The sequence below is a fragment of the Streptomyces geranii genome, from assembly GCF_002954775.1.
GTDB classification, from domain to species: Bacteria; Actinomycetota; Actinomycetes; order Streptomycetales; family Streptomycetaceae; genus Streptomyces; species Streptomyces geranii.
On the sequence record NZ_PJME01000018.1, the window covers coordinates 112,316 to 163,233 of the forward strand.

The window sequence follows — 50,918 nt, forward strand, 5'->3', positions numbered from 1 at the left end:
CCGCCGGCCGACTCCTGGCTCGGCGGCGCCCTGCACCTGCCGTCGTCGGACGGCACCCACCCGGACGGCGACCTGGAGATCCTGCAGTCGCTCGCCCCCCTGCGCGCACTGACCGACGGAACGCCGAACCTCCCCGACGAACCGCTCGCCCCCCTCGCGTTCCTGGTGTCCGTACAGTCACCGGTCCTGGGGGGCCGCATGCGCACCTGCTCCCCCGACCCCGCCGTACCTCCGAGGCTCGACTACAACTACCTACGAACCCCCGAGGACAGACGCCGGATGCGGGAGGCGGTCCGCACGACGGCAGCACTGCTCGCCACCCCCGCCTTCAAGACGCTGTCCGACGGCCTCGTGGACCCGGGCCCCGAGGTCCTGCACGACGACCGCTCACTGGACACCTGGATCCACACCCACCTGGGCACCTCCCACCACACCTGCGCCACGATCCCGATGGGCCCGGCGGTCGACCCCTACGGGAAGGTGCACGGCATAGACGCCCTACGAGTAGCGGACACCTCGATCCTCCCCACGCCCCCACTACGGGGCCCGGCGGCGACGGCGGTCCTGATCGCGGAGATCATCGCCCAAGCGATGGGATGAACCGCGCTGGTCAGGCGGTCCGTCGACTACGGACGGCGGGGCCGGCCGAAAGGCAGGGGCGCAGCCCCGCCTTTCAGGGGCGCGGGGAACTGCGCGACCAGCCCCCACCGACCCGCGGCCAACGAACCGCCGAAGCTCACTTCACCCCTCGAACCCCTCGAACCCCACCGCAAGCTGCCCCACAGCCCGATCCAACAACACACCCAGATCCGCGCCCTCGTCACCCAACCAGTGCTCGTACGCAGCGATACACGCGGCCAACGCCGCATGCCCCAGCAGCCGGGGCAACAGGTCGGACACCGGCACCCCCATCCGCCGCGCCGCGAACGCAGTGACATGCTCCCGCCACGTCGTGTACCGCACCGTCGAGTCCGCCTGCAGCGTAGGCACCCGCAGAATGAGCGTCATCCGCTCCCGATGCCACGGCACCACCGCCGGGTCGAACCGGTTGAACTCGACCACGACCCCCCGCAACGCGTCCATCATCGGTACGCCAGGATCGGTCGCCGCCAGCAGATCCTCAAGCCTCAGCAGCTGCTCCTCGAAGTCGCCCCACACGAGGTCGTTCTTGGAGGCGAAGTAGCGGAAGAAGGTACGCCGGCCGATCCCGGCGGCGGCGGCGATGTCGTCGACCGTCGTCGCGTCGAAACCCTGCCGGGCGAACAGTTCGAAGCCCAGGCGTTCGAGCGCGGCCCGTGAGGTCACCCGGGGCCGCCCCGTACGGCTCACCCCGACCCGGGCGTCTCCGCCCGCCACGCTCTCCCGCCGTCCCGTGTCAGCAACCACACCGCACATCATGCATCGGGCGGGCGGAATCACCGCACGCCGTCCGCTGTTGTCCCGCACAGCAGTTCTCGCACGAGTACGAGTACGTGTACGAGGACGACGACAACGAGTGCGTACCAAGGAGGCCGGGCGTGTACGGCGACCCAGCGACGATCGGCAAGATCCTGACCCAGCTCGGCGACACCTGGGCCATCGTGGGCCTGTCGTCGAACGAGCGGCGGGCCGCGTACGGCGTGGCCGCGGTGCTCCAGCGCTACGGCAAGCGGATCATCCCCGTCCACCCGAAGGCCGAGACGGTCCACGGCGAACAGGGCTACGCCTCGCTCGCCGACATCCCCTCGGACATCCACGTCGACGTCGTCGATGTCTTCGTGAACAGCGACCAGGCCGGTCAGGTCGCCGACGAGGCCGCCGCGATCGGCGCCAAGGCCGTCTGGTTCCAGCTCGGCGTCATCGACGAGAAGGCGTACGAGCGCACCCGCGCCGCCGGACTCGACATGGTCATGGACCGCTGCCCGGCCATCGAGATCCCGCGCCTCGGCTGACGCGTGATCCCGGCGGCACCGGTACGGAGATCACCGCCCCCGCCGACGCAGCAGCAGAAGCCCGCCCGCGAGCGCGGTGACACCGGTCGCCGCGGTCCAGGCGACGACGTCGGTCGTACCGGTAGCGGCGAGATCGTCACCCTTGCCACCTTGAGGAGTGGCACCCCCGACCGGACGCGCACCCGCAGCAGGACTCGCTTCAGAAGACACACCAGGAGTCACGTCAGGAGCGGAGTCAGCAGGCGCGTCAGAAGTCGCGTCCGGACCAGGACTGACGCCACTCCCACTCCCCTTCTCCCGACTGAACGCCAGCGTCCCGAACCCCAGTTGGTCGTACCCGCCGCTGTTGGGCCCGTAGTCGCCACCGCCGCCCTCGGGCGAAGCCTGGGCGGCGATCCGGGTCAGGTAGGTCGCGGACAGCCCACGCCGCTTGGTGTAGTGGTTGGCGATCATGGCCCAGATCGGGCGGGTCATCGCCGGGTCCACCGCAGCGGCAGCCGACGCGGTCTCGCTGCCCGACCAGCCGTTGATCGCGCCCTTCTTGCGGGTGTTGGCCGTGTACGGCACCTCGCCGCCCATGCTCCACTTCGCCACGTACTGGGCGCCCTTGAGGAAGCGGCTGTCGTCGTAGCCGTACAGGTCGATGCCCTGGTTCCAGGCCATCTCGCAGACCGTGCCCATCAGTCCGACGCCGAGCAACGCGTGCCCCTGGTCGCGGCCCGCCTCGATCCATTCGCCGAGTTCGAGCCCCTGGTCGTCGTACACGACGGGGACGGCGTTCCTGACCGAGCCCATGCCCGCGCCGTTCTTGAAGTACTCGACGGCCCGGTCGATCTTGGCGCGGTCGTCGCAGAGGATGCCGACGGCCAGGACACAGGCGATTGCCGTGAGGTCCCAGTTGGCCCAGTAGTTGCTGATGACGGCGCCGTTGTGGTTGGCCAGGAAGTCCTCGCTGAGCGGGTGGAAGACGTCCAGCATCATCTTCTGGAAGCGGGCGAGGTCGAAGTCGGCGTGGTCACGGACGAGTTCGGCCGCGTTGGCGAACTGGTAGCCGTACAGGCCCGCCGCGAGGAACCGGTCGGCGGAGCCCTGCAGTGAAGTGAGCGTCGCCGACCAGGCGTTGAGGATCGCGACGGCGGTGTCGCCGTACGCGCTCTCGCCGGTGACGTGCCAGCGCAGGGCGTTCTGGTAGGCCGCGTGGATGTCGTTGTAGAGGGTCCGGTAGTTCTGCGGTGAGCCGCTGCCCCGGTAGACGACGGCCTGCGGGTTGGCCGTCCAGCCGCTCTGCGCATGGGAGTTGGCGGTCAGCCGGGCGAAGCCCGCGGTGTACGGCGCCGCCCCGGCCCGCACCTTCTTCGCCATCCGGTCCAGATCCGTCCGGGTGTGCAGCATGCCCGGGTGTACGAGACTCGCGCCGGCCGCCGTGGCCTGCGGGGCGGCGAGGGTCGTACCGATGGCGACGGCGCCCGCCGTCGCACCGGTGAACTTCAGCATGCCGCGACGACTGATCCTTGTGTTCAAAGCTGCGGTCCTTGAATCGGGGGGTGCGGTGCGTACGGAGAGGAGACGCGCCCCAGGACCGCCGATAACGAAAAGTGCGGTTACCCAACCAGGCACGGCAGTCGACATAATGTGAGCGTGACCTTCGCCTCACCGCTCCCCGACGCCACGCCCAACACCCCCTCCGCGCAACGCCTTCCGGTCGTGATCGTGGGCGCAGGCCCCGCCGGGCTCACCGTCGGGAACATCCTGCGGGCCGCCGGTGTCGACTGCGTGGTGCTGGAGACGGAGAGCCGGGAGTTCATCGAGCAGCACCCCCGGGCCGGGTTCATCGAGGAGTGGGCGGTGCACGCGCTCCACCAGCGGGGGCTGGCCGACACCTTGCTGGAGCGGGCCGGTACGCACACGCGGTGCGAGTTCCGGTTCGACGGCCGACGCCACCGCTTCGAGTACGCCGAACTGTCGGGCCACCGCCACTTCGCCTACCCCCAGCCCCTGTTGGTGACGGACCTGGTGCGCGAGTACGCCGACGTGCGCGGCGGCGACATCCGCTTCAACGTCCGGGACGTCCTCGTGCACGACCTGGACACGGACCGCCCCGCGGTGTCGTACATCTCGGCCGAGACAGGCCAACGGGAGTACGTGCAGGGCGAGTTCATCGCCGGATGCGACGGGGCACGCGGGGTGACCCGTACGGCGATCCCGGCGGCGCACGCCCGGGTCGCGCGGCACGACTACGGCATCGGCTGGCTGGCCCTGCTCGCCGAGGCGCCGCCGTCCAACGACTGCGTGATGTTCGGCATCCATCCGCGTGGCTTCGCCGGTCACATGGCCCGTGGCCCCGAGGTCACCCGCTACTACCTCGAATGCCCGCCCGGCGACGACCCGGCGAACTGGCCGGACGACCGCGTCTGGGCCGAACTCCACGAACGGCTCGGCGCGTTGGGGGCGCCCCCGCTCAACGAGGGGCGTCTGATCGAGAAGCGCGTCCTCGACATGCACAACTACGTCGTGGAGCCGATGCAGTTCGGGCGGCTGTTCCTGGCGGGCGACGCGGCCCATCTCACCGCGCCCATCGCCGCCAAGGGCATGAACCTCGCCCTGCACGACGCCTTCCTGCTCGGCGACGGACTCGTCGAGTACCTCACGAAGGGCGACCCCGACGCCCTGAACGGCTACTCGAAGGCGTGTCTGCGGCGCGTCTGGCAGTACCAGGAGTTCTCCCTGTGGCTGTCGGACATCTACCACGGGGCGTCGTCGGGCGACCCGTTCCGCTCGGGCACGACCCTGGCCCGCCTCCGCCGCGTCCTCGACTCCCCGGCCGCCGCAGCGGCGTTCGCCGAGGTGTACATCGGCCGCGACGCCGACCACTGACCTGGACCCACAAGCGGCCGTCAGAAACGACGACCAGAGGCGACCGTCAGAGCCAACTGCCAGAAGCGACTGCCGAAGCCAGCCGTCAGCCGATGCCCAACCCCAGCCCCTCCACCACCACCGCACCCGGCAGCTCGGCGAACGCCTTCCCGGGCACCAGCAGTTTGCCGCGCCGACGGCCGCTGCCGACCAGCACCCAGGGCAGGTCGACGACGGCCGAGTCGACCAACAGGGGCCAGGATTGCGGGAGTCCGATGGGCGTGATGCCCCCGTACTCCATCCCGCTCTCCCCGACGGCCGTGTCCATCGGCGCGAACGAGGCCTTGCGGGCGCCGAGTTGGCGGCGCACCACGCCGTTCACATCGACCCGGGCGGAGGAGAGGACGAGACACGCGGCGAGGGTGGTCTCGCCGCCGCGCTTGCCGGCCACGACCACGCAGTTCGCCGACTGATCGAGCAGCTCCCGCCCGTAGTGCTCCACGAAGACGGCGGTGTCGGCCCACGCCGGGTCGGTGTCGACGTACACGATCTGCTCGGCGGGGGTGGAGCCGGTCCACCGGCGTACGGCGTCGGCGACCGGGCCGACGAGTTCACCGAGGCACTCGGGGGCCGGGGTCGCGGTGTCGAAGTCTCCGATGGGTGCGCGCATGACGGCACGCTAACAGCCCTCGCCGGTCCCCCGGCCGGGCGGCTCAGCTCACCGGCGGGACCGACACCGACATCATCATCTCCAGCGGTTCGGTGCCGTCGTTCCCGTACACATGGGGGACGTTGGCCTCGAAGGTGGCGCTCGCGCCCGCCGGGACACGGTGTTCGACCCCGTCGACCGTGAGGGTCAGTTCACCCGCCGTCACATGCAGGATCTCGAACGTACCCGCCGGGTGCGGATCGGACGGACTGCTGTCGCCGGGCATGAGCCGCCAGTCCCACAGCTCCAGCGGACCCGGCGCCTCGGTGCCCGCGAGGAGCCGGTTGTAGCTGCCGGCATCGGTGTGCCACAGCCGGACGGCCTGCTCGGCGGAGACGACACGGACCTTGGGGCCCTGTTCGTGGTCGAGCAGGGTGGTGATGCTGACGCCGAGCGCGTCACCGATCTTCACGACCGTGCCGAGGCTGGGGTTGGTGCGGGCCTGCTCGATCTGGATGAGCATCCCGCGGCTGACTCCGGCCCGGGCGGCGAGCGCCTCCAGGGTGAAGCCGCGCTCGGCACGCCAGCGCTTCACACTGCGCGCCAGCGACTGGGTCAGCAGATCGAGGTCCGACACCGTTCCACCCTGAGTGCAAAATTATGAATGACAGAGTTCACTTCACTGGACTACGGTGTGGTGCACCGAATCGTTCAATCCACTGTACTGCGAGGCGTCTCCATGACCGCATTCTTCGCCCTGGCCACCAGCCTGCTCTGGGGACTGGCCGACTTCGGCGGCGGTCTGCTGACCCGGCGCATGTCGGCGTTGACGGTGGTCGTGGTCTCGCAGTCGATCGCGGCGGTCGTCCTCGGCGTGATCGTGGTGCTGACCGGCGGCTGGACCGAGGCGGGCCCCCGCCTCTGGTTCGCGGTCGCCGCGGGCCTCGCGGGACCGGTGGCGCTGCTCTCCTTCTACAAGGCGCTCGCCCTGGGCCCGATGGGGGTCGTCTCCCCGCTCGGCTCCCTCGGCGTCGCCGTCCCCATCAGCGTCGGCCTCTTCCTCGGCGAGCGTCCCGGGCTGCTCCAGTTCGCGGGGATCGCGGTCGCCGTCGTCGGCGTCGTCCTCGCGGGCGGACCGCAGCTCAGGGGGGCGCCCGTGCAGCGCCAGGCGATCCTGCTCAGCCTGCTCGCGGCGTTCGGCTTCGGCACGGTGTTCGCCCTGATCGCGGAGGCGTCGACCACCGTCACCGGCCTGTTCCTCGCACTCTTCGTCCAGCGCGTGACGAACGTCGCCGTCGGCGGCACTGCCCTGTACGTCTCGGTCCGCCGAGGCGGCACGGCCCTCCCGCCGGGCGGCTTCCCCTGGCAGACCCTCCCGGCACTGGCCTTCGTGGGCCTCGCGGACGTAGCCGCGAACGGCACCTACTCGGTGGCGGCCCAGCACGGCCCGGTCACAGTGGCCGCCGTACTGGCATCCCTCTACCCGGTGGTCACAGCCCTGGCAGCACGCGGCTTCCTGAGCGAACGCCTACGCGCGGTACAGGCGGCGGGCGCGGGCCTGGCCCTGGTGGGCACACTGCTACTGGCAACGGGCTGAGTGGAGCGCCCCGTCAGAGGCGCGGGGAACTGCGCGCCCAACCCCCACCGAACCCGCAGCCAGCCACCGAACCGACACCACCCCGCACTACTCGGCATCCAACTCCGCCAGCCGCGCCGCGACCCCCGCATCCAACTCCGCCAACGCCCGCAACTGCTCCGGAGTGATCCCATCAGGAATCGGCACAGGCGCCGGCGTACGCAACGGTGGCCGCCAGCCACCGTCCGCCGTCCACCTGCGTACGACCTTGGCCGGAGCCCCCGCCACCACGGAGTGATCCGGCACAGCCCCACGCACCACCGCACCGGCCGCCACCACCACGTTCCGCCCGATCCGCGCCCCCGGCAGAATCACCGCGCCGGTGCCGATCCAGCAGCCCGGACCGATCTCGACGGGCTCCATACGCGGCCACTGCTTGCCGATGGGCTCATGCGGATCGTCGTACGAATGATTGGTGGACGTCACATAGACATACGGTCCGAAGTAGCAGTCGCTGCCGATGGTGACCGTCGTGTCGGCGATGACGTGGCTGCCACGGCCGAGGACGACTCCGTCGCCGATGCGGAGTATCGCGTCCGGACCCATGTCGAGGTCGGGCATCAGACCCGCCGTCAGGGTCACCTGTTCCCCGACGATGCAGTGCGACCCCAGCTCGATCCAGGGCTCACCGAAGACCGTGCCCAGCGGGAAGGCGAGCCGCGTGCCCGCGCCCATCGCCCGGAAGTTCAGCCGCCCGGGGTTCTCGGCGGTGACGGAACCCGTGCGCTGCACCCAGGCCCAGCCCGCGTGCACCGCGCGCTGGGCGAGCCGACGCCGCCATGACGAGAACGTGTTCTTGGGCTTGGGCACCCGGACACCGTACTCACGGCCGGGCGGGGCCAGCATGCGCGGGACCTGTGATCTTCACCCCAACAGGCGTGGCGTACGGTCTGTCTGACCATTCGAGGAGCAGGAGGCGAGATGACGCACAAGGCGTTGATCACCGGCATCGGCGGCAGGGAACCGAAGGTGGACGAGGGGGCGTTCGTGGCGCCGACGTCCTCGGTGATCGGGGACGTGGCCCTGGAGGCGGGCGCGAGCGTCTGGTACGGCGCGGTGCTGCGCGGCGACGTCGAGCGGATCTCGGTCGGCGCCGAGAGCAACATCCAGGACAACTGCACCCTGCACGCCGACCCCGGTTTCCCGGTCACGATCGGCGCACGCGTCTCCGTGGGTCACAACGCGGTCGTCCACGGCGCGACGGTCGAGGACGACACCCTGATCGGGATGGGCGCGACGGTCCTCAACGGCGCGGTGATCGGCGCGGGTTCACTGGTCGCGGCCCAGGCCTTGGTACCGCAGGGAATGCGGGTCCCGCCGGGGGTGCTGGTGGCGGGCGTACCGGCGAAGGTCCGGCGTGAGTTGACGGCGGAGGAGCGGGAGGGCATCTCTCTGAACGGCACGATGTACGCGGAACTGGCCAAGGCCCACAAGGAAGCCCACGGCTAGACCACTTCGACGTCCCGCTCCACATCCCGCGCGACAGCCCCCTGGGCCTTCTTCGCCTTGCGCTTGAGCACCAGCATGGACGTGACCCCGAACAACACCGCCAACACCAACCCCAGCCAGGAGAACCGCTTCAACCACGACTCGGCGACGATCCCGAGGTAGTAGATGACGGCGGTGGTCCCACCTGCCCAGACGATGCCGCCCAGCACGTTGGCGATCAGGAACTTCCAGTAGGGCATCCGCAGCACACCGGCCAACGGCCCCGCGAAGATCCGCAGCAGGGCGACGAACCGCCCGAAGAAGACGGCCCACATCCCCCACTTCTCGAACGACCGCTCGGCCGTCGCGATGTGCCCCTCCCCGAAGTGCCTCGGGAACTTCCCGCCGAGCCAGGCCAGCAACGGCCGCCCGCCCTTGCGCCCGATCGCGTAACCGATCGAGTCACCGATGATCGCACCGGCGCTTGCACACGCACCGAGGACGAAGGGGTCGATCTCGCCGTGCTGGGAGGCGAGCAGCGCGGCGGAGACCAGGATGATCTCGCCCGGCAGCGGAATGCCCAGACTCTCCAGCCCGATGACCAGCCCCACCAGCGCGTAGATACTGACCGCCGGGATCGTCTCCAGCCATTCCTGCACGTGCAACGCCGGTTTCCTTCCGATTTCGCCGTACGCCCGGTACGTCTGCGTTCTTCCGCGCTCTACCGCGTCCCCGGTGACGCCCGTGGCCGGGAGCCCGCCGGGAAGCCTACCGGGTCACACCGACACCGGGACGGCGTCTCCGGGCGGCGAGCACGAGGCTCGGCTGGAGGCGTCGAGGTGGTCGGCGGTCCAGATGACGCGTACGGCGGTGTCGGGGGCCGGTGGTCCGGGTGCGTCGCCCAGGAGGACGAGACGGGCACCGGCCCGGTCCGTCCCGAGCCGTACCTCGGGCGCGCGCCGTCACAGGTGAGCGTGCGGGGAGCCGCGCGGGGCGTCGAACAGGGTGGCCGCCTCGTCGGGCTCGTCGACGAACTCCGCGCCGGGAGCCCGGAGCCCCATCCGCCGCCCCTCCACGGAGACGGGCATCGACGCGTACGGCCACAGATCACTGCCGCACACACAGGAACGCACGACACGTACGACGGCGTCCGTGGGGTGCTGGATCCCCGGATCGGGGACATCCTCCACGCGTACGTCCCCGGCGCCGTAGATCAGCGTTGCTCGCACAACACTTCTCCCAGCTGTGTCGGTCGGACGCGGCACCGGTCCGCACCGGTTCCTGCCTCTCGATCATGTCCACGACTCTTCCCGGGTCGCACGCCGAGTGGCAGGCCGGGCTGTGCCGGGGAGCGGCGTTCAGGGGTGTGCCAGAGCCCCCAGGCGCACGCCGCGCCCCGGTGCCCCCCTCTTGCCGAGGGAGGCCCGACCACAGTCCCCGACCACGCAGTCAATGACTCGTGTCAGCCACCCGGGCGGAGCAGCGAGCCGACAGCTCCCGCGATCGAGCCGACCGCCCCCAGCACCGACGCGACGACCGGCTGGACCGCGTCCAGCGGCTGCGGCGGCTGGGGCGGCTGGGGCGCCGTGGCCGGGGCGGGCCCGGGCGCGGGCTCGTCGCAGCAGTCGTCGACGACGACGTAGCGCGTCTCGAACTGCCCGTCGGACGTGTCCTCGGGCGAGGAGGTCGGGGACGGCGTGGGAGAGGGAGTGGGCACGGAGGACCCACCGGATCCCGAACCGCCCTCACCGGCACCGGAGTTCGGCCCCGGCTGCCCCTTCTCGCTCTGCCCGGGCTCGCCGGACTGGCCGGACCCGCCGGGCTGGGTGCCCTTCGCGTCCGGGTCGCCCTTGCCGGTGGTGGAGTCGTCGGAGGTGACCGGTTCGGAGGCGAGCGTCCAGGTCTCCCCCACCGCCCCGGACCGCGTCCTGACGACGACGTCCGCGCCGGCCCGGAGCGAGACGGGCGCGACGACCAGTTCCTCGCGCCAGCGGGGCAGGAGTTCGCCCTGGACGGTGAGGTCGTAGCGGACCTCGTCGGCGCCCGCCGCGCCGGCCGCGACACAGGCGGAGAGGGCGACGTCCCCGTCGGCGGCGTGCGAGTCGAGGCACAGGCCGGGGTTGGCGAGGCTGCGCAGGAGGCCGTCGTACTCGTAGGCCCACTGCTGGGTGACGGCGGACGTGCACCCGGCGAGCCGGGTGTCCGCGCCGGCCACGGCCCGGCCGCCCTGGATGTCCAGGCACAGGCCGGTGGCGAGGTTGCGCAGTCTGCCGCGTTCGGCCGTGCCGGGGTAGGCGGCGGCCGAGGCGGCGGGGGTGTCGGGGGACGGCGGCCGGGAGTCCCGGCTCTGGCCGTCGGCCTCCGGTGTGGCGGTGTCCGGGTCGGCCGAGTAGCCGCTCGCCGTGCCCCAGGTGGCCGTCGGCATGGTGCTCGGGTCGGACCAGCCACGGGCGGTGACCACGGTCGCGAGCAGCGCGAAGGACATGGCGCCGACCCCGACGGCGACGGCCCGCGTGCGCCGCTTCGGCAGGCCGAACCGCTCTTCGGACAGCGGGAGATGGGCCATCAGGCGGTGCCGGCCACCGCTGCCGGGACGGCCGCCGCGACCGGTCGGCTTGCGGGGGAAGGCGCCCGGACCGCCGCGCCCCGGGCGGGATTCGAGATAGCGCCGGGCTCCCCAGCCGAGCATCGACTCGGCCAGCAGCGTGCCGAGTTCGCCCTCGAAGTGGCTGAGTTGCTCGGCGGCGTACCGGCAGTGACGGCACGTCAGCAGATGCTGCTCGACATCGGGCAGCAGGGCGCCGCCACGGCGGATCGGGACGTCGAGGAGACGGTTGTGGAAGCGGCATTCCTTGCTCGGCGCGAGTTCGCGATGCGCGTGCACAAGGGCGGTACGGAATTGCTCGCGCGCCTGCTCCAGCGCCGCCGAAGCGCTGGCGGCGTCCACGCCCAACAGACCGGCCGGTACGGAAATGGGCTCGGCCTCGACCTCGGTGTGCCAGAGGAGGCACTGGGCGGCTCTCGGCAGGACGCGGAATGAGCCCTCGGTCAGTTGCCGCTTTTCCGATGTGCGGGCCCTCGCCGCGCGTAGACCGCGCGCTCCGGTGGGTTTGCGGAGTTCCGGAAGCAGCACCGAAATTCCGTCCTCGGCGGACCACTCACGGACCGTTTCCCTTACTGCCACGAGGAGTTGGGGCCGCAGGGCCTGACTCGACTCGTTGCGCTCAAGCCGCCCGAGCACCCGGTGAAAGGCGGACGTGGCCGCCATGGCGGCGAGGTCCCCCTCGGCCGCGAGACAGATGGCCGCGTAGTCGTACGTCGACTGCCAGTGCCGTGTCAGCAGCAGCGCGACGGCGTACGCGCTCTCGCCCTCCACCCGGCCGCGCAGTTGCGCGGCGAGGTTCATGTCGGATTCCCCCGGACCGGTGCCAGGACGTGGGGGGTAGGGCGGGCGCGGTGGGTGAGGGGATTGCACAGAACCAATTCCTTCCAAGCCGCAGGACGGCGCGAGCGAATTGCACATCCACCGGAAAGCAGGTGCCTGATTGGTGCGTACCTACGACTCGTCACCTGTGGGACTTCGGGTCGACCGGCACGGAATCCCGAGCGGGGGAAAAGGGGGTCTGACCTCTTGCCCCCGCGCGAGTTGGCCCACACTCGCACACACGTCTCACAGTAAACAAGCAGTTCGGATGACCAAAGTTCAAAACGAAGAGAATTCAGATGTGTTACCAGCGGTATCCGCACCGACATTCGAAATCCAGCCCCGACGGAAGCCAAGTTGTGTGCATGAGCACCCGAATGGCACACACAATCTTCAACTTCCGGTCCGGGAGGGGGTGTACGACACGCCACCGGACCCGGGACCGACCCACGGGACGGCACAGACAGGCCATCGAGGACAACTTCGACAAAGCCGCGAAACCGGAACAGGCGCCGCCCGCGAAGGGCGACGCCGTACGCCTGGGCTCCGAATTCGCGCCCTGGCTCAAGGAGTTGACCACTGGACTGAGGAGCGGCGAGGAGTCGCCCACCGGCGGAGGTGCGCGGGCGGGGTGGCAGCCCACGGTTCCGGGTGCCGGGCAGGGCGCCGGGCGGCAGCGCCCTCGTCACGCCGGCGACAGGCCCTGACTCACAGCCGGAACATCACAGAACCGGACGCCGCGCGGTACTCCACCCGACCAAGCCCGCCCCGAGCCTCCTCGCCCCGTCCCCGCCCCCGCCCCCCTGATCAGCCGTCCCGTCGGAGACTCGCCCTCAACTGTTGGGGCGGAGGGTCCAGATGACGGTCATTTCGCCGGTCACGGCGCCGTCCTCACGCTGGATGGCGACCCGCACCGGGAACTCGGGGCGCTTGCCCTCGTCGAGTTCGGCGACGACCTCGGCGGCGGGGCGGCCGAGGGTCGCGGTGGCCCGTACGGGGCCGAGGGCGATCTTCTTGAAGGCGATCTCCGCGGTGACGGGCAGCGGTACCGCACGGGAGAGCTGGTCACCGAAGGCCGCCAGCACCACCGCACCGCTGGCCGACTCACCGAGCGTGAACATCGCCCCGGCGTGCGGTCCGCCGACGTGGTTGCGGTACTCGTCCTGGTCCGGCAGAGCCAGGACGGCCTTCTCCGGAGTGGTCTCCAGGTACTCGAGGTTCAGCGTACGAACCATCGGCACCGTGGCGGTGAGAAGTTCGCCTATCGACATCTGGTCTGCGCTCATGACCGCATGTTACTCGCGAGTAGCCCGTTCTGGCCAGAAACCCGCCCCCGGCCCCCGTTATCGTTACCGGCCATGTGGCCAGAACAGCAGCCGCCCGGGGGCGAGCAGAACCCGCAGGACCCGCAGAGCCCGCAGCACGCGCAGGTCCCGCCGCACAATCCGTATCAGCAGCCGGGCTATCAGCAGCCGAACCCGTACCAGCAACCCGGATACCAGCAGACCGGGAATCCGCAGGCCGGGTACCCGCACACCGGGCATCCCCAGCCCGCCCATCCCCAGCCCGGGTATCCCGCGCCCAACCCCTATGCCCAGCCCCCGCAGCAGCAGCCGGGCTGGGGCACCCCCGCCCCGATGGGCACCCCGCAGCCCCCGTCCGGCGGAGACGGCGGCGGCGACAACCGGACGAAGATCACCGCGATCGTCGCGGCGATCGCGGTCGTGCTCACGGCCGGGGTGACCGGATTCCTGGTCCTGGGCGGCGACAAGGAGGACCAGGCGGGCTCCGGCGACAAGGGCGGCCAGTCCGCACCCGCCTCGGCGGCCACCGACACCGGCGATTCCGCCGCCCCGTCCACCTCCACCTCCGCCTCCGCTTCCTCCTCCGCCTCGGACGACAACCCGAGGAACTCCGAGGCCGAGCAGCCGACCGTCGCCGGCTGGAAGGTCGTCGTGAATCCCAAGTGGGGCACGGCCTTCGACGTACCGGCGGACTGGGAGGTGAAGTCGCCCGGCACCCTGATCGGCTTCGAGGAGACCGACGCCAAGGCCGACGCCAAGCCGATCATCACCATGTCGGCGCCCGCGTTCTACAAGTCGAAGTGGTGCGTGTCGGACGACGACAAGGACGGCCGTACGTCGGACACCGCGCTCGCGGCGGTGGGCACCAAGGGCGCGAGCGGCGCGAAGAACGCCGACGAGGTGGCCGTCAACCAGGTCCCCTGGTGGGTCTACGGCGGCTACACGCAGCCGGACAAGAAGAGCCTGGTCTTCGACGAGAAGGCGACGCCCTACACGACGAAGTCCGGTGTCGTGGGCGCCCTCGCCCGCGCCCACTCGGAGAACACGCCCGCCAAGGGCAAGTGCGCCAGCGAGGGCAAGGCCATCACCTTCGGCTTCAAGAACTCGGCCGGCGACTACGTGGCGTGGAGCCTGTACGGCGCCTCGGGCGTCACCGGCGAGGTCCCCGAAAAGACGATCATGCAGATCCTGAGCACGGTACGCCTGCACGGGGACCCCACCGGGGCGTGAGCGGCGGGAGTGCCAGGTCCTGTCGTCGCATTCCCGTCGGCGCCCGAAGGGTGGCTCCGCGGCGTCGTGGGGCCCCGGTCGAGCGCCGTCGAGAGTGGGGAGCGTGCGCTCGGCGTGCCGGGCCGTGACCCGCGTGCTCTCCCGGCGGACGACGGGACCTTACGGACACGACCTGGGGCGGGGCCGGTTCCGGTGACCGGCCGAAACCGGGAGGTCGCGGGCGCCGCAGGTCGTCGTCGGTCGGAAAACGGATTGGCAAGTCGTCGGCGGCCCGCGATAGTCGCCCGGTGACCTCCGCCGACTCCCGCACCTCCCCCGGCTCCCCGGGCTCCCCCGCCGGACGCCCGCGGCGCCGCCCCTCATGGGCGAGCCGCAACTACGTCCTGCTGACCGTCTCGGCGGGCGTGACGAACCTCGGCAGCAACGGCAGCCTGGTCGCCGCCGCGTTCGCCGTGCTGGAGGCGGGCGGCGACGCCGGTGACGTGGGTCTGGTGGCGGCGGCCCGGACCCTGCCCCTGGTGCTGTTCCTGCTGATCGGCGGCGCGGTCGCGGACCGGCTCCCCCGGCACCATGTGATGGTCGCCGCCAACGCTCTCAACTGCCTCTCGCAGGCGGCGTTCGCGGTGCTCGTCCTGGCCGGCGACCCCCAACTCTGGCAGATGATGGCCCTCACCGCCCTCGGCGGCACCGCGCACGCGTTCTTCAGCCCGGCGGCCGAGGGCATGCTGCTGTCCTCGGTGGAGGGCGAGCAGGCCGCCCGTGCCTTCGCGGTGTTCCGGATGTCGATGCAGAGCGCGGCGATGGGCGGCGCTGCCCTCGGCGGCGCGATGGTCGCCGTACTCGGTCCGGGCTGGGTCCTCGCGGTGGACGCGGCGGCCTTCGCGGTCGCGGGTGCCCTGCGCTCCTTCCTCGACGTGAGTCACATCCCGGCGCGCGAACCGGGCGGCGGCATGCTCGCCGATCTGCGGGAGGGCTGGCGGGAGTTCGCCGGACGTCCGTGGCTGTGGGCGATCGTCGTCCAGTTCGCCGTCGCCAACGCGCTGATCGGTGCCGCCCAGTCGGTCTACGGCCCGCTCGTGGCCCGCGACAGCCTCGGCGGGGCGGGGCCCTGGGGGCTGGCGCTGGCCGTGTTCGGCGCGGGCACGGTCGCAGGCGCCGTACTGATGATGCGCTGGAAACCACGCCGTCTGCTCTTCGCCGGAACCCTCTGCGTGTTCCCCCTCGCCCTGCCGGCCGCCGCGCTCGCCGTACCGGTACCGGTGGCCGTGCTGTGCCTGGTCATGTTCGTGACCGGCCTGGCGGAGGAGGTGTTCGGCGTGAACTGGATGACCGCCCTGCATCAGGAGATCCCCGAGGACAAGCTCTCCCGGGTCGCCGCGTACGACTGGTTCGGCTCGGTGGCGATGCTCCCCCTCGCCATGGCCCTGGCGGGCCCGGCGGAAACCGCCTTCGGCCGTACGGCGTCCCTGTGGGGCTGCGCGGCCCTGATCACCCTGGTGACGGCGGCGGCCCTGTGCGTACCGGACGTACGGAACCTCACCCGCCGTACGAAGCAGGTGACCCGGGAGCAAGCTCAAGAGACCTTGGCACAGGGCGAGTTGAAGAGCACGGGCAGCTGATCCCCACACCCCGTCCCCTGTCTCTCGCACCTCACCCGATACCGAACGCCCCCTGCGGCGGCTCGGGCGACGGCACCGCGTCCTCGTCCCTGACGGGTGCGGCTCCCCCGATGAAGTCCCGTAGCGCGGGCCCGTGTTCGAGGCGGGCGGGGAAGGCGTCGGCGGCGACGCGCCGGGACAGCGCGGCCGGGTCCAGAGGCCGGTGCGCGGCGACGAGGACCGCGTTCCCGAACCGCCGCCCCCGCAGCACACCCGGTTCGGCGATCAGCGCCAGCTCCTCGAACACCTCGGAGAACGTGGCGAGTTGGGACCGCAGAAAGGCGAAGGGCGCGGAGTCGGCGAGGTTGGCGAGATAGACACCGTCGGCGCGCAGCACCCGCTCGGCCTGTTCGGCGTACCCGAGGGACGTCAGATGCGCCGGTACGCGCGAGCCGCCGAACACATCGGCGACGAGCACATCGGCGGAGTCGTCGGGGGCGGCTTCGAGCCAGGCCCGGGCATCGGCCGCGTGCAGGGCGACGCCCGAGCCCTCGGGCAGGGGCAGCTGCTCCTCGACCAGTTCCAGCAGCCCCCGGTCGGCCTCGACGACATCCTGCCGGGACCCGGGCCGCGTGACGGCGACGTACCGGGGCAGCGTGAGCGCACCCCCACCGAGGTGCAGCACGTCCAGCGCCAGCCCCGGCTCGGCGACGGTGTCCAGCACATGCCCGAGCCGCCGCGCGTACTCGAACTCCAGATGAGCCGGCTCATCCAGATCGACATACGACTGAGGAGCCCCGTCGACGGTGAGCAACCAGGCACGCTCCCGGTCGACATCGGGCATCAGCTTGGCAAACCCATGATCAACGGCACGGCCAACGGGAAGAGACTCGGTCACCTCCCAATTGTGCCTGGAGGCAGTCCCGGGAAGGGGCGCGGGGAACTGCGCGACCAGCCACAACCGGCCCGCAGTCCCCCACGCACCCAAGCCCCCTCACTCCACGGCGGTCACAGTCCCAGCCCCCACGGTCCGCCCACCCTCACGAATGGCGAACCCGAGCCCCGCCTCCAAGGGCACCTCCCGCCCCAGCTCGACGGTCACAGCGACCGTCTCCCCGGGCCGAGCCACCCCCACCGCACCGAGATCCACATCCCCCACGACATCCGCCGTACGGATGTAGAACTGCGGCCGATACCCGGTGGAGACGGGCGTGGAACGCCCGCCCTCCCTCGTCGACAGCACATACACCTGCGCCGAGAACCGCCGCCGAGGCACCACACTCCCCGGCGCCGCGACCACATGCCCTCGCCGCACCGCGTCGCGCGCCACCCCGCGCAGCAGCAGCGCGACGCTGTCCCCGGCCTGCGCCTCCTCCATGGGCTTGCCGAAGGTCTCCAGTCCGGTCACGACGCTCTCCAGCCCCGCGCCGAGCACCTCGACCCGGTCGCCCACCCGCACGGTGCCGCGCTCGACCGCGCCGGTGACCACGGTCCCGCGGCCGGTGATGGTGAGCACGTTCTCGACGGGCAGCAGGAAGGGCGCGTCCAGATATCGCTCGGGCATGGGCACGTACGTGTCCACGGCGTCGAGCAGCGCGTCGATCGACGCCGTCCAGCGCGGGTCCCCTTCGAGCGCCTTCAGCCCCGAGACCCGTACGACGGGTACCGTGTCGCCGCCGTACCCCTGCGAGGTGAGCAGGTCACGCACCTCCAGCTCGACCAGGTCGGTCAGTTCCTCGTCGCCCGCGTCGGCCTTGTTGAGGGCGACGACGATGTGGTCGACGCCCACCTGCCGGGCCAGCAGCACGTGCTCGGCGGTCTGCGGCATGATCCCGTCGAGCGCGGAAACGACGAGGATCGCCCCGTCGAGCTGCGCGGCGCCGGTGACCATGTTCTTGACGTAGTCGGCGTGGCCCGGCATGTCCACGTGAGCGTAGTGGCGGGTGTCGGTCTCGTACTCGACGTGCGCGATGTTGATGGTGATGCCGCGCGCGGCCTCCTCCGGAGCGCGGTCGATCCGGTCGAACGGGACGAACGTGCCGGAGCCGCGCTCGGCGAGCACCTTGGTGATGGCGGCGGTCAGGGTGGTCTTGCCGTGGTCGACGTGGCCCATCGTGCCGATGTTGAGATGCGGTTTCGTGCGGACGTATGCCGTCTTGGACATGGCGGTACCTCGAAGCCTTTTCCAGCGGTACTTCACTGATGGCCCCGGCGCGGAGAACGCGGCCGGGACGGGGACCCCGAGGAAGTTCGCCGACCCTCCCCCTGCGGGGTCCGCCGGACGATCCGGGAAGGGTCAGCTTCGGGCGCCGTCGACGGCTGCCGCGATGATCGGGACGGCAGCCTTCGGGGCATCCGCGACCGCGGATGCTGCGAGGAGGAAGGCGTACCGGAACATGAGGCCGATCATCGCCGACGCGTCACCGGACGTCGAATGGTTTTCCGCCGGTTCCTCCGCGGACCAGTGGCGCATGTCACCGGTGTGCCGTTTCCGCAGCGTGCGGGCGCACGTGTCACTCGACGCGCCGGGAGTTCCACTCACTGTTCCCCCGTTGAGACGAACCATACGGCGATCACACATGCTCCTCGGATAGCCTCGCCGAATGCTCGATGCCCACACCCGCTCTGGGGGCACCGCCACGGCCACTCCCCAGGCCACCGCCACGGAGCTTCCCCCGCTCACCGCTCCCGTGATCATCGTCGCCCCACCCGGCGGCCTAACCGCGCGCTGCACGAGAGCACTGCTCTCGCCATGGTCCCGGCTGTCGCTCCTCGTGGCGCTGCTCGCCGCCGCGGCGTCGTGCGTGCTCCTCTTCAAGCCACAGCACCTGCTCGCCGACGGCTGGCCGCCACAGGTCGGCGGTGCCGCCGCAGCGGTCGTCTTCGGAGCGGCGTACGGACTGTGCACCGTGGCGTTCGTGCCGCGCCCGCTGCTGAATCTCGCGGCGGGGGCGCTCTTCGGCTCCCAGGTGGGCCTCGCGACCGCCCTCGCGGGTACGGTCCTGGGGGCGGGGGCCGCCTTCGGCCTGGGCCGCGTCCTGGGCCAGGACGCGCTGCGCCCGCTGCTGCGCGCCCGCTGGCTCCGGGCGGCGGACGGCCAGCTCAGCCGGCACGGCTTCCGCTCGATGATGGCGGCGAGGCTGTTCCCCGGGGTGCCCTTCTGGGCCGCGAACTACTGCGCCGCCGTCTCCCGTATGGGCTGGCTGCCGTTCCTGCTCGCGACGGCCCTCGGCTCGATCCCGAACACGGCCGCGTACGTCGTCGCGGGCGCCCGTGCCTCGTCGCCGACCTCCCCCGCCTTCCTGATCGCGATGGCCTTCATCGCCGTACCGGCCGTGGCGGGCACCGTGGTGGCCTGGCGCAAGCGACATCACCTGCGCGCGGCCTGAGCCGGGCAAGGTCCCGGGCGTCCCTCCTTACGGGGCGCCCTGGTGGACGTCGTACACGTCCAGTCGCCCGCACATCCCGAACTTCCCGTGCGCCGAAGGCTGTTCGGCCCGTACGACGGCATCCGCGAGGTGGGACGCATCGCCCCGTTCGAGCCGGTCGAGCTGGTCGCCCGTCGCACCGGCCGCCGCCTCGGCACCGCGCCGCCAGCGTTCGCGCCAGTCCGCGAGCCTGGGCCGTACGAGAGCAGCCGCCGCCTCGTGGAAGGCGGCCAGCGCCTCCGGTCCCTCCGCGTCCCGCAGCGCCCGGTACCCCTCAAGGGCCAGATCGCGCCGGGCGCGGGCGACACGTTCCTGCTCGGCGACGGGCGCGTCAGCCGGGATCACGGTCGCGGCGGCGTACGTCTCCGGGTCGGCGAGGTACTTCGGCGGCAGCGTGAGCACCGCGTCGCCGGCCTCGGGCAGCCCGCTGTTCTGCATGAGGACGGTGATGCGCAGGTCGTCCTCGTTGACCAGCCGGTGGATGGTGCCCGGCGTGAACCAGGCGACCGTACCGGCGGCGAGCGGTGTCACCTCGTACCCGGAGGTGGTGAGCGTCTGCACCGCGCCGCGCCCGCCCGTGACGACGTACGCCTCCGAACAGGTCAGATGCATATGGGGAGTTCCGCCGCAGACACCGTCGGCGGCGGGCCAGTCGTAGACGGAGAGACGCGAGACGGCGACGCCACCCGGCAGCCCGGCGAAGGCGGTTGCGCCGGTTCCGTCCGCCCCCGGGCTCACCACGGGTGCTCCGCGAGGTACTTGGCGACGCCCTCGCGCTCCCACTCGCCGTCGGCGACGACGATCCGGTAGCGGCGGGTGAGGGTGTCGCCGGGCGCCAGCGCCAGTTCGTCGTAGAAGGCCCAGGAGGGCGCCATGGCGGCGAACGGCTCGTTGCGCACGAACCAGTGGGCGGGGTGGGCGCCTTCGGCACCCAGGTGGTCGTTCTCGGGCGCGTGTGCGAAGACGAGCGTGGCGTGGCCGTCGGCGCCGTCGAACTCGCCGGAGTACGCCAGCCACGGCGTCTGCGCGCCCATCAGCTCGGGTCCCTCGGCGTCGGGGCCGACGATCCGACCGTCCCGGAAGGCGCGCGGGCCGCGCCAGAACAGGCCGGTGTAGCCCGCCGCCTCGCGCCCGGCGGTGGTCGGGCTGCCGAAGAGCAGCGGCTCGGCACGCCGGTTGGTGATCGCGCTCGTCCAGGTCAGCGCCCAGGACCCGGCCGCCGGATCGACGTCGTGCACCTCGACCCGCCGCTCCTCCTCCGCCCACAGCTCCCCGCTGTACGGGTGCCAGGTGAGCCGCTCCGCGATGACGACCCGGCCGTCCGCCGAGGCGACCTCGTCGAAGCCGACGTGCGCCATCGAGCCGACGCGCTCGGGGAGGGCGAGGTAACCCTCGCCGTGCACATAGGAGTTGCCGCCCCAGAGGTTCGCCCCCGACAGGTGCGAGGCCGTCAGCTGGAGGCCCTTGTGCCAGCGGTGGTCGTTGGGCCGGTAGTCGGTGACAACGTTTCCGGCGAGCGTCCGGATCGGGTGCAGATACGGCTTCGGCGCCTCCCAGGCAGCCTCGGCGCCGTACACGTAGCTGAACAGCTCGACCCCGGTGACGGGTTCGGTCACGGTGATGCGGTCGCCGTGCGCGTGGACGATGCGCAGGCCGGTGGACGTGGTCACGCGGACGCCTCCTCGGTAGCTGATCCGGACACCTTGACGGATTCGGCGGGCGCCCAGCCGGACGCCCCGCCGTGCAGCGCCGCGTAATAGGGGTCGCCCGGTCCGATGTCGCCGGCCTTGACGGTCGTGTCGGTGAAGGCGGACTTGTACAGCGCGGTGATCAGCTCCAGGCTGGTCCGCCCGTCGGCGCCGCTGCTGCGCGGCCGTTCACCGGCGCGCATGCTCACGACGAGTTCGCGCAGCTGCGCGAGGTGCGAACTCGGCACGTCCGGGCCGAAGTCGCGCCAGGCGGCCACCTCCGCCGCCGGGACGTCCGGCGCCGGGGTGATGGTCCAGTCGGCGTTGGAGTGCCCGTAGAGATGGGTGAGTTCGACGGTGGCGCGCTCGCAGTCGATGCGGATACGGCTGACCTCGTCGGGGCTGAGCACACTGTTGACGACGGTGCCCAGCGCGCCGTTCGCGAACCGGACGAGCGCGGTGGAGACGTCCTCGGTCTCGACGTCGTGCACGAGCCGCCCGGCCATGCCGCGCACCTCGCTCCAGGGCCCGAGCAGGTCGAGAAGCAGGTCCATCTGGTGGATGCCGTGTCCCATGGCGGGACCGCCGCCCTCGGTCGCCCAACGCCCGCGCCAGGGCACGGCGTAGTAGGCGGTGTCGCGGTACCAGGTGGTCTGGCAGTGGACGACGAGCGGCCGGCCCAGAGCGCCCTCGGCGAGCAGCCGCCGTACATGGGTGGAGGCGGAGCCGAAGCGGTGCTGGAAGACGATCGAGGCGTACGGGCCGCCCCCGAGCCCCTCCTCCGCCTCGATGGCGTCGAAGTCGGCGAGCGTCGGCACCGGCGGCTTCTCGCACCACACCCAGGCCCCGGCGCGCAGCGCGGCCACCGTCTGCTCGCGGTGCAGGGTGGGCGGCGTACAGATGGTCACCAGGTCGGGCCGCTGCTCCCGGAGCATCTGGTCCAGGTCGGTGTAGCCGTGCGGGATCCCGCTCTCCGCGCAGAACGCCTTCACCGCGTCGGCGCTGATGTCGACCGCCGCGACGACCTCCGTCTCACCCTCGGCGGCGAGCTGCGCGAGCGCCGGGTGATGCGACCCGCGCCCGATGGCGCCCGCCCCGATGATCGCGGCGCGGATACGGCGGCCGGTGAGGGGCGGGAGCGGCGCGGGGGAACCGAGTGGGGGCGGTGTGGGGGCGGGGCTGCTTGCGGGTGGGGCCATGGGCGTGATCAGCACTCCATCGGACGTGACGTCTGACGCGGGCAGGCGCCTGACGACTCCGGACCCGCAGGGGGCAGCAAGCGCTTTCCCCAAGCTGGCAACGTATGTTCCGTTTAAGCGGTCGGTCAACACCACGGCAGGGGTGTCCACCGGGTGGATGAGGCGGGCGAGCGCCACGACGCACTCGGCCCTTTGCCACCCCTTGACCCCGCCCCCTGTGCTCGGCCTGTCACCGGGGGCCGCTAGGCTGCCCCCAACACACGTGATCTCCGCCGATCTTCACCTCTCACAAACGGCCTCGTGTGTCCGTCGGCCCTTCCACGATCAGCGCTTGGACCACGTAACTTCATGTCTTGGTTTGAATCCCTCATCCTCGGACTCGTCCAGGGGCTGACCGAATTCCTCCCCGTCTCCTCCAGCGCGCATCTGCGCCTGACGGCCGCTTTCTCCGGCTGGGAGGACCCGGGTGCCGCGTTCACCGCGATCACCCAGCTGGGCACGGAGGCGGCGGTGCTGATCTACTTCCGCAAGGACGTGGGGCGGATCCTTTCGGCATGGTTCCGCTCGCTCACCAACAAGGCGATGCGCAGCGACCACGACGCCCAGATGGGCTGGCTGGTGATCGTCGGCTCGATCCCGATCGGCGTCCTGGGGGTCACCCTGAAGGACCAGATCGAGGGCCCCTTCCGCGATCTCCGGATCACGGCGACGATGCTGATCGTGATGGGCATCGTCATCGGCGTCGCCGACCGCCTCGCGGCCCGCGACGAGACGGGCGGGAAGCACCGCGCGGCGAAGGAACGCAAGGGCCTGAAGGACCTGAACGTCCGGGACGGCCTCATCTACGGCCTCTGCCAGGCGATGGCACTGGTCCCCGGCGTCTCCCGCTCGGGCGCGACCATCAGCGGCGGCCTGTTCATGGGCTACACCCGCGAGGCGGCGGCCCGTTACTCCTTCCTGCTGGCCATGCCGGCGGTGCTCGCCTCGGGCGTGTTCGAACTGAAGGACGCGTCGGAGGGCGGCCATGTGTCCTGGGGACCGACGGCGTTCGCGACGGTGATCGCGTTCGCGGTGGGCTACGCGGTGATCGCATGGTTCATGAAGTTCATCTCGACGAAGTCGTTCATGCCGTTCGTGTACTACCGGATCGTCCTGGGCATCGTGATCATCGCCCTGGTGGCGACGGGCGCACTGAGCCCGCACGCGGCGGAGTCCTCGGGCTGAGCGGGGAAGTCCTCGGGCGGGCCGGGGAGTCCTCCTCCGGCTGAGCCGGGGAGTCCTCCGGCTCAGCCGGTACCGCTCCGGGTGGCGACCGTGACCAACCACATACCGATCGAGTAGCCACTTGGTAGCGCAGTGTCAGTCCTTGCGCCTACGCTGGTGCGCATGTCCCCCGACTCCCTCACCCCTGGTTCCGTGCGGTCCGCTGCCGTGTTGAACGAGCAGATCCGCGCGCTCTGGCTCCGCGCGGGCGGCTCGCTCTCGCCCCAGGAGCGGGAGGAGTACGAGGGGTTGGTGGTCAAGTGGGCCGCGGCGATACGCGGCGAGGTGATCGAGGCGGCGTGAGGGCGGGGGCGGCGGGCAGCAGGGCAGGCCGCCTGTCGAAGGCGGGCACGACAGCCTCGTAGACCACCAGATGGTGACAATGAGCCACCACTCACCACCCGCTGCCCACTGCCCCCTGCCCTTGACGCGGCGTCAGCGCCCGCCCGACACCCGAAGGACCGCGCCGGTCGCGTACGAGGCCTCGGCGGACATCAACCAGGCGACGGCAGCGGCGATCTCGTCGGCCTGCCCCGCCCGGCGGAGCGGAATGGTCGCGGCGGCGCGTTTCGCCCGGTCCGGATCGCCCATCGCAGCATGGATCTCGGTGTCGATGACGCCCGGGGCAACGGCGTTGACGCGGACGCCGTCCGGCCCGAGTTCCTTGGCCAGCCCCACGGTGAGCGCGTCGACAGCGGCCTTGGTGGCGGCGTAGTGGACGTACTCGCCGGGGGCACCGAGGGTGGCGGCGGCGGAGGACACGTTCACGATGACGCCGGTACCGCGAGCCGTCATGTCCCGCGCGGCGCGACGCGAACAGAGCAGCGTGCCAAGCAGGTTGACGTCCACGACGCGCCGCAGATCGGCGGAGTCGGCGTCGACGAGCTTGCCGAGCCGACCGGTGACCCCGGCGTTGTTCACCAGCCCGGTGACGGGCCCGAGCCGCTCCTCGACGACATCGAACAGCCGGTCGACATCCGCCTCGACGGAGGTGTCCACCGCGACGGTCACACAACGCACCTCCGCCGCCCGCACCCCCTCGGCGACCGCCTCGGCGGCGAGAGCGTCCCGCACGTACCCCACGGCGACGTCGTGCCCATCGGCGGCGAGCCGCAGACAGATCGCGGCACCGATACCACGACTGCCACCGGTGACGACGGTGACGGGTGACGGGCTCATGGACGTACCTCCTACTTTCCAAGGCAATGGATCTAGTGGATCTACGGTCGCAGGTGCGCGAGCACGTCGGCGTCGAGGGGGTAGGGCCGCTCGACCGGCAACAGCTCGGCCGCGAGGTCCAGTTGACCCGCCCGCACATGCCCGTGGATCTCGGCGGCGAGCGCCGTCACATCCTCGATCCCGACGATCCACTCGTCGGCGTACCGCGCCGCAGCCTCCCCCGAAAGCCCCAACTGCAGGGACCGGTAGGGCAACGGATCGAGCCGAAGACTCCGCTCAGGGTCCCACTGCACCCGCGTCGCCGCCCGCCTCAACTGCCGTTTCCAGTCGGCCCGGTTCCCGTGCAGCGCGGGAACGTAGTGCGACAGACACGAGTTCCGCAGCGCCCACACGAACCCCTCACGGCTGATCTCGACGGCCAGCACGGTCTCCTGGCCCTCCTTGGTGCCCCAGCCGCAGCGGTACATCATCCAGGTGAAGGAGGGCTTGATCCATGTCATCCGGTCCCGCTTCCACGCCGCCGGAAACCGCCCCTCCCGTGCCGCCGCCAGCCCGATCTCCGGGCGGTAGGCCTGGTAGACGGTCACTGTGGACGTCGTATGGCGGGCGCGCACGCGGAACTTGGGTTCCTGTTCTGCGGAGATGACGGGATTCTGTTCGTCGGGCAGGTTGACTGTCTGATCATTCACGCGACCAGCCTCGGAGCCGGACACCCTCCACCGCCACCGAATATCCGCGATATACCCGCACTCCCCTTGGCTCCACCCGCCCCGTACCCAACACTGAGCCGATGACGCAGCGTGTGGAGCTAGCGACCGTGATGGACCGGCTCTCCCTGGACGGACTCGTCACCGAGTACGCGGTGGCCGTCGACGATGGTGACTGGGAGGCGTATCTGGGGCTGTTCGCGCCGGACGGGCGGGCGGACTACCGGTCGGCCGGGGGGATCGAGGGGGACGCGCCGCAGGTTGCCGGGTGGCTTGCGCGGAGCATGGAGCTGTTTCCGATGCGGCAGCATCTGATCGTCAACCGCCGGGTCCGCTTCGGCCTTCTGGAGCAGGACACCGGTGACACGGCCCGCGTCCAGGCCGACTACGTCAACCCCATGCGCCTCGCCGACCGGAACGGCGAAACCGGGTCCACCGCGCCCGACTTCGTCTGCGGGGGACGGTACGACTTCGCAGTCGTACGTACGCGGGACGGGTGGCGGCTGCGTGAGGTCGTCGTCCAGGAGAAGTGGCGGCGCTCGCCGGCCGACGTGCCGGGGGCCGCCCGCCACTGAACACCCGATCCGAGGCCTCCCTCGCCTCTCCTCGTCTCCCCCGGACCGGCCGCCGTACGCCAATACGAGGAATCCCCGTCCCTGGCCGGAGTCCTGCTGGCCCGAGATCGTCCACACCGCGCACACTGGACCCACCGGCCGGGTAACCGACCGGGGAGTTGAGCGGGTGATCGATCCCGGGGAATCGACTGGTAGGAGGCGCCGTATGAACTTGCCCGGCCACTGGACCGCCTCCCCTTGGCGTCGTTCCCTCGTCGCCGCCCTCGCCGGTGCGCTGCCGATGTTCGCCTTTCCCGCGCCCGCCCTCTGGTGGTTCGCCTATGTCGCCCTCGTGCCCTGGATCCTGCTCGTCCGGTCCGCGCCGACCGGCAAACGGGCCGCGTACGACGGCTGGTTCGGCGGGCTCGGGTTCATGCTGGCCGTGCATCACTGGTTGCTGCCGAGCCTGCATGTCTTCACGGTCGTCATCGCGGCGCTGCTGGGCGCGCTGTGGGCGCCCTGGGGTGTGCTTGTACGACGGTTCCTGGCGGGGCGGGCCTCTGCCGGGCGGATCGCCGCCTCGCTCCTCGTACTGCCCTCGGGGTGGCTCATGGTCGAGCTGGTGCGCTCGTGGCAGGGGCTCGGTGGGCCCTGGGGCATGATCGGATCCAGCCAGTGGCAGGTCTCGCCCGCGCTGCGGCTCGCCTCGGTCGGCGGGGTGTGGCTGCTCAGCTTCCTGGTCGTCGCCGTGAACGTCGCGGTCGCCGTCCTGGTCGCCGTGCGCGAGGCCCGGGTTCCGGCGGTTGCCGGGCTCGTTGCCACCGCCGCCGTCACCTCCGCCGTATGGGTGTGGTCGCCTCGGCCGGACGTGGACGGGCGGGTGCGGATCGCCGTCGTGCAGCCGGGGATCGTCGACGGGGCCGGCAGCGCCGAGAAGCGGTTCGCTCGCGAGGAGGCGCTCACCCGGCGGCTGGCCGGTCAGGACCTCGATCTGGTCGTCTGGGGCGAGAGCAGCGTCGGCTACGACCTCGCCGACCGTCCCGATCTCGCGCAACGGCTCGCCTCGCTCTCCCGGACCACCGGCACCGACATCCTGGTCAACGTCGATGCCAGACGCTCCGACCGGCCCGGTATCTACAAGAGTTCGGTGCTCGTCGGTCCGGACGGACCCACCGGTGACCGGTACGACAAGATGCGGCTGGTGCCGTTCGGTGAGTACATTCCGGCGCGTTCGCTGCTGGGCTGGGCCACCTCCGTCGGCAAGGCGGCGGGCGAGGACCGCAGGCGCGGCAGCGCGCAGGTGGTCATGGACGTCGGGGGCGGGCTGCGCGTCGGGCCCATGGTCTGCTTCGAGTCCGCGTTCCCGGACATGAGCCGCAACCTCGCCAAGGACGGCGCCCAGGTGCTGATCGCCCAGTCGTCCACCTCGTCGTTCCAGCACAGCTGGGCCCCCGAGCAGCACGCGTCGATCGCCGCCCTGCGCGCCGCCGAGACCGGCCGGCCCATGGTGCACGCCACGCTCACCGGCGTCTCCGCCGTCTACGGCCCGAGCGGCGAACGCGTCGGCTCCTGGCTCGGCACCGAGGCGAGCACGGCGGCGGTGTACGACGTACCGCTGGCCCGGGGTGTCACGCCGTACGTCCGTCTCGGCGCCTGGCCGGTGTACACGGCCGTGCTCGTGCTCCTCGTCCTCGGTGGCGTCGAGGGCGTACGCGGGCTCAGGCGGCGTCGATCCGTGCCCGCACCGCTCGTACCACCCGCTCGCACAGTTCATGAGTCGCCAGTGCGTCCCGGGCGCTGAGCACCTTGCCCGCGCGCACGGCGTCGAGGAAGGTCAGCACCGCCTGTTCGATGCCGCGCTGCCGCGCCACCGGCACCCAGTCGCCGCGCCGCCGTACCGTCGGCTGCCCCTTGTGGTCGATCACCTCGGCGAGGTTGACGACCTGACGCTTGGTGTCCTGTCCGGACACTTCGAGGATCTCCTCGGCCGAGCCGCTGAGCCGGTTCATCACGCCCAGCGCGGTGAAGCCGTCCCCGGACAGTTGGAGCACGACGTGGTGCAGCAGTCCGCCCTCGGTGCGGGCGCGCACGGTGACGTCGTCGACCGGGCCCGGCACCAGGAACCGCAGTGTGTCCACGACATGGATGAAGTCGTCGAGGATCATCGCGCGGGGTTCCTCGGGCAGGCCGATGCGGTTCTTCTGCATCAGGATCAGCTCGCGCGGGTGGTCGGCGCACTGGGTGTAGCCGGGCGCGAAACGCCGGTTGAAGCCGACCGCGAGCGACACCCCGCGCTCCTCCGCCAGCCGCACCAGCCGCTCCGATTCGGCGAGTTCGTAGGCGAGCGGCTTGTCGACGTACGTCGGTACGCCCGCTTCCAGCAGCCTCGTCACGATCTCCGGGTGCACGGTCGTGGGCGCGTGCACGAAGGCGGCGTCGAGGCCCTGGGCGATGAGGGCGTCCAGGTCGGTGTGCCGCTGCCCGGCCGGCAGGCGCAGTTCGTCGGCGACCCGGGTCAGGGTGGCGGGCGTCCTCGTGTGCAGGTGCAGTTCGACCCCGGGCCGGGCGCCCAGCACCGGCAGATACGCCTTCCGCGCGATGTCACCGAGTCCGATGCAGCCGACCTTCACGGGGTCTCCTTCAGCGGTTGCCCGGCGGGGGCATGCCGGGTCATGGCGGGGTTCTGCCGGAAGCATACGGCCGCCGTCGGCCCCGCCGACCGGCCGGGCCGACGGAAAACGCGTGGTGGGGGCGGCCTGGGTGGGCCACGATGCCCGCATGACAGAGTCGCAGACGCAGCGCAGCGAACCCGCCCAGAACGCCGACGAACGCACCATGCTGGAGGGCTGGCTGGAGTACCACCGGCAGACCCTGGCGTGGAAGTGCGAGGGCCTGACCGACGCCCAGCTCCGCACCGCCGCCGTGGAGCCCTCCGAGCTGTCCCTCATGGGGCTGGTGCGGCACATGGCGGAGGTGGAGCGGGGCTGGTTCCGCAAGGTGCTGACGGGCGACGATCCGGGGCCGATCTACTACACCGAGGAGGACCGGGACGGCGAGTTCCATCTCACCGAGGCGGACAGCTGGCAGGAGGCGTACGGCACCTGGCAGGCCGAGATCGAGATCGCCCGGCGCAACTGCGCGGGCTTCGGCCTTGACGATCTCACCCGGGGCAACAGCCGCTACACCGGCGAACCGTTCAACCTGCGCTGGCTCTACACCCACATGATCGAGGAGTACGCCCGCCACAACGGCCACGCCGACCTGATCCGCGAACGGCTCGACGGCGCGACGGGCGACTGAGCAACGGCGACCGAGCGAGCGCACACGGCACAGCGGGGATGCGCGTCGAGGCGCGGGGCGGCCGTCAGCCGGAGCCGCCCCGCGCACTCCGTACGGGGCCGGAGATCACCCGTGTGGGGCATCCTCCGCCTGTCCACGGGTTCCGAATCGGCGCCGACCCAGCAGAGTTGCGCGGGTGCATCGAACGACGACCACCGCAACGCTCCTTGTGACCGTGGCTGTCACGGCCCTCTCCGGCTGCGTCACGATCCAGCACCCGACCGCTCCGGGCCCGCTCCCGACACCGTCCCGGACGTCGGTGCCCCGCCCGGCCGTCCTGGCCGAACCGCAGATCGTGCAGGCGCCCGCCCGGGAGGCCCTGGAGCTGATCGGCCCCGACCACACACCCACCCAGGCCGTACGGACGCCACGGTCCCCGGACGAGCCGCAGCACCCGGCGGCCGTGGCACCGCCGCCCGCACCGGCCGCCGCTCCGGCGCCCCCGCCCCGCCGCACCAAACCGAAGCAGCGCCCGCCGAAGCCGGAACGCCGCCACAGCCAGCCCCGCGTCGAACTCCCGGACGTGTCCCGCCCGGTACGCGAGAACGCGGACGTGTGCGCGCTGGGCAAGAAGTACGGCGGCTGGGGCAAGGACAGTCCCCAGACGGTCATCTGCAAGGAGGCGTACGGGCGTTGAGGCGCCGGGGCGGGGAGGTGGTGCGGGTGTCCCCGTGCCACGGTCGCCCCAGGCCCGCTGCCGCCGGCGTATCGCTGGAGCCGCTGTCGCGGGCGGGTCGCTAAGGCCGCTGTCTGGGCGGGCCCCAGGAACCCCCGCCCAGCCGACCGCCCGACCCACGGCCCGACGGCCCACCGCCCGGCCCGCCACCGCGCCCACCGCCCGATCCCCCGTCGGCTCCTCCCCCGCCTCCGCCTGTTCCTCCGGAGGAGTCCTCGTCTCCCTCCCCCTCCCCGTCCCCCAACCGCAGCTCCAGCCGCCCGATGGCCGCCCTGACCCCGTCGCCGTAGCTGTCGTCGCCCAGGGCGTCGGCGGCGGCGCGGGCGCGGCGGAGGTGGGTGCGGGCGGCGTCGGGGCGGTCCAGCTTGACGTAGTCGGCGGCGAGGTTGAGGTGCAGCGAGGGGTACAGGGCTCGTACCGCGAGCGCACCTTCGTGCCGGACGACCTCCGCGACCCGTTCGTCGGACAGTTCCTGCGCCGCCGACAACGCCCGCAGGTCCCACGCCAGTTCGTCCGAGGGGTCGTCCTGGGTGTCCGCCATGTAGTGCGCCAGGGTGCAACGGTGCAGCGGGTCGCCGTCCTCGCCGATCTCCGCCCACAGCCCCAGGAAGCGCCCCCTCGCCTCCTCGCGGTCACCGCCGTGATGCAACATGACGGCCTGTCCGATCCGGGTCATCAAGGGATCCGACGCCACCTGCTCCTGCCGCTCCGTCACCGCACCCTCCGCCCTGTCCGACGCGCACTGCCCACTGTCCCTGGCGACGCTAACGGCACCCACTGACAATCCCGGTGAGCCGGGCCGGTCCGGCGGCGGACCGGCCCCGTGACGGAGGGGGACCGGCCCGGCGGCCCGGCTCACCGCCCGGGCGTCAGCCCAGGTTCGGGATCGTCCAGTCGATCGGGTCGTGGCCCTGGCCGGCCACCGCCTCGTTGATCTGGGTGAACGGACGGGAGCCGAAGAACTTCTTCGCCGACAGCGGCGACGGGTGCGCCCCCTTCACCACCACGTGCCGCTCCTCGTCGATCAGGGGGAGCTTCTTCTGGGCGTAGTTGCCCCACAGGACGAAGACCGCCGGGTCGGGACGGTCGGCCACGGCCCGGATCACCGCGTCCGTGAACTTCTCCCAGCCCTGCCCCTTGTGCGAGTTGGCCTCACCGGAGCGGACCGTGAGCACCGCGTTGAGCAGCAGCACGCCCTGCTCGGCCCACGGCATCAGATAGCCGTTGTCGGGGACCGGTGTGCCCAGCTCCTCCTTCATCTCCTTGTAGATGTTGCGGAGCGAGGGCGGGGTCTTCACACCGGGCCGCACGGAGAAGCACAGGCCGTGTCCCTGGCCCTCGCCGTGGTAGGGGTCCTGACCGAGGATCAGGACCTTCACCTGGTCGTACGGTGTCGCGGCGAGCGCGGCGAAAACCTCGTCGCGAGGAGGGAAGACCGGCCCCCGTGTCCGCTCCTCCTCGACGAACTCGGTCAGCTCCTTGAAGTAGGGCTGCTGCAGCTCGTCACCCAGGACGCCGCGCCAGGACTCGGGCAGCATGGCGATGTCGGTCACGTGAACTTCCTCCGATGTGCGGTGTGTTCCACTCACCGAAGAACCTACCGGCGCCCACTGACAACGGGCCCCGGAGTCCGCCGTACTCGGACCTTCGACCGCGCTACCAGCTGGTCTTCCAGTACAGCTCCCACATCACCATCATCGTCGCCGGGTCGATGGACACCTCGGCGCCGCCGATCTCCTCGTTCGCCGCCACATGCTGCTTGCCCTGCCACAGCGGCAGCAGGCGGGCGTCGTCCAGGAGGATCTGCTGGGCCTCCTCGAACTGCTCGCCCACGGCCCCGCGGTCGCTCTCCCGGCGGGACTCGGGCAGCAGGGTGTTGGTGATCTGGGGCGAGGTGTACGGCGTACCGAGGGCGTTCTGCTCGCCCACGAAGGGGGCGATGAAGTTGTCGGCGTCGGGGAAGTCGGGGAACCAGCCGCGCCCGAAGACCGGGTACTCGCCCTTCTGGTAGCCGTCCACGTAGGTCTTCCAGGGGCGGCTCTGGAGCGTCACGGTGAACAGGCCGGAGTCATCCAGCTGGCGCTTCAGTTCCTCGAAGGCGGGCTTGGTCTGGGAGCCGTAGCGGTCGCTCGTGTACCAGAGGGTCAGCGGGACCCGCTCGGTGATGCCGTCCTCCAGGAGGATCTGCCTGGCCTTGGAGGAGCTGGGGTTGCCGAAGTCGTCGAAGAAGCCCGTGGTGTGGCCGACCAGACCCTTGGGGATCATGGAGTACAGCGGCTCGACGGTGTCCTTGTAGATGTTGTGCGCGAGCGCCGGGCGGTCGACGACCTGGGCGATGGCCCGGCGGACCGACAGCTTGTTGGACCAGGGGTCCTTGGGGTTGAACACCAGGTAGCTGATCTCGGTGGTGGCGTTCTCGACGAGCTGGAGGCCCTCCTCCTTCTCGTTGTCCTGGATGTCGACGATGTCCGCGGCGGCGAGACCGCGGTAGATGACGTCGATCTTCTTCTCCCGCAGCGCGTTGGCGATGTCCGACGACAGCTGGAAGTAGCGGATGGTGACGGCGTCGTTCTTGGGGTCCGCGATGCCCTTGTAGCTGTCGTTCCTGACCAGCTCGGCCTTGTCGCCCTCCTTGTAGGACTCCAGGGTGTACGGCCCGGAGCCGCTGACCTTGCCGTCCTCGCGGAGCGACTTCGCGGGGTAGTCGTCGGGGTCGACGATCGACATGGCGGGGGTGGAGAGGACGAAGGGGAAGGTCGCGTCGGCCTGGTTCAGATGGAAGACGAGTCCGCGGTCACCCTTCACCTCGATCCGGTCGAGGCTGGTCAGCAGTCCGGCGGGACCGCCGTTGACGTTGATCCTCTTGATCCGGTCGATCGAGTACTTGACCGCCTGCGCGTTCAGCTCGTGCCCGTTCGAGAAGGTCAGGCCGTCGCGCAGTTCACAGCTGTACACCGTGCTCGAACTGTCGGTGAACGCGCAGCTCTTGGCGGCGTCGGGCTTGGGCTCGGTCCCGCCGGTGGTGAAGTTCAGCAGGGTCTGGTGGACGTTGCGGAACAGTTCCCACGAGTTGTCCCAGGACGCCGCCGGGTCCAGGGTGCTGGGCTCACTGGTCGTCCCCACCACGATCGGCCCGCCGTCGCCGGAGGAGTCGGAGGAGAAGACCCCGCATCCGGCGACCATGGATATGGACGCGGCTGCCGCCACCTGCCGCAGGCCCCGGTTCCGGTTGAACACGTGCACGCTCCTCGATCTGCCATACCAAGCCAACGGTCGGCAGACCATACCGCAGTGCCCCAGTGGGTGGTCCAGCTTCCTGGTAGGCCACTTGATCAGCGTGAATCGGACGACGGGGTCCTCGGAGGGTGTGACCTCGCACGTCGACACAGAAGCATTTTCTGTCAGCCGGGGCGCATAACTTTGCGGTGGTCGACATGGAGACTTATCGCCGCTCATCTTCCGGTAAATGGCAAAGCAGACGTAAAAATCGACTCCGGAGGAAACGGCGACGGGCGCCCGTCTCCCGACGAACGCCCGCCCACTCCGTACCGGTCCCGGTTACGTCAGTTGTGCCCGGCCTTGAGGAAGATGCCGCCGTCGACCACGAGGGTCTGGCCGGTGATCCAGTCGGCCTGGGCCGAGGTGAGGAACGCGGCGGCGCCGCCGATGTCGGCGGGTACGCCGAGCCGGCCGAGCGGGTAGGCGGCAGCGGCCTCCTCCTCGCGGCCCTCGTAGAGCGCCTGCGCGAACTTCGTTTTCACGACCGCCGGCGCGATCGAGTTGACCCGCACCCGGGGCGCGTACTCGTGTGCCAGTTGCCGCGTCAGGTTGTCCATGGCGGCCTTGCTGATGCCGTACGCGCCGATGAACGGTGAGGCGGAAAGTCCGGCGACGGACGTGATGTTGACGATCGAGCCGCCGTTGTCCTTCTGCCAGGCGTGCCAGGTCTTCTGGGCGAAGCCGAGCGCCGAGACGACGTTGGTCTCGAAGACCTTGCGCGCCACGTTGAGGTCGAGGTCGGCGATCGGCCCGAACACCGGGTTCGTACCGGCGTTGTTCACGAGGTGGTCGACGCGCCCGAACGCCTCCAGGGTGCGCTCGACGGCGACGGCCTGGTGGGCCTCGTCGTGGGCCTTGCCCGCCACGCCGATGACCCGGTCGGCACCGAGTGCCTCGACGGCCTCCTTGAGGGCGTCCTCGTTGCGCCCGGTGATGCAGACCCGGTCCCCGCGCGCGAGGAGCGCCTCGGCGATGCCGTATCCGATGCCCCGGCTGGCGCCCGTGATGAGCGCGACCTTGCCCGAGAGTTCCACAGTCGTCATGTCCCTAAGTCCCTAAGCCCCGGTTGTCCCTGAGTTCCTCAGCCCTAGTCGAGCGGTCCGCCGGCGACGTACAGCACCTGGCCGGAGACGAATCCGGCGGCCTCGCCGGTGAAGAAGGCGATGGTGTTGGAGATGTCGTCCGGGTTGCCCACGCGCTGGACCGGGATCTGGGTCGCGGCGGCGGCCTTGAAGTCCTCGAAGCCCATGCCGACGCGCTCGGCGGTGGCCGCGGTCATGTCGGTGGCGATGAAGCCGGGGGCGACGGCGTTCGCCGTGACGCCGAACTTGCCGAGTTCGAGGGCGAGGGTCTTGGTGAAGCCCTGGAGACCGGCCTTGGCGGCGGAGTAGTTGACCTGGCCGCGGTTGCCCTGGGCGGAGGACGAGGACAGGTTGACGATCCGCCCGAACTTGGCGTCGACCATGTACTTCTGACAGGCCCTCGACATCAGGAAGGCGCCGCGCAGATGGACGTTCATGACCGTGTCCCAGTCTGACACGCTCATCTTGAAGAGCAGGTTGTCGCGCAGGACGCCCGCGTTGTTGACGAGGATCGTGGGTCCGCCCAGTTCCTCGGCGATACGGGTGACCGCAGCCGCGACCTGCGCCTCGTCGGAGACGTCGCAGCCGACGGCGATCGCCCTGCCACCGGCGGCGGTGATCGTCTCGACGGTGTCCTTGCAGGCGGCCTCGTCGAGGTCGATCACCGCGACGGCGCGGCCCTCCGCCGCCAGTCGTACGGCGGTCGCGGCGCCGATGCCGCGCGCCCCGCCGGTGACCACGGCGACCCGCTGCTCTGTGGTGGACATTGCTGGTTCTCCTCGCCCTTGAAAAGTTCGGCCTTGAAAAGCCTGCGGTCCACGGTACGCCCTCGGGTGAGCGACCGCTTAGTACCTTCAGCGCATGTGACGCTAGAAGTCCTGGCACCCGGTGTCAACGCATGTCACGCCGGTGTGAGCCATTACCTGTCGTCACCTGACCAGCAGGTCGAGGAGTCGCTCCGCCTCGGCGTGCGGGTCGGTGGTGAGCCCGGTGTGCACGGGGCCCGGCTGGACGACCGTGGAGCGCGGCGCGATCAGCCAGCGGAAGCGCCGCCCGGCGTCGTCGGGCGCCGCCTGGCCCGCGGCGTCCCCGCCCGCGCAGACCCCCTCGACGGCGCTCAGGGCGGCCCGTACCCCGGCGATGTCGACGGCGGGGTCGAGCGCCCGCAGCCTGCCCTCGTCGAGATGCGTACGGGCCGTGACGAAGGACTTGGCCCGGCAGTACACGAGGACACCGGCGTTGACGCACTCCCCGCGTTCGATCCGCGGTACGACCCGCAGCAGCGCGTACTCGTAGACGTCCCGGCCGCTCATGCGGTCCTCCCGTGGGTGATCCGCTCGTGGATGACGGGGGCGCGCGCGAGGAGCGGTTCCGCGTAGGCCCGGCGGAGGGCGTCCGGCGAGTCGAACCCGGGTTCGTCCGCGAGCCATTCGTCGGGGATCTCGGCGGTGACCTCGGCGAGCAGTTCCCCGGTGACCAGGGGGGCCAGTTCGGCGGCGGCGGAGGCGAGGTCGGGGCCGAACCGGGCGAGGGCGTGCTCGGAGACGTCGTACGGCTTGGCGGCGGAGGCCTTGGCGCCGGGCCAGTTGTGGTGCCAGATCATCGTGGCGCCGTGGTCGATGAGCCACAGCTCCTCCCGCCACATCAGCAGGTTGGGGTTGCGCCAGGACCGGTCGACGTTGTTGACGAGCGCGTCGAACCACACCACCCGGCCTGCCTCCTCGGCGCTCACCGCGAAGGCGAGCGGGTCGAAGCCGAGCGCCCCCGACAGGAAGTCCATGCCGAGGTTGGTGCCACCGCTCGCCCGGAGCAGCCCCTGCACCTGCTCGTCGGGCTCACCGAGCCCCAGCACCGGGTCGAGGCCGACGGTCACCAGCCCCGGCACCCGCAGCCCCAGCCGCCGGGCCAGCTCCCCACACACGACTTCGGCGACGAGCGTCTTACGACCCTGCCCCGCCCCCCTGAACTTCATGACATACGCTCCGAGATCGTCGGCCTCGACGAGCCCCGGCAGCGAACCGCCCTCGCGCAGCGGCGTGATGTAGCGGGTCGCGATGACTTCCTTGAGCATCGCCCCAGGTTACTGGGGCCTTCACGGCAGGATGCCCGCGCCGCCTGAACGGCGCGGACACGGGGTTCGTATCTCCCGACAGATCCAGACAACGCCTTCGGAAGGAAACGCCAGCATGAGCAGCGCCTCGCTTCAGCCCCTATCGGGACCGGCACGTCGTACGGTCATGGCCGCGGCCGGCGCGGCGGGGCTCACCGTCGCGCTCACCGCGTGCGGGTCGGGTGACGACTCGTCGGACTCCGCGACCGAACAGGGCGCCGCCGCGGGCACGGCCCTCGCGAAAACCACCGACATCCCGGAGGGCGGTGGCAAGATCTTCGCGGACCAGGGTGTGGTCGTCACCCAGCCGACGGCGGGCACCTACAAGGCGTTCTCGTCGAAGTGCACGCACGCGGGCTGTGCGGTGACGGGCATCACCAACGGGGTCATCACCTGTCCCTGTCACAACAGCGAGTTCTCGGTGACCGACGGCAGCGTGAAGAAGGGCCCCGCGACCGAGGCGCTGGCCGCCGAGAAGATAACGGTCTCCGGGGACTCGATCACGCTCGCCTGACCCGCGCCCCGAGACAGGCCAGCACCTCGTCGGTGGTCGCGACCGTGGCGACCAGCGCGAGGGTGTGGCGGATCATCGCGGGGGTGTAGTCGGAGGGCACCCCCGCGATGGCGTCGCCGGGCACGACGACGGTGTAGCCGCGGTTCACGGCGTCGAACACGGCGTTGGGGATCGCGACGTTGGCCGAGACCCCGGTCACGATCAGCGTGCGGCAGCCCAGATTGCGCAGCAGGGCGTCCACGTCGGTGCCCTGGATGGGCGACAGGCCGTGCAGTCGTCGTACGACGAAGTCCTCGTCGGCGACCTCGATGGGCGGTGCGACGCGCACCGCGCTCGTACCGGTCAGTTGCTGGACGGGGAGCCGTCCGGCGGCGCGGAACAGCCGGGCGTTGTGGTTGGCGCCGCGGCCGTCGGGACGGCGCTCGGCGACGGCGTGGACGACCTGGATCCCGCTTTCGCGGGCGGCGGCGACCAGTCGGCCGATCCGGTCGAGCACGCCCGACGACCGCGCCTCCTCGGCGAGTTCGGGCAGGGCGCTGCCGGGTCCGACGACGCCCTGCTGGCACTCGACGGTGAGCAGGACCGTGGTCGCGGGGTCGAGGAGTTCGCTGAGCTGTTCGTACGACGGCATGGCGCCGGAGACTAACGTCCGCCGCACAAAGGTGGAAGACGCACCATTTTCTTTTCTGACGTGATGTCAGAGGATCCCCTCTGACACGACGTGGGAGAACAAAGGGGGATCGTATGACCGCCACTCAACGCCGGGGCCGGAAGATCATGATGACGCCGGGCGAGCTGGACGAGTTCCTGTCGACCCAGCGCACCTGCCGGGTCGCCACCGTGTCGACGGAGGGCGCTCCGCATGTGAGCACGCTCTGGTTCGCCTGGGACGGCACCTCGATGTGGCTGTACTCGGTGGTACGCAGCAAGCGCTGGACACACCTGTGCCGCGATCCGCGGGTCGCGGTCGTCGTCGACACGGGCGAGGAGTACGACGAACTGCGCGGCGTCGAGCTGTCCGGCACCGTCGACTTCGTGGGCGAGTCCCCGCGCACGGGCGAACTCCGCGCGGAACTGGACGTCCCGGAGACCCTGTTCGCGCGCAAGAACTTCCACCTGGACGAGATGCCCCACGACGGCAGACACGCCTGGATACGCCTCACCCCGGAAAAGATCGTCTCCTGGGACTTCCGCAAACTGCCCGCGCAGTAACCTGCAGCCCAGGCCCCGCACTTCAGCCCGTCTGGGGGCGCAGCCCCCAGACGGATGGGAACGGGTAGGGGCGGCGAGGGCGAAACAGAACTCACCCGATCCCCCGCCCCACCACCCGCAACGCATCCACCGCCGCCCGAATGGACGGCCTCCGATCCGCATCCGCCCGCCACACCACATACACATGCCGCCGCACCCGCTGCCGAAGCGGCACAGTGACCACCCCGGCCGGCACCGGCTGCCGGCCGAGCAGCGGCGCAATGCACACCCCCAGCCCCGCCGCCACCAACGCCAACTGCGTATGCGTCTCCGCCGCCCGGTGCCCGACACACGGCTCGACCCCCATCGACCGCAGCGTGAACATCAGCCACTCATGGCAGAACTCCCCCTCGCCCCAGGTGATCCACTCGTCCTCGGCGAACTCCCCGAGATCCACTTCACCCCGCCCCGCGAGCGGATGCCCGACCGGCATCGCCACATCCGCCGGATCGTCGAGGACGGACGCCTTCACCAGCCCGTCCGGCAACGGCATCGGCTTGTTGTACCAGTCGAGCACGACCGCCAGATCCAGGTCCCCGCGCACGACCCCCGCGACCCCGGCCTCCGGCTCCAGCTCGCACGACCGCACCCGCAGCCCGGGATGCGCGGCGCGCAGCGCGGCCAGCGCGGCCGGAAACAGCCCGCGCGCCGCTGTCGGGAACGCCGACAGCCGCAGCTCGCCGACCACCTGCCCGCGCTGCGCCTCCAGATCGGACTGGGCCAGCTCGACCTGGGACAGGATGCGCGCGGCGTGGTCGGCGAGCAGCCGCCCGGCGTCGGTGAGCCGCACCCCCCGGCCGTTCTTGGCGAGGAGCTGCTGCCCCACCTCCCGCTCCAGCTTGGACATCTGCTGCGAGACGGCCGACGTCGTCACATGCAGCCCCTCGGCCGCCCCGCTGACCGAGCCGTGCCGGGCGAGGGCGTCGAGGGTGCGCAGGCGCTCCAGATTCAACATGTAAGCGATTCTACGAGATCACCCGAACAAACAATCGCTTGTACTACGCGATCAACTCCGGAATCGTGGAGTCATGAGCCGCCCCACCACCTCGAACCCCACACCACAGCCACGCACACCCACGCCTGCACCCACACCCACACCCACACCCACACCCACACTCTCGCCGACTCACCGCACCCCCACCCTCGACTGGCGCATCCGCTTCGGCGCCCTCTCCCTCATCTGGGGCTTCAGCTTCCTGCTGATCAAGGTCGGCACGCAGGGCTTCGCCCCGTTCCAAGTCACCTTCGGACGGCTCCTGTTCGGTACGGCGGTCCTGGCGGCGGCGCTGGCGGTGAAGCGGGAGCGGCTCCCGCGCGGCACGCGCACATGGGGGCATCTCGCGGTGGCCGCCTTCCTGCTGAACGCACTGCCGTTCTCCCTGTTCGCGTACGCCGAGCTGACGATCCCGTCCACCCTCGCGGGCATCTGCAACGCGACCTCACCCCTCTGGGGCATGGCGCTGTCCCTGATAGCGCTCTCGGAGGACCGCCCGACGCGGGTGCGGGTGGCCGGGCTCGGCCTGGGCTTCCTGGGCGTACTGACCGTCCTCGGCACCTGGCAGGGCTTCCACGGCCTGGACACGAGGGGCACGGCACTGGCACTGCTTGCCTCACTCAGCTACCCGATCGGCTGGATCTACGTCCGCCGCACACTCGCGGGTTCGAGCCACTCCCATCTGTCGCTCAGCGGCGCCCAGTTGCTGCTGGCCACGCTCCAACTGGCCGTGGTCACGCCGCTGTTCACCGGGATACCCGACGGCCTCCCGCTGGGCCCGCTGCTCGCGATCGTCGCCCTGGGCGCGCTGGGCACGGGCTTCGCGATGCTGCTCCAGTACGGCCTGGTCGCCGAGACGGGCCCGACGACGGCCCAGATGGTCACGTACTTCATCCCGGTCATCGCGACGGTCGCGGGCGTCACCCTGCTCGGCGAGACCCTGACCTGGTCGACACCGGTGGGCGCGGTGGTGGTGCTGGCAGGGGCGGCACTCACGCAGGCCGGCTCCGGCCGACGGGCGAGGAGCGAACACTGACCGGCTCCCCCTCTTCACCGGCCCTCCGGGAACACCGAAAGCCCTGCCCGTCGGACCAGGCCGCACGGCTCGCGATCACGCCCTAGACGTGCGGTCACGTCCTAGACGTACGACCGCCCGCCCTCCACCGGCGCCACCGCCAGCGCGATCGCATCCGCCAACGGCCCCGTCTCCTCCGGGGTCAGCGTCGCGACGGTCACCCGGATTCCGGGCGGCGCGTTCATCCGGAAGCGGGCGCCGGGGGCGACGGCCCAGCCTGCGTGCAGCAGCCGGGCGACCGCGCCGGTCTCGTCCGGGACCGGGATCCAGACGTTCAGCCCGCTGCGCCCGTGGGCCGCGACCCCGCGCCGCGCCAGCGCGTCGATCAGCGCGTCCCGGCGCCGCCCGTACGCCGATGCCACGGCGGGGGCGTCCAGCGCGTCGTCGGCCCACAGTCGTACGACGGCCCGTTGGAGCAGTCGGCTGACCCAGCCGGGCCCGAGCCGCTGTCGGCCCAGGACCCGGTCGACGGTGACGGGGTCCCCGGTGAGGACGGCGAGGCGCAGGTCGGGGCCGTACGCCTTGGCGACCGCGCGGACGAACGCCCAGTGCCGGGTGACGCCGGCCAGCGGGTGGAGGGGCTGGTCGACGATCCGGTAGCCGTGGTCGTCCTCGACGAGCAGGGTCTCGGGGTGCTCCTTGAGCACGGAACGCAGGGCACGCGCACGCGTGGCGCTCAGCGCAGCCCCGGTCGGGTTCTGCGCCCGGTCCGTGACGACCAGCGCCCGCGCCCCGGCCGCCAGGGCCCGCCGTACGTCCTCGGCGAGCGGCCCCTCGTCGTCGACGCCCACCGGAACCATGCGCAGCCCGAGCGCCGGTACGAGGTCGAGCAGCCCGCCCCACCCGGGGTCCTCGACGGCGACGGTGTCACCGGGCTTGAGGTGTACGGCGAGGACGCGCTCGATGCTGTCCAGCGCGCCGGAGGTGACGGCGAGGGGCCCGTCCGGCACCCCGTCGGCGTCGAGGTCGGCGCGGGCGATGCGGGCCAGCTCCGGTTCGACGGTGGCGTCGCCGTAGAGGACCGGCTCGCGGTCCGCCTGCGCACCGGCCGCCGCGAAGGCCGCCGCCAGTGACGGCAGCAGCGCCGGATCGGGGTTGCCGTTCGCCACGTCCCGTACGCCGGAGGGCACCTCCACGCGGATGTACTCGCGCCCGGTGGTGGCCGGCTTGGAGCGCACCCGGCTGCCGCGCCGCCCATGGGTCTCGATGACCCCGCGCTCCCGCAGCGTGCGGTAGGCGGCGGCGACGGTATTGGGATTCACTCCGAGCCGCTCCGCCAACTCCCGCATCGGCGGCAGCAGTTGACCGGGTTCCAGCTCCCCGGCACCCACCGCGCGCTCGACGCTCGCGGAAATCTCTGCTGCGCCCCGACCTTCGATCCGATATTCTCCTAGCACAACACAGATTATGTACTAGTGCAATATGAATCGCAACCGTAACCGTATTCACGAGGAGACCACGATGCCGGGGACCCCCACACAGAACCCAGCCCAGAACGCAGCCCAGGGCTCGACCCAGGACACGGGCGGCGACACCTACCCCCCGACCGACCGCACGGTCCCGACCCGCTCCGCGAACCGGGCCTCGTACGACAAGGAGGCGGTGCACGCGATCCTCGACGAGGGGTATGTGTGCCACCTCGGCTTCGTCCGGGACAGCGCTCCGGTCGTGCTGCCGACGCTGTACGCGCGGCTCGGCGAGCGGCTCTATGTGCATGGGTCGACGGGTTCGCGCCCGCTGCGGATGACGGGCAAGGCGGACCCGGGGCTGCCGGTCTGCCTGACGGTCACGCACGTGGACGCGCTGGTCCTGGCCCGGTCCGCCTTCCACCACTCGATCAACTACCGCTCGGTGGTCGTGCACGGCATCGCCCACCAGGTGACGGACCCGGACGAGAAGCGCCTGGCCCTGGACGTCCTGGTCGACAACGTCGTGGCCGGCCGCTCGGCCGACTCCCGGCCCGCCAACGCCAAGGAGCTGGCCGCCACTTCGGTGATCCGCATCGACCTCGCCGAGGTCTCCGCGAAGGCGCGCACGGGCGGGGTGAACGACGAGCCCGAGGACCTCGCCCTCCCCCACTGGGCCGGTGTGGTCCCGCTCCGCAAGGGCTACGAACCCGCGCTCGCCGACGCCGAGTTGGCACCGGAGACCCGGCTCCCCGACTACCTCAAGGCACTCTGATCCCGATGCTGATCCATCCCTGGGACGCCTCGCACGAGGACGCCGAGTGGCAACAGTGGCTGTCCGCCCACGACTTCGGCCAGCTCGCGGTCACCGGCCCGCCGGGCGAGGCGCCGTACGTCCAGCCGCTGCACTTCGCCTACGATCCTGAACTCGACGAGGCGGTAACGCACTTGGCCCGTCCCAACCCGCTCTGGTCCGCGCTGGAGCGGAACCCGGCCGTGCTGCTCAGCGTGGTCGACGACTACACCTTCATCCCCGGCCCGTGGCAGGCGGCGCCGGAGGGCCCGCCCGAGCACGGCACCCCGACGAGCTTCTACGCGGCCGTCCAACTCCACTGCACCGCCCATGTGGTGGACGATCCGACGGAGAAGGCAGCCCTGCTCAACCGCCAGCTGGGCCACTTCCAGCCGGAGGGCGGCTCGGCACGGGTGGCGGCGGGCGAGGAGCCGTACGGCAGGATGCTCTCCGGCATCCGTGGCATCAGGCTCGAAGTGACGGACGTACGGGCGAAGTTCAAGTACGCCGAGAAGAAGCCGGTGGAGGTCCAGGACCGGATCGCGGCCGACCTCGCGGCGCGGGGCGGGCCACGGGACGCGGCGGCACTGGCGGTCCAGCGGCACAGACGGGGCCTTTAGCGGGCCCCTCAACTCCCGTTCAACTCCCGTCGCCGCCGGGCTCGTCGGCGACCGGCACATCGCCACGCCCCAGCCCCCGACCCTGCCCCTGGCCCGGTCCCAGTCCTCGCGGCTGTCCATGCGGCTGTCCATGCGGCTGTCCCTGCCTTCGCCCCAGCTGCTCGCCGGCCTTCGCGGAACCGGCGAACTCCGGGGCGTTGAGGCTCCCCAGCAGGGCGAGCAGTTCCGCGTCACGACTGCCGGGCTCGGCGTGGAAGACGACGAGGAGGAGGCCGTCCGAGCCGCCGATGTCGAGCTTGTCGCAGTGCAGTTCGAGGTCGCCGACCTGCGGGTGGTTCAGCCGGCTGACGCGGGCGCGCATGGGGACGACGTCGTGGCGCCCCCAGAGCACCCGGAAGCGTTCGCTGCGCACGGACAGTTCGCCGACCAGTTCGACCAGGCGCGGATCGTCGACCTCGGCACCGGCCCGCGCGCGCAGGTTCGCGACGATCCCGGCGGTCAGGTCCTCCCAGTCGCGGTGCAGTTCGCGGGCGGCGGGGTCGAGGAACACAATCCGCAGCAGGTTCACCCCGAGGGCGTAGTGCGGGGACAGGGCACGGCACAGCGCGTTCACCGCGAGCACGTCGGCGTACTGGTTCTGCACATAGGCGGGGGTGGTGGGCCAGCCGTCGATGAGCTGCCGGATGCTCATCGGCACCTGGGCCGGCTTCGCCGCACGGCCACGCGGCCCGGGCCGTCGCGCGGTCCCCGTCAGGCCGACCAGGTGGCGGGTCGCGTCGGAGTCCAGGAGCAGCACCCGGGCGACCGCTTCGAGCACCTGGACGGACGGATTGCGGTCCCGTCCCTGCTCAAGCCGTAGGTAGTAGTCGGAGCTGATGCCGGCGAGCGTCGCGACCTCCTCCCGGCGCAGTCCGGGCACCCGGCGCAGACCGCCGCCGCTGAGCCCGACGTCCTCGGGCCTGACCAGCTCCCGGCGGGCCCGCAGGAACTCGCCGAGCACGTTGTTGGCGTCCATCCCTCCACCGTAGATCGGCCGGCTCGGGATGTGGGTGTCCCTGTCGCACCCAGGAACAGCGGGGTACTGCCACGCGCGGGCGGGCCGGGGCAGGCTCGACGCAGTACGGCGACACCATCGGCGGCACGCGACGAGAGGCCCCACCATGACCGACACGACCCCCCTTCCCGGCGGAACCCTGACCCCGGCCGAGGGTCTGACCCTGACGCGCATGGGGTACGGAGCGATGCAGCTGGCGGGACCGCAGGTGTTCGGGCCGCCGAAGGACCCCGACGAGGCGGTGGCGGTGCTGCGCGAGGCCGTCGACCGGGGCATCACCCACATCGACACCAGCGACTTCTACGGCCCGACGGTCGTCAACGAACTGATCAGGAAGGCCCTGTCCCCCTACCCCGCCGACCTTCGCATCGTCACGAAGGTGGGCGCCCGGCGCGGCCCCGACGCCGGTTGGCTGCCCGCGCTGGACCCCGAGAGTCTCAGGGCGGCCGTCCACGACAACCTCCGGAACCTCGGTGTGGACGTGCTCGACGTGGTGAACCTGCGGGTCGGCACGGACCACACGGCCGGTGAGCAGCCGCTCGCCGAGCAGTTCGGGGTACTGGCCGAGCTGCGGAAGGAGGGGCTGATCCGGCATCTCGGGGTCAGCGCGGTGGGCGACGCCCAGTTGACCGAGGCGCAGGCCGTCGCCCCGGTCGTCACCGTGCAGAACCTCTACAACCTGGCCAACCGCGAGGACGACGCGCTGGTCGAGCGGTGCGCGGCGGAGAACATCGCGTTCGCGCCGTTCTTCCCGCTCGGCGGCTTCACCCCGCTCCAGTCGCGGACCCTCACCGATGTCGCCGCCCGCCTCGGCGCCTCGCCGCAGCAGGTCGCCCTGGCCTGGCTGCTCCAGCGCTCGCCGAGCATCGTCCTCATCCCCGGTACGTCCGCACGCGCCCACCTCCGCGAGAACATCGCGGCGGCTGACCTGAAGCTGCCGCCGGAGATCATCGCGGAGCTGGACACGATCGGCACCGCGAAGCCCCCGGCGCAGGGCGCCTGACTCTCACCTCTCCCTCAGCCGAACACCCGCACACCCTCCGTACTCTCCCCCGCCCCCTTCCCGGCACCGCGCGTCTCCGCGACCGCGAGCCCGGCCACCGCGCCCAGCATCAGCAGGGTGCCCACGACGGTCGCCGCCGTGAGCCGCTCGCCGAGCAGGGTGACGGCGAGGACGGCGGCGCTCACCGGTTCCAGCAGCATGATCACGGAGACGGTCGCCGAGCGGACGACGGCGGCCCCGGCGAAGTACAGCCCGTACGCCAGGGCGGTGGGCACGGCGGCGACGTAGACGAGAAGGCCGAGAAACCACAGCCCGGCACCAGCACTGGTGTGCGACAGAAGCCCCTCGGCGAGCGCGAACGGCAGCAGACAGAGCGTGGTGACGCCGAAGGCCCTGACGGACGTACCGAACGCGTCCGTCGCCCCTTCCCGCCCCCACCACCGGGTGAGGAGGGTCAGCACGGCGTACCCGACCGCCGCCAGCACGGCCCAGCCGACACCCGACGACCGCACCTCGGCGCCACCGCCGCCCAGCACCAGCACCGCGAGCCCGGCGAGCGCCCCGACGACGGCGACGGTCCCGCCCGCGCCCAGCCGCTCGCCCATGGTCAGCCGGGCGCCCAGCGCGATGAGAACGGGCCCGGCGCCGAGCGTGACGACGGTGGCGACCGCGAGGCCGGTGGCCTGGACGGCGGCGAAGTAGGCGGTCTGGAACACGGCGAGCGAGAGTCCGGTGGCCCCGGCGCGCAGGGCCTTCCGGCGCCAGGGCTCGGCCCTGACGGGCGTACGGCGGCTCAGCGACCGGGCGAGGAGCAGCAGCACGAAGCCGCCCGCGCAGCGCCAGAAGGAGAGGGCGACTGGGCCCAGGTCGCTCACCCGGTAGACGAGGGAGGCGGCGGCGCCCGCGGTGCCCCAGGCGGCACCGGCGACGATCAGGAAGAGCAGGCCTCGCCCGACGGGCAGGCCGGAGGCAGGGTTGGACACGAGAGTCTCTCCGCGGACGCGCGGAGACCGGCCGGAAAGGGGGCGGCGACCGCGCGGAAGGTGACGAAAGGACCCGGGCCCCTCAGGGCGCGACGGGATCCTCGGACTTCGTCTGCGGGCAACACCACGCGGCCCGACGTCGATTCATCGATGGGTCGATACATCAAGTCGATTCATCGATACGTCGGACAGGTTCTGGGGAGCCCGCCTCAGGCGGCCGGAGGCGGAAGGACGAGTGCTCGCGCGTGCATGACAGCGACCCTATGCGGCGGTCCGGCGGGCGGCCAAATCGGTTTCGGGGCCCCGGGCGACCGGCTCCGCCGACCCCTTGGCGGGCGCGGACGACTGCGCGATGAAGGCACCCACGAGCACCACCGCGCCCCCGACGATCTGCGGCGCCGACAGGTGTTCGCCCAGCAGCACCCAGGCCAGCCCGGTCGCGATGACCGCCTCCAGACACGCCACGACCCCGGCGACCTGCGGCGAGAGCCGCCGCACGGCGACCACTCCGGTGACGTAGGCGACGACCGTGGCGAGCAACACGAGCCAGCCGAGCAGGAGCCCGGCCGCGACCGGCGTGCCGTCCAGGTCGGCGCTGCCCGAGAGCACGGACCAGTCCATGCCCCACGGACGCGCGACGACGGTGAGTACGAGGGCACCGACCAGGAGGCCGTACGCGATGACGCCGAGCGGGTCCGGCGCCTGGTCGCCCGCGTCGCTGCCCTGGTCGGACAGGACGAAGTAGCCGACCTGGCAGCAGGCGGCGCCGAGCGCGAGCAGCAGCCCGAGCGCGTCGAAGCTCAGCCCCGACCACACCTCGACGACACAGGCGAGCCCGCCGACCGCGAGGACGACACCGAGGGCGGCGGCACGGGTCACGGGCCGCCGCTGCACGAACCGCACCCAGCCGAGCACGAGCGCGGGCGCGAGGTACTCGACGAGCAGGGCGACCCCGACGGGGATACGGGAGATGGAGGCGAAGTAGAAGGCCTGGACACCGGCCACGGCGAGCAGTCCGAACCCGGCGAGCAGCGCGGGCCGGCGGCGTACCAGCGCGCGGTGCCGTACGGCGAGCGGGAGCATCACGAGGGCGGCGCCGGTGACGCGCAGCCACACCACGTGCAGCGGTTCGAGGCCCGCCTCGATCAACGGCTTGGCCGCGACCCCGGACCCGCCGAACGCGACCGCCGACACCAGCGCGAGCCCCAGTCCGACGCCCCGGCCCCGACCGACCTCACCACTCCCTGACGTACCCACCGGCACATGATGACAGGCGACGACATGAGCGTCACCCCCGTTGACACCTGTCTCACCGGCTGGACGGCCCACCGGGGACAACAGAGAGGGCCCGCACCTCAGCCTCAGCCGCCATCGACACCCCAGACGTACTCCTCCCACGCCAACGCCGTCGCCTCGGCCTGCCGCAGCCGGGCGAGCAGTTCCTGCGCGTCGACCCCGCCCCGCCCGAGCACCTCGACGGCCCGGGACTCGGGATCCCCGACGATCGCCGCGAGCAGATCGACGCCACGCGCGTGCGTGTCACCGCGCCGCCCGGCCCGCTCGCACGCCTCCTCCAGCGCACCGGCCGCGACCGGCGACCAGCCCGCCGAAGCCGCAGCGCCAGGGAGTACGGGCAGCGCCCCGGAGTCCTCGACGGAACTCTGCCAGCGCAGCCCGTAGCCGATGCTGCGCTGCACGAGATAGCCGAGGAGCCGCGCGACCTGCGGGCCCTCGCCCTCGAACACGGCGCGCACCTCGGGATCGGACTCCAGGAGCGTGTGCAGCAGATGGGCCGTGTCGATCTGGCGGTCCCCGTCCCGCAGCGCCCGTCTGCGCGCACCGGCGACCACCGCTGCCAGCTCTGCGGTGAGCCTGGCATCGTTGTCCACGCGGTTCGCACCGTGCTCAGTGGTCGACTGCCGGGGAATACGGGGTTGCACATCCCCTACCTCATCAGTCCCCGCAGATCCGGTCATCCCCGTGACGCACCATTTCCGCGTCCCACGAAGGGTGGGCATCGGGGGCGGAATCTCCTCCTTACGGATGACATCACGCCGCTCCGACCCGAAATCGACGCAAGGGGCGCGCACACTCTTGCCGCGCGCCCCGGGCGCAACCGGGGCATCTCCGGATACGTCCCACTTCAACATGGAGAGCAGGTGCTGGCTGGTGGCACTGCCGGCCACGGACGGCAGGCAGTACGTGTACCGGGTCTACGCCCCGGAGGACGCACTGCTCGCCGACCTGTTCTGGGAGGCGTGGCACTGCCACGACGAAGGCCCCTTCCCGCGCGCGTGGGACCTGTTCGAGGCGGCGGTGATACGACGACTGGAAATCTGACGACTCGTCAGTATTGAATGTTCCGCCCCGTGGGGCTACGTTCCGCGACACCGCAGCCCGAGACACAGAGGTGGTCGCATGGCCGAAATAAGCGCGGAGGCCCGCATCCAGGCACCGGCGGAGAAGATCTGGGCGCAGCTGACGGACTGGTCGGCGTACGGGGAGTGGAACGCGACCCACACGAGCTTCCCGAAGGGCGGCCCCTCCGCACTGGAGGTCGGCGGCACCTTCGAGGAGAACATGAAGCTGATGGGCTTCCCGGCCGAGGTCGAGTGGACGATCGACGAGTTGGAGCCGGCCCGCACGCTGGCGATCAGGGGCAAGGGCCCGATGGCCGTGACGGTGGCCACGCGCTACAGCCTCACCCCTGACGGAGACGCCACGACGGTCCGCATCGACGGCGAGTTCACCGGCGCGGCGGTTTCCCTGATGGCGGGCAAGCTGAAGGACTCGGGAACGGCGGCCCTGAACGAGTCGCTGCGCAAACTGGCAGGCCTGGTGGCCTGACGACCCCAGGACAACAGGCCACCCACCACACCGAACGACACCCGGAGCGCCACACCGAACAGCGCACCGAACGACACACCAAGGAACGCACCGGACGACGCAGACGACACAAGGGCGCCCCGCGGACACTTCCGCGGGGCGCCTGTACGCACCTGGGGGACGCGCCGCCGGAGGCGGACGGTCTCCGAGGGCGGCCCATCAGTCCTCGTCGGCGAGGATCAGATACAGCTTCTTGCGGGCCTCGTTGATAACGGTGAGCGCCTTCTCGCGCTGCTCCTTGCTGCCCGTCTTCCAGACCTGCCCGAAGGCCTCCATCAGACCGAACCCGGCCTGTCGGATGTCGTTCAGGGCCTCCCAGTCGACGCCGCGCCCGGCTTCCTCCCAGGGCGCCTCGGGGCCCTCCTCGGCGGCCGTACGACCGGACTCGGTGAGCGAGAACAGCTTCTTGCCGCCCTCGGTCTCGTTGACGATCAGGCCCTCGTCCTCCAGCAGCTGAAGGGTGGGGTAGACCGAGCCGGGGCTGGGCTTCCACGCCCCTCCGCTGCGCTCGGCGATCTCCTGGATCATCTCGTAGCCGTGCATGGGCCGGTCCTTCAGCAGGGCCAGGATCGACGCACGGACGTCACCGCGCCGCGCCCTGCCCCGGGGACCACCCCGGCCGCCGCGCCCACCCCAGGGACCCGGGCCGAAGCCAGGACCACCGGGGCCGCCGAAACCGGGCCCGAAGGGACCGAAGGCGGCACGCCGCCCACCATGACCGTGCGGACGTCCGGGACCGAAGCCCGGACCGAATTCCTCTCCATGGGAACGCATCGCAACCACTCCATTCGTTGTCTAGTCGTTGATCTGTCGCGATGCTTCGACGATATATCGGAACAGCTCGTACGACAACCCCCAAGAAGAAGTGACCCAGACCACAGCAGAAACGACGCCGTTTCGATAGCGCGGCGAGCTACGCTGACGAATACCGAAGTGAACGAAACAGTTTCGTACAAGGAGAGTGCCCATCATGGCCTCTGTACTCGTCGTCCACAGTCAGTCCATGCAGCGTCTCGGCCTGCGCATGCTCCTGTCGGCCGAACCGGACCTGACCGTCGTCGGCGAAGCGGCGACCGGTGCGGAGGCGGTCCGTATGAGTACGGCACTCGCCCCGGATGTCGTCCTGATGGACAACCTCGTGGTCGACAGGGACGGGGTGAACGTCATCAGCCGAATAACCGGCTCCCCCACCCTGCCCCCGACCCCGACCAGAGTCACGGGCCACCGCCCGCGAGTCCTGCTCCTGACCCCCACCAGCCACGAACACCACGCGTACGCGGCCCTGCGCGCGGGCGCCGGCGGCTTCCTCCCCCAGGACGCCACCCCGGACGAACTGGCAGCGGCCGTACGCATAGTGGCGGCCGGAGACGCGGTCACCACCCCCAGCCTGACCCGGGCCCTGATCGACACGGTCCGCCACGAACACTCCGCCACCACGCTGCACCGCGTAACAGAACTGGACACCCTCACAAGCCGAGAACGCGACGTCCTCACCGCGGTGGCCGCCGGCTGGTCGAACACGGAGATAGCGACCCGCCTGTCCATCTCACCGACGACGGTCAAGTCCCACGTAAGCCGCATCCTGTCCAAGATCGGCGCACGCGCACGGGTACAGGCGGTGGTCTTCGCATACGAGTCGGGCCTGGTCCGCCCAACGGCAGCAGCCTGACACCGACGGACACCACACAGCCCGCCCGACGCACAAGGCCAAGCCTGCACAGACGGACGCTCTCCCCCACCCACCCAGGCCCGCCACATCCAGCCCGTCCGGCGGTTGAGGAC

At 71.1% G+C, this 50,918-nt stretch carries 56 protein-coding genes and 1 pseudogene (1 of these 57 cut by a window edge); 24 read left to right on the top strand and 33 right to left on the bottom strand.

Annotated features, from left to right (window positions below):
- On the top strand, positions 1–600 hold the end of the coding sequence (gene mftG / locus CW359_RS23860; protein ID WP_105972146.1) for a mycofactocin dehydrogenase MftG. It extends 1,014 nt beyond the left edge of the window; the window shows 600 of its 1,614 coding nt (coding positions 1,015–1,614); the start codon falls outside the window, past its left edge; the stop codon is at positions 598–600.
- 141 nt (positions 601–741) lie between these two features.
- Here the strand turns inward: mftG and mftR are convergent, their stop codons facing one another.
- Positions 742–1,386 carry a mycofactocin system transcriptional regulator gene (gene mftR / locus CW359_RS23865; RefSeq protein WP_232838558.1) on the bottom strand — a complete coding sequence of 215 codons (645 nt, stop codon included), beginning with the start codon at positions 1,384–1,386 and terminating at the stop codon, positions 742–744.
- 131 nt (positions 1,387–1,517) lie between these two features.
- Here mftR and CW359_RS23870 point away from each other — a divergent pair, with 131 nt between their 5' ends.
- Positions 1,518–1,931, top strand: a complete 414-nt coding sequence (locus tag CW359_RS23870; protein ID WP_105972147.1) for a CoA-binding protein — start codon at positions 1,518–1,520, stop codon at positions 1,929–1,931.
- 30 nt (positions 1,932–1,961) lie between these two features.
- Here the strand turns inward: CW359_RS23870 and CW359_RS23875 are convergent, their stop codons facing one another.
- Positions 1,962–3,425 carry an alginate lyase family protein gene (locus CW359_RS23875; protein WP_105972148.1) on the bottom strand — a complete coding sequence of 488 codons (1,464 nt, stop codon included), beginning with the start codon at positions 3,423–3,425 and terminating at the stop codon, positions 1,962–1,964.
- Positions 3,426–3,569: 144 nt separating this feature from the next.
- On the opposite strand from CW359_RS23875, the gene CW359_RS23880 reads away from it, so the two are divergent.
- On the top strand, positions 3,570–4,805 hold the full coding sequence (locus tag CW359_RS23880; RefSeq protein ID WP_105972149.1) for a 4-hydroxybenzoate 3-monooxygenase: 1,236 nt from the start codon (positions 3,570–3,572) through the stop codon (positions 4,803–4,805).
- 85 nt (positions 4,806–4,890) lie between these two features.
- Here CW359_RS23880 and CW359_RS23885 read toward each other — a convergent pair whose 3' ends face one another.
- Entirely contained in the window at positions 4,891–5,454 is a 564-nt protein-coding gene (locus CW359_RS23885; protein ID WP_105972150.1) for a YbaK/EbsC family protein, read from the bottom strand.
- Between the two features lie 43 nt (positions 5,455–5,497).
- Positions 5,498–6,070, bottom strand: a complete 573-nt coding sequence (locus CW359_RS23890) for a helix-turn-helix domain-containing protein (protein ID WP_105972151.1) — start codon at positions 6,068–6,070, stop codon at positions 5,498–5,500.
- Positions 6,071–6,172: 102 nt separating this feature from the next.
- Here CW359_RS23890 and CW359_RS23895 point away from each other — a divergent pair, with 102 nt between their 5' ends.
- Positions 6,173–7,030 (top strand): EamA family transporter, encoded by an 858-nt coding sequence (locus CW359_RS23895; RefSeq protein ID WP_105972152.1) that lies wholly within the window; start codon positions 6,173–6,175, stop codon positions 7,028–7,030.
- Positions 7,031–7,117: 87 nt separating this feature from the next.
- Here CW359_RS23895 and CW359_RS23900 read toward each other — a convergent pair whose 3' ends face one another.
- Positions 7,118–7,879 carry an acyltransferase gene (locus CW359_RS23900; protein ID WP_105972199.1) on the bottom strand — a complete coding sequence of 254 codons (762 nt, stop codon included), beginning with the start codon at positions 7,877–7,879 and terminating at the stop codon, positions 7,118–7,120.
- A gap of 111 nt (positions 7,880–7,990) precedes the next feature.
- Between CW359_RS23900 and CW359_RS23905 the strand changes: the two genes are divergently transcribed.
- Positions 7,991–8,518 (top strand): gamma carbonic anhydrase family protein, encoded by a 528-nt coding sequence (locus CW359_RS23905; protein ID WP_105972153.1) that lies wholly within the window; start codon positions 7,991–7,993, stop codon positions 8,516–8,518.
- Here the strand turns inward: CW359_RS23905 and CW359_RS23910 are convergent.
- The 3 genes and pseudogenes from CW359_RS23910 to CW359_RS23920 all read right to left on the bottom strand — a co-directional run bounded on the left by CW359_RS23910 (position 8,515) and on the right by CW359_RS23920 (position 11,903).
- Positions 8,515–9,162: a DedA family protein gene (locus CW359_RS23910; RefSeq protein WP_105972154.1), complete on the bottom strand. Its 648-nt coding sequence runs from the start codon at positions 9,160–9,162 to the stop codon at positions 8,515–8,517. The two genes, CW359_RS23905 and CW359_RS23910, sit on opposite strands and share 4 nt — an antisense overlap.
- A 390-nt stretch (positions 9,163–9,552) precedes the next feature.
- A pseudogene (locus CW359_RS23915) lies at positions 9,553–9,726 on the bottom strand (IMP dehydrogenase); the annotation flags it as partial.
- A gap of 233 nt (positions 9,727–9,959) precedes the next feature.
- A complete protein-coding gene (locus CW359_RS23920) occupies positions 9,960–11,903 on the bottom strand; it encodes an RICIN domain-containing protein (RefSeq protein ID WP_105972155.1) in 1,944 nt (647 codons plus the stop codon).
- Positions 11,904–12,298: 395 nt separating this feature from the next.
- Here CW359_RS23920 and CW359_RS47400 point away from each other — a divergent pair, with 395 nt between their 5' ends.
- Positions 12,299–12,628: a hypothetical protein gene (locus CW359_RS47400; RefSeq protein WP_157968624.1), complete on the top strand. Its 330-nt coding sequence runs from the start codon at positions 12,299–12,301 to the stop codon at positions 12,626–12,628.
- Between the two features lie 126 nt (positions 12,629–12,754).
- Here CW359_RS47400 and CW359_RS23925 read toward each other — a convergent pair whose 3' ends face one another.
- Complete coding sequence (locus tag CW359_RS23925; protein WP_105972156.1) at positions 12,755–13,192, bottom strand: DUF4442 domain-containing protein; 438 nt, start codon at positions 13,190–13,192, stop codon at positions 12,755–12,757.
- Between the two features lie 87 nt (positions 13,193–13,279).
- On the opposite strand from CW359_RS23925, the gene CW359_RS23935 reads away from it, so the two are divergent.
- Positions 13,280–14,455: a DUF8017 domain-containing protein gene (locus CW359_RS23935; protein WP_157968625.1), complete on the top strand. Its 1,176-nt coding sequence runs from the start codon at positions 13,280–13,282 to the stop codon at positions 14,453–14,455.
- A gap of 287 nt (positions 14,456–14,742) precedes the next feature.
- Entirely contained in the window at positions 14,743–16,074 is a 1,332-nt protein-coding gene (locus CW359_RS23940) for an MFS transporter (protein WP_105972159.1), read from the top strand.
- Positions 16,075–16,105: 31 nt separating this feature from the next.
- On the opposite strand, the gene CW359_RS23945 is transcribed toward CW359_RS23940, so the two are convergent.
- The 3 genes from CW359_RS23945 to CW359_RS45405 form a co-directional block, all read right to left on the bottom strand.
- Complete coding sequence (locus tag CW359_RS23945; protein ID WP_105972160.1) at positions 16,106–16,951, bottom strand: spermidine synthase; 846 nt, start codon at positions 16,949–16,951, stop codon at positions 16,106–16,108.
- A 96-nt stretch (positions 16,952–17,047) separates the two neighbouring features.
- Positions 17,048–18,217: an elongation factor Tu gene (gene tuf, locus CW359_RS23950; protein ID WP_105972161.1), complete on the bottom strand. Its 1,170-nt coding sequence runs from the start codon at positions 18,215–18,217 to the stop codon at positions 17,048–17,050.
- 132 nt (positions 18,218–18,349) lie between these two features.
- A complete protein-coding gene (locus tag CW359_RS45405; protein ID WP_157968626.1) occupies positions 18,350–18,526 on the bottom strand; it encodes a hypothetical protein in 177 nt (58 codons plus the stop codon).
- 130 nt (positions 18,527–18,656) lie between these two features.
- Between CW359_RS45405 and CW359_RS23955 the strand changes: the two genes are divergently transcribed.
- Positions 18,657–19,442: a TVP38/TMEM64 family protein gene (locus tag CW359_RS23955; protein WP_105972162.1), complete on the top strand. Its 786-nt coding sequence runs from the start codon at positions 18,657–18,659 to the stop codon at positions 19,440–19,442.
- A gap of 27 nt (positions 19,443–19,469) precedes the next feature.
- On the opposite strand, the gene CW359_RS23960 is transcribed toward CW359_RS23955, so the two are convergent.
- Genes CW359_RS23960 through CW359_RS23970 form a run of 3 tightly spaced genes read right to left on the bottom strand, consistent with a single transcriptional unit; the run spans position 19,470 to position 22,368 of the window.
- Positions 19,470–20,222 carry a cupin domain-containing protein gene (locus tag CW359_RS23960; RefSeq protein WP_232838559.1) on the bottom strand — a complete coding sequence of 251 codons (753 nt, stop codon included), beginning with the start codon at positions 20,220–20,222 and terminating at the stop codon, positions 19,470–19,472.
- A complete protein-coding gene (locus CW359_RS23965; RefSeq protein WP_105972163.1) occupies positions 20,216–21,151 on the bottom strand; it encodes a DUF6807 domain-containing protein in 936 nt (311 codons plus the stop codon). The genes CW359_RS23960 and CW359_RS23965 overlap by 7 nt, the downstream gene beginning before the upstream one ends.
- The gene (locus CW359_RS23970; RefSeq protein ID WP_198655356.1) at positions 21,148–22,368 is read right to left on the bottom strand and encodes a Gfo/Idh/MocA family protein; all 1,221 of its coding nucleotides are present in this window, start codon (positions 22,366–22,368) and stop codon (positions 21,148–21,150) included. Before CW359_RS23970 ends, CW359_RS23965 begins: the two co-directional genes overlap by 4 nt.
- 348 nt (positions 22,369–22,716) lie before the next feature.
- On the opposite strand from CW359_RS23970, the gene CW359_RS23975 reads away from it, so the two are divergent.
- Entirely contained in the window at positions 22,717–23,592 is an 876-nt protein-coding gene (locus tag CW359_RS23975) for an undecaprenyl-diphosphate phosphatase (RefSeq protein WP_105972165.1), read from the top strand.
- Positions 23,593–23,754: 162 nt separating this feature from the next.
- Positions 23,755–23,934 carry a hypothetical protein gene (locus tag CW359_RS23980; RefSeq protein ID WP_105972166.1) on the top strand — a complete coding sequence of 60 codons (180 nt, stop codon included), beginning with the start codon at positions 23,755–23,757 and terminating at the stop codon, positions 23,932–23,934.
- Positions 23,935–24,066: 132 nt separating this feature from the next.
- On the opposite strand, the gene CW359_RS23985 is transcribed toward CW359_RS23980, so the two are convergent.
- Positions 24,067–24,810, bottom strand: coding sequence for an SDR family NAD(P)-dependent oxidoreductase (locus tag CW359_RS23985; protein ID WP_105972167.1), 744 nt, complete (start codon positions 24,808–24,810; stop codon positions 24,067–24,069).
- A gap of 41 nt (positions 24,811–24,851) precedes the next feature.
- Positions 24,852–25,499 carry a DUF4291 domain-containing protein gene (locus tag CW359_RS23990; RefSeq protein WP_232838560.1) on the bottom strand — a complete coding sequence of 216 codons (648 nt, stop codon included), beginning with the start codon at positions 25,497–25,499 and terminating at the stop codon, positions 24,852–24,854.
- 101 nt (positions 25,500–25,600) lie between these two features.
- Here CW359_RS23990 and CW359_RS23995 point away from each other — a divergent pair, with 101 nt between their 5' ends.
- A complete protein-coding gene (locus CW359_RS23995; protein WP_105972168.1) occupies positions 25,601–26,092 on the top strand; it encodes a nuclear transport factor 2 family protein in 492 nt (163 codons plus the stop codon).
- Positions 26,093–26,297: 205 nt separating this feature from the next.
- The gene (lnt, locus tag CW359_RS24000; protein WP_105972169.1) at positions 26,298–27,872 is read left to right on the top strand and encodes an apolipoprotein N-acyltransferase; all 1,575 of its coding nucleotides are present in this window, start codon (positions 26,298–26,300) and stop codon (positions 27,870–27,872) included.
- Here the strand turns inward: lnt and CW359_RS24005 are convergent.
- Entirely contained in the window at positions 27,790–28,701 is a 912-nt protein-coding gene (locus tag CW359_RS24005) for a Gfo/Idh/MocA family protein (RefSeq protein ID WP_105972170.1), read from the bottom strand. The genes lnt and CW359_RS24005 overlap by 83 nt on opposite strands.
- 148 nt (positions 28,702–28,849) lie before the next feature.
- Between CW359_RS24005 and CW359_RS24010 the strand changes: the two genes are divergently transcribed.
- Positions 28,850–29,371 carry a DinB family protein gene (locus tag CW359_RS24010; protein WP_105972202.1) on the top strand — a complete coding sequence of 174 codons (522 nt, stop codon included), beginning with the start codon at positions 28,850–28,852 and terminating at the stop codon, positions 29,369–29,371.
- A gap of 214 nt (positions 29,372–29,585) precedes the next feature.
- On the top strand, positions 29,586–30,047 hold the full coding sequence (locus tag CW359_RS24015; protein ID WP_105972203.1) for a hypothetical protein: 462 nt from the start codon (positions 29,586–29,588) through the stop codon (positions 30,045–30,047).
- 100 nt (positions 30,048–30,147) lie between these two features.
- Here the strand turns inward: CW359_RS24015 and CW359_RS24020 are convergent, their stop codons facing one another.
- The 7 genes from CW359_RS24020 to CW359_RS24050 form a co-directional block, all read right to left on the bottom strand.
- Positions 30,148–30,801 (bottom strand): hypothetical protein, encoded by a 654-nt coding sequence (locus tag CW359_RS24020; protein ID WP_232838561.1) that lies wholly within the window; start codon positions 30,799–30,801, stop codon positions 30,148–30,150.
- Between the two features lie 154 nt (positions 30,802–30,955).
- A complete protein-coding gene (locus tag CW359_RS24025) occupies positions 30,956–31,639 on the bottom strand; it encodes a uracil-DNA glycosylase (protein WP_105972171.1) in 684 nt (227 codons plus the stop codon).
- A 103-nt stretch (positions 31,640–31,742) separates the two neighbouring features.
- Entirely contained in the window at positions 31,743–33,323 is a 1,581-nt protein-coding gene (locus tag CW359_RS24030; RefSeq protein WP_105972172.1) for an ABC transporter substrate-binding protein, read from the bottom strand.
- A 326-nt stretch (positions 33,324–33,649) separates the two neighbouring features.
- Positions 33,650–34,408, bottom strand: a complete 759-nt coding sequence (locus CW359_RS24035; protein ID WP_105972173.1) for an SDR family oxidoreductase — start codon at positions 34,406–34,408, stop codon at positions 33,650–33,652.
- Positions 34,409–34,452: 44 nt separating this feature from the next.
- Positions 34,453–35,214 (bottom strand): 3-oxoacyl-ACP reductase FabG, encoded by a 762-nt coding sequence (gene fabG / locus CW359_RS24040; RefSeq protein WP_105972174.1) that lies wholly within the window; start codon positions 35,212–35,214, stop codon positions 34,453–34,455.
- 162 nt (positions 35,215–35,376) lie between these two features.
- The gene (locus CW359_RS24045; RefSeq protein WP_105972175.1) at positions 35,377–35,760 is read right to left on the bottom strand and encodes a DUF3037 domain-containing protein; all 384 of its coding nucleotides are present in this window, start codon (positions 35,758–35,760) and stop codon (positions 35,377–35,379) included.
- Positions 35,757–36,518 carry a HipA family kinase gene (locus CW359_RS24050; RefSeq protein ID WP_105972176.1) on the bottom strand — a complete coding sequence of 254 codons (762 nt, stop codon included), beginning with the start codon at positions 36,516–36,518 and terminating at the stop codon, positions 35,757–35,759. The genes CW359_RS24045 and CW359_RS24050 overlap by 4 nt, the downstream gene beginning before the upstream one ends.
- Before the next feature lie 115 nt (positions 36,519–36,633).
- Between CW359_RS24050 and CW359_RS24055 the strand changes: the two genes are divergently transcribed.
- Positions 36,634–37,071, top strand: a complete 438-nt coding sequence (locus tag CW359_RS24055; protein ID WP_105972177.1) for a Rieske (2Fe-2S) protein — start codon at positions 36,634–36,636, stop codon at positions 37,069–37,071.
- Here the strand turns inward: CW359_RS24055 and CW359_RS24060 are convergent.
- A complete protein-coding gene (locus tag CW359_RS24060; RefSeq protein ID WP_105972178.1) occupies positions 37,058–37,702 on the bottom strand; it encodes a cysteine hydrolase family protein in 645 nt (214 codons plus the stop codon). The genes CW359_RS24055 and CW359_RS24060 overlap by 14 nt on opposite strands.
- 113 nt (positions 37,703–37,815) lie before the next feature.
- Here CW359_RS24060 and CW359_RS24065 point away from each other — a divergent pair, with 113 nt between their 5' ends.
- Positions 37,816–38,283: a pyridoxamine 5'-phosphate oxidase family protein gene (locus CW359_RS24065; protein WP_105972179.1), complete on the top strand. Its 468-nt coding sequence runs from the start codon at positions 37,816–37,818 to the stop codon at positions 38,281–38,283.
- Positions 38,284–38,374: 91 nt separating this feature from the next.
- Here CW359_RS24065 and CW359_RS24070 read toward each other — a convergent pair whose 3' ends face one another.
- The gene (locus CW359_RS24070) at positions 38,375–39,277 is read right to left on the bottom strand and encodes a LysR family transcriptional regulator (protein ID WP_105972180.1); all 903 of its coding nucleotides are present in this window, start codon (positions 39,275–39,277) and stop codon (positions 38,375–38,377) included.
- 73 nt (positions 39,278–39,350) lie between these two features.
- On the opposite strand from CW359_RS24070, the gene CW359_RS24075 reads away from it, so the two are divergent.
- Positions 39,351–40,352 carry a DMT family transporter gene (locus tag CW359_RS24075; RefSeq protein WP_105972181.1) on the top strand — a complete coding sequence of 334 codons (1,002 nt, stop codon included), beginning with the start codon at positions 39,351–39,353 and terminating at the stop codon, positions 40,350–40,352.
- Positions 40,353–40,453: 101 nt separating this feature from the next.
- Here CW359_RS24075 and CW359_RS24080 read toward each other — a convergent pair whose 3' ends face one another.
- Entirely contained in the window at positions 40,454–41,788 is a 1,335-nt protein-coding gene (locus tag CW359_RS24080) for an aminotransferase class I/II-fold pyridoxal phosphate-dependent enzyme (protein ID WP_105972182.1), read from the bottom strand.
- 64 nt (positions 41,789–41,852) lie between these two features.
- Here CW359_RS24080 and CW359_RS24085 point away from each other — a divergent pair, with 64 nt between their 5' ends.
- Both CW359_RS24085 and CW359_RS24090 read left to right on the top strand, forming a co-directional pair.
- Complete coding sequence (locus CW359_RS24085; RefSeq protein WP_105972183.1) at positions 41,853–42,572, top strand: pyridoxamine 5'-phosphate oxidase family protein; 720 nt, start codon at positions 41,853–41,855, stop codon at positions 42,570–42,572.
- Between the two features lie 5 nt (positions 42,573–42,577).
- Positions 42,578–43,210, top strand: coding sequence for an FMN-binding negative transcriptional regulator (locus CW359_RS24090; protein WP_105972184.1), 633 nt, complete (start codon positions 42,578–42,580; stop codon positions 43,208–43,210).
- Positions 43,211–43,229: 19 nt separating this feature from the next.
- Here CW359_RS24090 and CW359_RS24095 read toward each other — a convergent pair whose 3' ends face one another.
- Positions 43,230–44,225 (bottom strand): helix-turn-helix domain-containing protein, encoded by a 996-nt coding sequence (locus CW359_RS24095; RefSeq protein ID WP_105972185.1) that lies wholly within the window; start codon positions 44,223–44,225, stop codon positions 43,230–43,232.
- A 145-nt stretch (positions 44,226–44,370) separates the two neighbouring features.
- Here CW359_RS24095 and CW359_RS24100 point away from each other — a divergent pair, with 145 nt between their 5' ends.
- Positions 44,371–45,267: an oxidoreductase gene (locus tag CW359_RS24100; protein ID WP_105972186.1), complete on the top strand. Its 897-nt coding sequence runs from the start codon at positions 44,371–44,373 to the stop codon at positions 45,265–45,267.
- A 14-nt stretch (positions 45,268–45,281) separates the two neighbouring features.
- Here the strand turns inward: CW359_RS24100 and CW359_RS24105 are convergent, their stop codons facing one another.
- The 3 genes from CW359_RS24105 to CW359_RS24115 all read right to left on the bottom strand — a co-directional run bounded on the left by CW359_RS24105 (position 45,282) and on the right by CW359_RS24115 (position 48,190).
- Positions 45,282–46,250: a DMT family transporter gene (locus CW359_RS24105; protein WP_105972187.1), complete on the bottom strand. Its 969-nt coding sequence runs from the start codon at positions 46,248–46,250 to the stop codon at positions 45,282–45,284.
- 261 nt (positions 46,251–46,511) lie between these two features.
- Positions 46,512–47,513, bottom strand: coding sequence for an EamA family transporter (locus tag CW359_RS24110; RefSeq protein ID WP_105972188.1), 1,002 nt, complete (start codon positions 47,511–47,513; stop codon positions 46,512–46,514).
- A 98-nt stretch (positions 47,514–47,611) separates the two neighbouring features.
- Positions 47,612–48,190: a Clp protease N-terminal domain-containing protein gene (locus CW359_RS24115; protein WP_105972189.1), complete on the bottom strand. Its 579-nt coding sequence runs from the start codon at positions 48,188–48,190 to the stop codon at positions 47,612–47,614.
- Between the two features lie 229 nt (positions 48,191–48,419).
- Between CW359_RS24115 and CW359_RS24120 the strand changes: the two genes are divergently transcribed.
- Together CW359_RS24120 and CW359_RS24125 are read left to right on the top strand one after the other, a co-directional pair.
- Positions 48,420–48,590: a hypothetical protein gene (locus CW359_RS24120; protein WP_105972204.1), complete on the top strand. Its 171-nt coding sequence runs from the start codon at positions 48,420–48,422 to the stop codon at positions 48,588–48,590.
- A gap of 78 nt (positions 48,591–48,668) precedes the next feature.
- Positions 48,669–49,097: a type II toxin-antitoxin system Rv0910 family toxin gene (locus tag CW359_RS24125; protein WP_105972190.1), complete on the top strand. Its 429-nt coding sequence runs from the start codon at positions 48,669–48,671 to the stop codon at positions 49,095–49,097.
- A 198-nt stretch (positions 49,098–49,295) separates the two neighbouring features.
- On the opposite strand, the gene CW359_RS24130 is transcribed toward CW359_RS24125, so the two are convergent.
- The gene (locus tag CW359_RS24130; protein WP_105972191.1) at positions 49,296–49,910 is read right to left on the bottom strand and encodes a PadR family transcriptional regulator; all 615 of its coding nucleotides are present in this window, start codon (positions 49,908–49,910) and stop codon (positions 49,296–49,298) included.
- Between the two features lie 196 nt (positions 49,911–50,106).
- Here CW359_RS24130 and CW359_RS24135 point away from each other — a divergent pair, with 196 nt between their 5' ends.
- A complete protein-coding gene (locus CW359_RS24135; RefSeq protein ID WP_105972192.1) occupies positions 50,107–50,805 on the top strand; it encodes a LuxR C-terminal-related transcriptional regulator in 699 nt (232 codons plus the stop codon).
- Positions 50,806–50,918 lie beyond the last annotated feature (113 nt).

Excerpts from the sequence above, each read along its gene's own strand:
- CW359_RS23980 (WP_105972166.1), top strand. The coding sequence starts at position 23,755 with ATGTCCCCCGACTCCCTCACCCCTGGTTCCGTGCGGTCCGCTGCCGTG.
- CW359_RS23955 (WP_105972162.1), top strand. The coding sequence starts at position 18,657 with ATGCTCGATGCCCACACCCGCTCTGGGGGCACCGCCACGGCCACTCCC.
- CW359_RS24085 (WP_105972183.1), top strand. The coding sequence starts at position 41,853 with ATGCCGGGGACCCCCACACAGAACCCAGCCCAGAACGCAGCCCAGGGC.
- CW359_RS24050 (WP_105972176.1), bottom strand. The coding sequence starts at position 36,518 with ATGCTCAAGGAAGTCATCGCGACCCGCTACATCACGCCGCTGCGCGAG.
- CW359_RS24060 (WP_105972178.1), bottom strand. The coding sequence starts at position 37,702 with ATGCCGTCGTACGAACAGCTCAGCGAACTCCTCGACCCCGCGACCACG.
- CW359_RS24095 (WP_105972185.1), bottom strand. The coding sequence starts at position 44,225 with ATGGACGCCAACAACGTGCTCGGCGAGTTCCTGCGGGCCCGCCGGGAG.
- CW359_RS23905 (WP_105972153.1), top strand. The coding sequence starts at position 7,991 with ATGACGCACAAGGCGTTGATCACCGGCATCGGCGGCAGGGAACCGAAG.
- CW359_RS23935 (WP_157968625.1), top strand. The coding sequence starts at position 13,280 with ATGTGGCCAGAACAGCAGCCGCCCGGGGGCGAGCAGAACCCGCAGGAC.
- CW359_RS24075 (WP_105972181.1), top strand. The coding sequence starts at position 39,351 with ATGAGCCGCCCCACCACCTCGAACCCCACACCACAGCCACGCACACCC.
- CW359_RS23995 (WP_105972168.1), top strand. The coding sequence starts at position 25,601 with ATGACGCAGCGTGTGGAGCTAGCGACCGTGATGGACCGGCTCTCCCTG.
- CW359_RS24100 (WP_105972186.1), top strand. The coding sequence starts at position 44,371 with ATGACCGACACGACCCCCCTTCCCGGCGGAACCCTGACCCCGGCCGAG.
- CW359_RS24055 (WP_105972177.1), top strand. The coding sequence starts at position 36,634 with ATGAGCAGCGCCTCGCTTCAGCCCCTATCGGGACCGGCACGTCGTACG.
- CW359_RS47400 (WP_157968624.1), top strand. The coding sequence starts at position 12,299 with ATGGCACACACAATCTTCAACTTCCGGTCCGGGAGGGGGTGTACGACA.
- CW359_RS24070 (WP_105972180.1), bottom strand. The coding sequence starts at position 39,277 with ATGTTGAATCTGGAGCGCCTGCGCACCCTCGACGCCCTCGCCCGGCAC.
- CW359_RS24065 (WP_105972179.1), top strand. The coding sequence starts at position 37,816 with ATGACCGCCACTCAACGCCGGGGCCGGAAGATCATGATGACGCCGGGC.
- CW359_RS45405 (WP_157968626.1), bottom strand. The coding sequence starts at position 18,526 with ATGCGCCACTGGTCCGCGGAGGAACCGGCGGAAAACCATTCGACGTCC.
- CW359_RS23875 (WP_105972148.1), bottom strand. The coding sequence starts at position 3,425 with ATGCTGAAGTTCACCGGTGCGACGGCGGGCGCCGTCGCCATCGGTACG.
- CW359_RS23925 (WP_105972156.1), bottom strand. The coding sequence starts at position 13,192 with ATGTCGATAGGCGAACTTCTCACCGCCACGGTGCCGATGGTTCGTACG.
- CW359_RS24010 (WP_105972202.1), top strand. The coding sequence starts at position 28,850 with ATGACAGAGTCGCAGACGCAGCGCAGCGAACCCGCCCAGAACGCCGAC.
- fabG (WP_105972174.1), bottom strand. The coding sequence starts at position 35,214 with ATGTCCACCACAGAGCAGCGGGTCGCCGTGGTCACCGGCGGGGCGCGC.
- CW359_RS24125 (WP_105972190.1), top strand. The coding sequence starts at position 48,669 with ATGGCCGAAATAAGCGCGGAGGCCCGCATCCAGGCACCGGCGGAGAAG.
- CW359_RS23985 (WP_105972167.1), bottom strand. The coding sequence starts at position 24,810 with ATGAGCCCGTCACCCGTCACCGTCGTCACCGGTGGCAGTCGTGGTATC.
- CW359_RS23920 (WP_105972155.1), bottom strand. The coding sequence starts at position 11,903 with ATGAACCTCGCCGCGCAACTGCGCGGCCGGGTGGAGGGCGAGAGCGCG.
- CW359_RS24130 (WP_105972191.1), bottom strand. The coding sequence starts at position 49,910 with ATGCGTTCCCATGGAGAGGAATTCGGTCCGGGCTTCGGTCCCGGACGT.
- CW359_RS23970 (WP_198655356.1), bottom strand. The coding sequence starts at position 22,368 with ATGGCCCCACCCGCAAGCAGCCCCGCCCCCACACCGCCCCCACTCGGT.
- lnt (WP_105972169.1), top strand. The coding sequence starts at position 26,298 with ATGAACTTGCCCGGCCACTGGACCGCCTCCCCTTGGCGTCGTTCCCTC.
- CW359_RS24090 (WP_105972184.1), top strand. The coding sequence starts at position 42,578 with ATGCTGATCCATCCCTGGGACGCCTCGCACGAGGACGCCGAGTGGCAA.
- CW359_RS23895 (WP_105972152.1), top strand. The coding sequence starts at position 6,173 with ATGACCGCATTCTTCGCCCTGGCCACCAGCCTGCTCTGGGGACTGGCC.
- CW359_RS23975 (WP_105972165.1), top strand. The coding sequence starts at position 22,717 with ATGTCTTGGTTTGAATCCCTCATCCTCGGACTCGTCCAGGGGCTGACC.
- CW359_RS24045 (WP_105972175.1), bottom strand. The coding sequence starts at position 35,760 with ATGAGCGGCCGGGACGTCTACGAGTACGCGCTGCTGCGGGTCGTACCG.
- CW359_RS24035 (WP_105972173.1), bottom strand. The coding sequence starts at position 34,408 with ATGACGACTGTGGAACTCTCGGGCAAGGTCGCGCTCATCACGGGCGCC.
- tuf (WP_105972161.1), bottom strand. The coding sequence starts at position 18,217 with ATGTCCAAGACGGCATACGTCCGCACGAAACCGCATCTCAACATCGGC.
- CW359_RS23885 (WP_105972150.1), bottom strand. The coding sequence starts at position 5,454 with ATGCGCGCACCCATCGGAGACTTCGACACCGCGACCCCGGCCCCCGAG.
- CW359_RS24135 (WP_105972192.1), top strand. The coding sequence starts at position 50,107 with ATGGCCTCTGTACTCGTCGTCCACAGTCAGTCCATGCAGCGTCTCGGC.